53 protein-coding genes and 1 pseudogene (2 of these 54 running past the window's edge) are annotated in these 55796 nt (G+C 71.8%); 25 read left to right on the plus strand and 29 right to left on the minus strand.

All coding sequences use genetic code 11. The features are described 5' to 3' along the window. On the minus strand, window positions 1-1206 hold the beginning of the coding sequence (locus tag ACIG87_RS14820; RefSeq protein WP_396851038.1) for an immune inhibitor A domain-containing protein. It extends 1590 nt beyond the left edge of the window; 1206 of the gene's 2796 nt are visible here — the first part of the coding sequence; its start codon is at window positions 1204-1206; its stop codon lies off the left edge, out of view. Between the two features lie 229 nt (window positions 1207-1435). After that, window positions 1436-3400 carry an acetate--CoA ligase gene (acs, locus tag ACIG87_RS14825; RefSeq protein ID WP_396851039.1) on the minus strand — a complete coding sequence of 655 codons (1965 nt, stop codon included), beginning with the start codon at window positions 3398-3400 and terminating at the stop codon, window positions 1436-1438. A 227-nt stretch (window positions 3401-3627) separates the two neighbouring features. On the opposite strand from acs, the gene ACIG87_RS14830 reads away from it, so the two are divergent. Beyond that, window positions 3628-4374, plus strand: coding sequence for an oxidoreductase (locus ACIG87_RS14830; protein ID WP_396851040.1), 747 nt, complete (start codon window positions 3628-3630; stop codon window positions 4372-4374). Window positions 4375-4486: 112 nt separating this feature from the next. Here ACIG87_RS14830 and ACIG87_RS14835 read toward each other — a convergent pair whose 3' ends face one another. From ACIG87_RS14835 to ACIG87_RS14915, 17 genes and pseudogenes are all read right to left on the minus strand, one after another. Next, window positions 4487-5119: a TetR/AcrR family transcriptional regulator gene (locus tag ACIG87_RS14835; protein WP_396851041.1), complete on the minus strand. Its 633-nt coding sequence runs from the start codon at window positions 5117-5119 to the stop codon at window positions 4487-4489. Beyond that, window positions 5014-6378 (minus strand): methyltransferase, encoded by a 1365-nt coding sequence (locus tag ACIG87_RS14840; protein WP_396851042.1) that lies wholly within the window; start codon window positions 6376-6378, stop codon window positions 5014-5016. The genes ACIG87_RS14835 and ACIG87_RS14840 overlap by 106 nt, the downstream gene beginning before the upstream one ends. Continuing rightward, window positions 6375-7268, minus strand: a complete 894-nt coding sequence (locus ACIG87_RS14845; RefSeq protein WP_396851043.1) for a hypothetical protein — start codon at window positions 7266-7268, stop codon at window positions 6375-6377. Before ACIG87_RS14845 ends, ACIG87_RS14840 begins: the two co-directional genes overlap by 4 nt. 230 nt (window positions 7269-7498) lie before the next feature. Continuing rightward, window positions 7499-8311: an HAD family hydrolase gene (locus tag ACIG87_RS14850; RefSeq protein ID WP_396851044.1), complete on the minus strand. Its 813-nt coding sequence runs from the start codon at window positions 8309-8311 to the stop codon at window positions 7499-7501. Window positions 8312-8657: 346 nt separating this feature from the next. After that, complete coding sequence (locus ACIG87_RS14855; protein WP_396851045.1) at window positions 8658-9932, minus strand: tyrosine-type recombinase/integrase; 1275 nt, start codon at window positions 9930-9932, stop codon at window positions 8658-8660. After that, window positions 9932-10207, minus strand: a complete 276-nt coding sequence (locus ACIG87_RS14860) for a helix-turn-helix domain-containing protein (protein ID WP_396851046.1) — start codon at window positions 10205-10207, stop codon at window positions 9932-9934. The genes ACIG87_RS14855 and ACIG87_RS14860 overlap by 1 nt, the downstream gene beginning before the upstream one ends. Beyond that, window positions 10204-12028 (minus strand): annotated as a pseudogene (locus ACIG87_RS14865) (replication initiator). The gene ACIG87_RS14860 and the pseudogene ACIG87_RS14865 overlap by 4 nt, the downstream one beginning before the upstream one ends. After that, on the minus strand, window positions 12028-12297 hold the full coding sequence (locus ACIG87_RS14870) for a hypothetical protein (protein WP_396851047.1): 270 nt from the start codon (window positions 12295-12297) through the stop codon (window positions 12028-12030). The pseudogene ACIG87_RS14865 and the gene ACIG87_RS14870 overlap by 1 nt, the downstream one beginning before the upstream one ends. Beyond that, window positions 12294-13043, minus strand: coding sequence for a hypothetical protein (locus tag ACIG87_RS14875; RefSeq protein ID WP_396851048.1), 750 nt, complete (start codon window positions 13041-13043; stop codon window positions 12294-12296). Before ACIG87_RS14875 ends, ACIG87_RS14870 begins: the two co-directional genes overlap by 4 nt. A 70-nt stretch (window positions 13044-13113) precedes the next feature. Continuing rightward, entirely contained in the window at window positions 13114-13419 is a 306-nt protein-coding gene (locus tag ACIG87_RS14880) for an RRQRL motif-containing zinc-binding protein (protein WP_396851104.1), read from the minus strand. A gap of 35 nt (window positions 13420-13454) precedes the next feature. Next, window positions 13455-13754 (minus strand): hypothetical protein, encoded by a 300-nt coding sequence (locus ACIG87_RS14885; protein ID WP_396851049.1) that lies wholly within the window; start codon window positions 13752-13754, stop codon window positions 13455-13457. Beyond that, window positions 13751-14191: a DUF6197 family protein gene (locus tag ACIG87_RS14890; protein WP_396851050.1), complete on the minus strand. Its 441-nt coding sequence runs from the start codon at window positions 14189-14191 to the stop codon at window positions 13751-13753. Before ACIG87_RS14890 ends, ACIG87_RS14885 begins: the two co-directional genes overlap by 4 nt. An 86-nt stretch (window positions 14192-14277) precedes the next feature. Next, on the minus strand, window positions 14278-14487 hold the full coding sequence (locus tag ACIG87_RS14895; RefSeq protein WP_396851051.1) for a hypothetical protein: 210 nt from the start codon (window positions 14485-14487) through the stop codon (window positions 14278-14280). Beyond that, window positions 14484-15350 carry an FtsK/SpoIIIE domain-containing protein gene (locus ACIG87_RS14900; protein ID WP_396851052.1) on the minus strand — a complete coding sequence of 289 codons (867 nt, stop codon included), beginning with the start codon at window positions 15348-15350 and terminating at the stop codon, window positions 14484-14486. Before ACIG87_RS14900 ends, ACIG87_RS14895 begins: the two co-directional genes overlap by 4 nt. Before the next feature lie 88 nt (window positions 15351-15438). After that, on the minus strand, window positions 15439-16368 hold the full coding sequence (locus ACIG87_RS14905; protein ID WP_396851105.1) for a hypothetical protein: 930 nt from the start codon (window positions 16366-16368) through the stop codon (window positions 15439-15441). 118 nt (window positions 16369-16486) lie between these two features. Continuing rightward, window positions 16487-16915: a DUF3307 domain-containing protein gene (locus ACIG87_RS14910; RefSeq protein WP_396851053.1), complete on the minus strand. Its 429-nt coding sequence runs from the start codon at window positions 16913-16915 to the stop codon at window positions 16487-16489. Window positions 16916-17149: 234 nt separating this feature from the next. Then, window positions 17150-17470, minus strand: coding sequence for a hypothetical protein (locus tag ACIG87_RS14915; RefSeq protein WP_088643449.1), 321 nt, complete (start codon window positions 17468-17470; stop codon window positions 17150-17152). A gap of 179 nt (window positions 17471-17649) precedes the next feature. On the opposite strand from ACIG87_RS14915, the gene ACIG87_RS14920 reads away from it, so the two are divergent. Continuing rightward, the gene (locus ACIG87_RS14920; protein ID WP_396851054.1) at window positions 17650-18408 is read left to right on the plus strand and encodes an XRE family transcriptional regulator; all 759 of its coding nucleotides are present in this window, start codon (window positions 17650-17652) and stop codon (window positions 18406-18408) included. Window positions 18409-18412: 4 nt separating this feature from the next. Next, entirely contained in the window at window positions 18413-18883 is a 471-nt protein-coding gene (locus ACIG87_RS14925; protein ID WP_396851055.1) for an NUDIX domain-containing protein, read from the plus strand. Here ACIG87_RS14925 and ACIG87_RS14930 read toward each other — a convergent pair. Continuing rightward, window positions 18871-19437, minus strand: a complete 567-nt coding sequence (locus tag ACIG87_RS14930; RefSeq protein ID WP_396851056.1) for an HD domain-containing protein — start codon at window positions 19435-19437, stop codon at window positions 18871-18873. The two genes, ACIG87_RS14925 and ACIG87_RS14930, sit on opposite strands and share 13 nt — an antisense overlap. 745 nt (window positions 19438-20182) lie before the next feature. Between ACIG87_RS14930 and ACIG87_RS14935 the strand changes: the two genes are divergently transcribed. Beyond that, entirely contained in the window at window positions 20183-21544 is a 1362-nt protein-coding gene (locus ACIG87_RS14935) for a DNA sulfur modification protein DndB (RefSeq protein ID WP_396851106.1), read from the plus strand. A gap of 835 nt (window positions 21545-22379) precedes the next feature. On the opposite strand, the gene ACIG87_RS14940 is transcribed toward ACIG87_RS14935, so the two are convergent. Both ACIG87_RS14940 and ACIG87_RS14945 read right to left on the minus strand, forming a co-directional pair. Continuing rightward, the gene (locus ACIG87_RS14940; protein WP_396851057.1) at window positions 22380-23207 is read right to left on the minus strand and encodes a M55 family metallopeptidase; all 828 of its coding nucleotides are present in this window, start codon (window positions 23205-23207) and stop codon (window positions 22380-22382) included. A gap of 63 nt (window positions 23208-23270) precedes the next feature. Further along, window positions 23271-24134 (minus strand): hypothetical protein, encoded by an 864-nt coding sequence (locus ACIG87_RS14945; RefSeq protein ID WP_396851058.1) that lies wholly within the window; start codon window positions 24132-24134, stop codon window positions 23271-23273. 432 nt (window positions 24135-24566) lie between these two features. On the opposite strand from ACIG87_RS14945, the gene ssd reads away from it, so the two are divergent. The 7 genes from ssd to ACIG87_RS14980 are packed head-to-tail and all read left to right on the plus strand — an operon-like array spanning window position 24567 to window position 29572. Next, window positions 24567-25670 carry a septum site-determining protein Ssd gene (ssd, locus tag ACIG87_RS14950; RefSeq protein ID WP_396851059.1) on the plus strand — a complete coding sequence of 368 codons (1104 nt, stop codon included), beginning with the start codon at window positions 24567-24569 and terminating at the stop codon, window positions 25668-25670. Further along, window positions 25667-26872: a TadA family conjugal transfer-associated ATPase gene (locus ACIG87_RS14955; protein ID WP_396851060.1), complete on the plus strand. Its 1206-nt coding sequence runs from the start codon at window positions 25667-25669 to the stop codon at window positions 26870-26872. Before ssd ends, ACIG87_RS14955 begins: the two co-directional genes overlap by 4 nt. Beyond that, window positions 26869-27900, plus strand: a complete 1032-nt coding sequence (locus ACIG87_RS14960) for a hypothetical protein (protein WP_396851061.1) — start codon at window positions 26869-26871, stop codon at window positions 27898-27900. Before ACIG87_RS14955 ends, ACIG87_RS14960 begins: the two co-directional genes overlap by 4 nt. Then, a complete protein-coding gene (locus ACIG87_RS14965) occupies window positions 27900-28625 on the plus strand; it encodes a type II secretion system F family protein (protein WP_396851062.1) in 726 nt (241 codons plus the stop codon). The genes ACIG87_RS14960 and ACIG87_RS14965 overlap by 1 nt, the downstream gene beginning before the upstream one ends. Window positions 28626-28650: 25 nt before the next feature. After that, window positions 28651-28818 (plus strand): DUF4244 domain-containing protein, encoded by a 168-nt coding sequence (locus tag ACIG87_RS14970; protein WP_013283643.1) that lies wholly within the window; start codon window positions 28651-28653, stop codon window positions 28816-28818. After that, window positions 28815-29183: a TadE family type IV pilus minor pilin gene (locus tag ACIG87_RS14975; protein WP_396851063.1), complete on the plus strand. Its 369-nt coding sequence runs from the start codon at window positions 28815-28817 to the stop codon at window positions 29181-29183. Before ACIG87_RS14970 ends, ACIG87_RS14975 begins: the two co-directional genes overlap by 4 nt. Further along, complete coding sequence (locus tag ACIG87_RS14980) at window positions 29180-29572, plus strand: Rv3654c family TadE-like protein (protein ID WP_396851064.1); 393 nt, start codon at window positions 29180-29182, stop codon at window positions 29570-29572. Before ACIG87_RS14975 ends, ACIG87_RS14980 begins: the two co-directional genes overlap by 4 nt. Before the next feature lie 206 nt (window positions 29573-29778). On the opposite strand, the gene ACIG87_RS14985 is transcribed toward ACIG87_RS14980, so the two are convergent. The 4 genes from ACIG87_RS14985 to ACIG87_RS15000 all read right to left on the minus strand — a co-directional run bounded on the left by ACIG87_RS14985 (window position 29779) and on the right by ACIG87_RS15000 (window position 34270). After that, on the minus strand, window positions 29779-30357 hold the full coding sequence (locus ACIG87_RS14985) for a hypothetical protein (RefSeq protein ID WP_396851065.1): 579 nt from the start codon (window positions 30355-30357) through the stop codon (window positions 29779-29781). A gap of 46 nt (window positions 30358-30403) precedes the next feature. After that, window positions 30404-30610: a hypothetical protein gene (locus ACIG87_RS14990; RefSeq protein ID WP_396851066.1), complete on the minus strand. Its 207-nt coding sequence runs from the start codon at window positions 30608-30610 to the stop codon at window positions 30404-30406. A gap of 180 nt (window positions 30611-30790) precedes the next feature. Then, complete coding sequence (locus ACIG87_RS14995) at window positions 30791-31621, minus strand: NPP1 family protein (RefSeq protein ID WP_396851067.1); 831 nt, start codon at window positions 31619-31621, stop codon at window positions 30791-30793. Between the two features lie 162 nt (window positions 31622-31783). Further along, window positions 31784-34270, minus strand: coding sequence for a DEAD/DEAH box helicase (locus ACIG87_RS15000; RefSeq protein ID WP_396851068.1), 2487 nt, complete (start codon window positions 34268-34270; stop codon window positions 31784-31786). Between the two features lie 132 nt (window positions 34271-34402). On the opposite strand from ACIG87_RS15000, the gene ACIG87_RS15005 reads away from it, so the two are divergent. The 12 genes from ACIG87_RS15005 (at window position 34403) to ACIG87_RS15060 (ending at window position 49741) form a co-directional block, all read left to right on the plus strand. After that, the gene (locus tag ACIG87_RS15005) at window positions 34403-34759 is read left to right on the plus strand and encodes an STAS domain-containing protein (RefSeq protein WP_067300370.1); all 357 of its coding nucleotides are present in this window, start codon (window positions 34403-34405) and stop codon (window positions 34757-34759) included. Then, window positions 34759-35193: an ATP-binding protein gene (locus ACIG87_RS15010; RefSeq protein ID WP_396851107.1), complete on the plus strand. Its 435-nt coding sequence runs from the start codon at window positions 34759-34761 to the stop codon at window positions 35191-35193. The genes ACIG87_RS15005 and ACIG87_RS15010 overlap by 1 nt, the downstream gene beginning before the upstream one ends. Before the next feature lie 316 nt (window positions 35194-35509). Then, window positions 35510-37870, plus strand: coding sequence for a sodium-translocating pyrophosphatase (locus tag ACIG87_RS15015; protein ID WP_396851069.1), 2361 nt, complete (start codon window positions 35510-35512; stop codon window positions 37868-37870). A gap of 109 nt (window positions 37871-37979) precedes the next feature. After that, window positions 37980-38522, plus strand: a complete 543-nt coding sequence (locus ACIG87_RS15020; protein ID WP_396851070.1) for a hypothetical protein — start codon at window positions 37980-37982, stop codon at window positions 38520-38522. Then, a complete protein-coding gene (locus ACIG87_RS15025; protein WP_396851071.1) occupies window positions 38513-39310 on the plus strand; it encodes a hypothetical protein in 798 nt (265 codons plus the stop codon). The genes ACIG87_RS15020 and ACIG87_RS15025 overlap by 10 nt, the downstream gene beginning before the upstream one ends. 508 nt (window positions 39311-39818) lie before the next feature. After that, entirely contained in the window at window positions 39819-42650 is a 2832-nt protein-coding gene (gene topA, locus ACIG87_RS15030; protein ID WP_396851072.1) for a type I DNA topoisomerase, read from the plus strand. Window positions 42651-42701: 51 nt separating this feature from the next. Continuing rightward, on the plus strand, window positions 42702-43991 hold the full coding sequence (locus tag ACIG87_RS15035) for a CapA family protein (RefSeq protein WP_396851073.1): 1290 nt from the start codon (window positions 42702-42704) through the stop codon (window positions 43989-43991). A 139-nt stretch (window positions 43992-44130) separates the two neighbouring features. Continuing rightward, window positions 44131-46386 carry a cache domain-containing protein gene (locus tag ACIG87_RS15040; protein WP_396851074.1) on the plus strand — a complete coding sequence of 752 codons (2256 nt, stop codon included), beginning with the start codon at window positions 44131-44133 and terminating at the stop codon, window positions 46384-46386. A gap of 1 nt (window position 46387) precedes the next feature. Continuing rightward, window positions 46388-46999 (plus strand): hypothetical protein, encoded by a 612-nt coding sequence (locus tag ACIG87_RS15045; RefSeq protein WP_396851075.1) that lies wholly within the window; start codon window positions 46388-46390, stop codon window positions 46997-46999. Further along, a complete protein-coding gene (locus ACIG87_RS15050) occupies window positions 46996-48186 on the plus strand; it encodes a hypothetical protein (RefSeq protein ID WP_396851076.1) in 1191 nt (396 codons plus the stop codon). The genes ACIG87_RS15045 and ACIG87_RS15050 overlap by 4 nt, the downstream gene beginning before the upstream one ends. Next, on the plus strand, window positions 48183-48665 hold the full coding sequence (locus tag ACIG87_RS15055) for a poly-gamma-glutamate biosynthesis protein PgsC/CapC (protein WP_396851077.1): 483 nt from the start codon (window positions 48183-48185) through the stop codon (window positions 48663-48665). The genes ACIG87_RS15050 and ACIG87_RS15055 overlap by 4 nt, the downstream gene beginning before the upstream one ends. A gap of 50 nt (window positions 48666-48715) precedes the next feature. Beyond that, window positions 48716-49741, plus strand: a complete 1026-nt coding sequence (locus ACIG87_RS15060) for an NlpC/P60 family protein (RefSeq protein ID WP_396851078.1) — start codon at window positions 48716-48718, stop codon at window positions 49739-49741. A 69-nt stretch (window positions 49742-49810) separates the two neighbouring features. Here the strand turns inward: ACIG87_RS15060 and ACIG87_RS15065 are convergent, their stop codons facing one another. Both ACIG87_RS15065 and ACIG87_RS15070 read right to left on the minus strand, forming a co-directional pair. After that, entirely contained in the window at window positions 49811-50734 is a 924-nt protein-coding gene (locus ACIG87_RS15065; RefSeq protein WP_396851079.1) for a hypothetical protein, read from the minus strand. Between the two features lie 47 nt (window positions 50735-50781). Beyond that, on the minus strand, window positions 50782-52089 hold the full coding sequence (locus tag ACIG87_RS15070; protein WP_396851080.1) for a D-arabinono-1,4-lactone oxidase: 1308 nt from the start codon (window positions 52087-52089) through the stop codon (window positions 50782-50784). 225 nt (window positions 52090-52314) lie between these two features. On the opposite strand from ACIG87_RS15070, the gene ACIG87_RS15075 reads away from it, so the two are divergent. After that, window positions 52315-52890: a TetR family transcriptional regulator gene (locus tag ACIG87_RS15075; RefSeq protein WP_396851108.1), complete on the plus strand. Its 576-nt coding sequence runs from the start codon at window positions 52315-52317 to the stop codon at window positions 52888-52890. Window positions 52891-52985: 95 nt separating this feature from the next. Here the strand turns inward: ACIG87_RS15075 and ACIG87_RS15080 are convergent, their stop codons facing one another. Continuing rightward, window positions 52986-54194: an alanine racemase gene (locus ACIG87_RS15080; protein ID WP_396851081.1), complete on the minus strand. Its 1209-nt coding sequence runs from the start codon at window positions 54192-54194 to the stop codon at window positions 52986-52988. A gap of 289 nt (window positions 54195-54483) precedes the next feature. On the opposite strand from ACIG87_RS15080, the gene tmk reads away from it, so the two are divergent. Continuing rightward, window positions 54484-55796: the 5' portion of a dTMP kinase gene (gene tmk / locus ACIG87_RS15085; RefSeq protein WP_396851082.1), read on the plus strand. The gene runs 784 nt beyond the window's last position; the window shows 1313 of its 2097 coding nt (coding positions 1-1313); the start codon lies at window positions 54484-54486; the stop codon falls past the right edge of the window.

Here is a 55796-nt window from a genome sequence, read left to right on the forward strand (position 1 = left end):
GTGACCGAACTCGTGGGCGAAGACGCCGACCCCGGCGTCCTCCGGCTGGACGATGTAGTTGGACACCTTCAGGTTGGTGCCAGGGACGGTGTAGCCGCCGGTGACCGTGGACGAGTGCGCCCAGACGGCGTACACCCCCTGGTCGCCGCCGCCCCGGGACTTGCCCTGCCCGGCGTGCACCAGCACCAGGTGGTCGATCACCCCGTCCGGCTCGTTGACGTTGCCGTCACCGTCCCGGTCGCCCTGGTCCTCGATGTCGTAGTCGGCCCACGGGAAGTTCGGGTCGGCCGCGGCCAGCGCGTCGATCGCGTCGGTGGCGAGCCGCCCCGCGCCCTGCGGGTTGTCCGGGTGGCCGTTCATCGCCTGCTCCCGGCCGGCGACCCAGGCGCCCGTCTCGTCCTGGAAGCAGCGCGAGGCCGCGTACCAGCCCTCCGAGTGCGGCACGGTGATCCACGGGCTGGCCTGCCCGTCCACCGTGTACGCGCCCTTGGACATCTCCAGGTACATGTTGTGCATGGTGCGGCCGGACAGGTCGATGCCCTTCTTGCCGTCCGGCCCCTTGAGGTCCTTGCGGACCCGTTCGGTGATGCCCTTCTTGGTGTAGAGCATCTTGTCGAAGTGGGCGGGCGAGAAGTCCGGCACCCACATCGAGTTGTTGTCCTGGTGCGGCAGGGTCGCCGGGTTCGGGATGTTGTTGTGCTTCGGTCCGTTCTGGACGGTGCCGGGGACGCAGCTGCGGTCCTCGAAGACCGTGTTCGGGACCATCACGTCGGTGAAGTCGTCGTTGGCCTTGTCGTTGAACTCCACCAGCAGGGTCAGCAGCTTGGCGGTCTGCGTGCTCTTGGCCTTCTTGAACCTGCGCGGGCTCTGCCCGGTCCGGATCGCGCGGGCCTCGTTGCGGGCCAGCTCCCGAGCGGCCAGCGGGTTGCCGCCGGCATACTTGCGGTCGTACGCGCGGGCCTCGTCCGCGGCCGAGGTGAGGATCCCGTCGGCTCCCCTGACCTCCTTGCCGGCGGTGTCCGGCTGCACCTCCGGCTCGGCGTAGTTGATGTAGAACTCGTCGGAACCGATCCGGGCCGGTGTCGCCGGCCCGCCGGGCTGGGCCGCCGCGCTGCCGGTCACGGTCAGCGACGTGGCGACGAGGGCGAGGGTGGGTAGCGCGACCAGTAGGCGTCGGCGTGACCCGCTGGGCGGGAAGATGTTCATGCCACTCCGTTTCTCGGGCATGGGAGAGGGATCGCCGGTGTGACATACGTCGAACCCAGTCGATATCGCTGAACCTAGATGACAACGGTTCGCGACCGGAAGGGGTCACGAACGCCTCTACCCGTTCAGCCCGACCCGGCTCCGCCTACCGACCGATTCGTACCCCTGAAAAAGACCGGTGGGTGCCGGTCCGCGTGGACCGGCACCCACCGACGGGGTACGTCTGTCGTCAGTCCTCGTCGGACTTCCCGCCGCTGAGTCCGGAGGAGATCATCTCCATCACCGAGGAGTCCTGGAGCGTGGTCACGTCGCCGAGCGACCGGTTCTCCGCCACGTCCCGCAGCAACCGGCGCATGATCTTGCCGGACCGGGTCTTCGGCAGCTCCGGCACCAGCATGATCTGCCGGGGCTTGGCGATCGGGCCCAGCGTCTTCGCCACGTGGTTGCGCAGCTCGGTGATGAGCCGCTCGCCCGCCTCGCCCGAGGTGTCGGCGGTGCCGCGCGGGATGGCGAACGCGACGATCGCCTGCCCGGTGGTCGGGTCGGTCGCGCCGACCACCGCCGCCTCGGCGACCGCCGGGTGCGACACCAGCGCCGACTCGACCTCGGTGGTCGAGATGTTGTGCCCGGACACCAGCATCACGTCGTCGACCCGGCCGAGCAGCCAGATGTGCCCGTCGTCGTCCTTCTTGGCTCCGTCACCGGCGAAGTACATCCCCTCGAACCGGGACCAGTACGTCTCGATGAACCGGTTGTCGTCACCCCAGATGGTGCGCAGCATCGACGGCCACGGCTCGCGCAGCACCAGGTAGCCACCGCCACCGTTCGGCACCGACTGGCCCTGGTCGTCCACCACGTCGGCGACCACGCCGGGCAGCGGGGTCATCGCCGAGCCCGGCTTGGTCGCGGTGACCCCGGGCAGCGGGGAGATCATGATCGCGCCGGTCTCGGTCTGCCACCAGGTGTCCACGATCGGCAGCTCACCCCGGCCGACGTGCTGGCGGTACCACATCCACGCCTCGGGGTTGATCGGCTCGCCGACGCTGCCGAGCAGGCGCAGCGACGACAGGTCGAAGCCCGCCGGGATGTCCTCGCCCCACTTCATCATGGTGCGGATCAGCGTCGGCGCGGTGTAGAGGATGCTCACCTTGTACCGGTCGACGATCTCCCAGAACCGACCCTTGTGCGGGGTGTCCGGGGTGCCCTCGTACATCACCTGGGTCGCGCCGTTGGCGAGCGGGCCGTACACGATGTACGAGTGCCCGGTGACCCAGCCGATGTCGGCGGTGCACCAGTAGACGTCGGTCTCCGGCTTGAGGTCGAACACCGCGTGCGCGGTCCACGCCGCCTGGGTCAGGTAGCCGCCGGTGGTGTGCAGGATGCCCTTCGGCCGGGCGGTGGTGCCGCTGGTGTAGAGGATGAACAGCGGGTGCTCGGCGTCGAACGGCTGCGCGGCGTGCTCCGCCGACGCCGTCTCCACCGTCTCGTGCCACCAGTGGTCCTTCGCCGACCAGGCGACCTCCTCGCCGGTGCGCCGGACCACCAGCACGTGCTCGATCGACGGGCAGCTCGCCACCGCCTCGTCGACGGTGGGCTTCAACGCCGACGGCTTGCCCCGGCGGTAGCCGCCGTCGGCGGTGATCACCACCTTGGCGCTGGCATCCTGGATCCGGTTGCTCAGCGCGTCGGCGGAGAAGCCGCCGAAGACCACGCTGTGGGTGGCGCCGATCCGGGCGCAGGCCAGCATCGCCACCGCCGCTTCGGGGATCATCGGCAGGTAGATCGCCACCCGGTCACCGGCGACCACCCCCAGGTCGGTCAGCGCGTTCGCCGCCTGGCAGGTCAGCCGGTGCAGGTCGGCGTAGGTGAGGGTGCGGGTGTCGCCCGGCTCGCCCTCCCAGTGGATCGCCACCTTGTCGCCGAGGCCGGCCTCCACGTGCCGGTCCAGGCAGTTGTACGCCACGTTGAGCTGGCCGCCGACGAACCACTTCGCGAACGGCGGGTTCGACCAGTCGAGCACCTCGTCCCACGGCTTGGCCCAGGCCAGCCGGCCGGCCTGCCGCTCCCAGAAGGCGAGCCGGTCCGCGGCGGCCTCGTCGTACGCGTCGGCGGTGACGTTGGCCTCCGCGGCGAGTGCGGCCGGCGGCGGGAACTGGCGCGTCTCGTTCAGCAGGTTGGCCAAGGCCTCGCTCATGCGGTGACTCCTTCGTCGGGGTGACCTGCGTCTCCTACCCGGCCGAGGTTAGTCCGGGCAGTTGGGGACCGCGACACCCCGGGTGTCGGCCGACGCGCTCAGCGGCCGTCCCGGAGCGCTCGACGGCCCGTCCGCCCGACGTGCCCGAGGTTGCCAAGCCGACCTGATCAGGATCGGACTCGACGGCCCGGGACGCGCCGTCGTACCCGGGTCGCTAGCGTGGCGAGGTGACCACCGACCCGCTCGCCCCGCTGCTCGCGCTCGCCGACATCACCCCCGCCGTCGAGCGGGCCCGCGAGCGGGTCGACCAGGCGATGCGGCACCGCGCCCTGCGCCGCCACGGTGGCCAGGTCGCGGCCGAGGTCGGCCTCCGCTGCGCGGTGGCCAGCGCCGCCCTGGAGGGGTACGACCACGAGCGCGAGGCGGTCCGCGCCGGCACCGTCACCGAACCGGTGCTCCAGGGCGCGCTGCGGGTGGCCGGGGCGTTGCCCGGGTTGACCGAGCTGTGGCCGAAGGCCCCCCGGCAGGCGCTGGCCCGGCTGCACGTGCTCGCCGCCCGGGACGCGGTGCCCGAGGCCGAGCTGGGGCGTCCGGTCGCCGACCCGGTGGTGGCCGCCCGGCTCGACGGGCTGGCCGGCCTGGTCGCCGGCGGTACGAAGGTCTCGCCGCTGATCCTCGCCGCCGTGGTGCACGGCGAACTGCTCAACCTGCGGCCCTTCGCCGGCCCGTCCGGGGTGGTCGCCCGCGCCGCCGCCCGGCTCGTGCTGATGTCCCGGGGGTTCGACCCGCGTGGCCTGGTCGCGGTCGACGTCGGCCACCGGGAGCGGGAGCCGGAGTACGTCGGCGCGGCCGGGGCCTTCGCCACCGGCACCCCGGACGGCCTGCGCTCCTGGCTGCGGCACTACCTGAGCGCCGTCGAGGTCGGCGCGGACCAGCTCACCGTCGTCGGCGACGAGATCCTCGCCACCGCCTGACCGGCCCGCCCCGGCCCGGCACCGCCGACCTGCGTCCCGCCACGTCCGGCGGCCTGTCGCGTCCGGCGGCCTGGGCCCGCCGCGTCCGGTGGCGGGCTGGCCGAATACGCGATCAGTCCCGGCGGGTGGCCCGGTTCACCCGGGACCGCAGCGCCCGGCGGGCGATCGGTCCGAGGTCGTCGACGATCTCGATGAGCACGGCGAGCTGGTCGAGCGCCGACATCGCCTGCTGCGCGGCCGACCGGTCCACCCCGTCATAGAGTTCCAACCCGACGAACGCGGCGCAGACGGCTCGGGCCAGGCCGGGCACGTCCGCGATCTCGGCGAACGGTGAACCGGCGAGCAGCCGGCGCAGGACCGACTCGATCTCGTCCACCCAGAGCTGGAGCGCGGCGGCGGTGGGCGCGGCGAGCCGCTCGTCGGTCTGCGCCCCGGCCAGCAGCTGGGCCAGGAAGGAGACGTTGCCCAGCTTGCGTTCCTGCTCGTGCAGCTCCTGCCCGACGACGAGCAGTTCCCGCAGTGAGCCGACCTCGGCCAGCCGGGTCGACCAGTGCCCGAGCCGGTCGGCCGTGCTGGCCCGGCAGGCCGCGGTGAGCAGGTCGTCGACCGTGCCGAAGTGATAGAAGACCAGCGCCTGGTTCACCCCGGCGGCGGCGGCGATGGTGCGGGCGGACACGCCGGCGATGCCGTGCGTACGGATGGCGGTGATGGCACCGTCCAGGAGGCGTTGCTTGGTGCCGGACATCGTCCTCCTCGTGGGCCTGCCGGGTGCGGCGGTGTGATCATCGCATCGGTCACCAGCTGCGCCAGCCAGGTGACCCCGGGCAGCCGCAGGGTCCAGCCGACCACGGCCCAGCCGAGATGAAGGTGCACGAGTGCGCGGGCGACGGCGGCCACCCCCCGTTCCGATCGACCGTCGCCGTCCACGTACTCCGCCCGCCACAGCACCTCTGCGGCTGCGGTGGCGGGACGTATCCGCAGGCCCACCGGGCGGCGGCGGGCAAGGAAGCGCCAGGTCGCGGCGCACGGACCGCAGGCGTCGTCGAGCAACAGGACCGCCGCCGGCCCCGCGTGGTACGGCCGCCGACGCGGCCACCAGTCCCGCACCTGCCGTCGGTACGCGCGCCAGGCATCCCCGTACCTGCCGGCCAGGTCGTGCTCCTCGTGCGGTCGGGCCACCGCCACGCTGAAGGCGACCGCCACCACCGCGGCCAGCAGCAACGCGGAACTTCGGGTGAGCCCGGCGGTGAGCAGCACCAGGGCCACGGCGCCGGCCTGCATCGGGTTGGCCAGATAGGCGTACGGCCCGGTGGTGACCAGCCGCACGGGCGGATCCCACGGGTACGGCGTGCCGCCACCGTGGGTGACGAACTCGCGGACCGCGGCGAGTGCCGGGGCGGCCACCACCAGCGCCACCTGGGCGAGGAGCAGCAGGACGGCCCGGGGCAGCCCGGTGGCCGCCGTCCACGAACCGTCGCCGACCTCGAAGGCCAGGCTGGGGACGAGCCACAGCAGCAGTGCGGTGAAGACCCCGGTCTGGAGCAGCGTGCGCGCCGCCAGGTGCCGCCGGTCGGCACACCAACGACCGAGCAGTTGCGCCGGCAGGGCCACCACGAGCAGCCCGACCAGTTCCCCGACCAGCCAGTTCGGGCCGAGCCTGACCAGCGGGTGCAGCACGGGCATGGCCACCGCGTCGACCCAGAGCAGCAGGCCCAGCGTCACCGGCAGCGGCAGTGTCCGGCGCAGCAGCACCGGCAGCGGACCCCAGAGCGCGGCCCAGCCGATCCAGAGGTCGACCGGCATGCACCGGTAGCTTCCCCGCACCGGGGCGAACGTGTACCAACCGGTGTGCCGGGCCACCTCGTCGAGGGCGGCGATGCCGATGGCGGTGGCGAGGAAGGCCAGCAGCGCCGCCGCCCGACCGGCGCGGCTCCGGTCGATCCGGCCGGCGGCGAGCACGGCCAGCAACGGCACCGCCAGGCTGAGGTAACGGGCGGCGATCATCGCAGCGTCATCATGTCCAGCAGGTGCCCCACCCCCGCACCGAGCAGGACCTGCTGCAGCGGCCCGAAGTACCAGGAGGGGTCGAGCCCTCTGGTGTAGTCCACCCGGATGCGCACCTCGGTGTGCCGCTCGTCGACGGCCCGCCAGCTCAGCTCGGCGTGCCGCCACCGGAACCAGCGCCCGGTGATCGAGCTGTCCTCGACGAACCGGAACCCCACCCGCTGCGCGGCCACCGTCTCCACCTCGGCGAGCAGGTGACCGCCGGGGCCGTGCGCGCTGCCGTGGTAGCCGAACATCCACCGGTCACCCGGGTCGAGCCCGTCCCCACTCACCTGGCCGGGCGTGGGCACCCCGAGCAGCCGCAGCGGCACCGAGCGGACCGGCACGGGGCGGGGACCGGCGGCGAGCCGGGCGGCCACCTGGTCGGCCGGGAGGGCCACCACCCGTACCACCTCGACGGACTGGTCAGGCGCCAGCCGTGGGGCCAGTCCGCTGCCCTCCAGCCCCGGCAGGAGCAGCAGCGGCACCGCGAGGACGGCGTACGAGCGGGAGGCGTCGCGCAGTGCGCGGATCAGGGCGGTGGTCCCGTGGGACACCGCGTAGACCAGGGGGGCTGCGAGGATGACGCAGATCGCCCCCTCGTGCAGCGCGACCGCCGCCAGCAGCAGGGCGACCGTGGTGGTCACGAAGACCCGGCCGTGCGCGGTGCGGCCGGGCAGCAGGGCGAGAGCGGCGGCGAGGGTCGTCGGGAGCGCCACGAAGAGCAGGGCGCTGTCGGCTCGTCCACCGCGCACGGTGGCGACGAAGACCACCAGTCCGAAGGCCGATATCAGGCCGGCGAGCACCCAGTTCGCGGCGGTCCGTCGGGGCGGTCGATCCTGCTCGGTCATCCGTGCCTCCTGATTTGAGCGGGTGCTCAAAACCGAGCATAGGTGCATTTGAGCGACCGCTCAAATGCGGGTTCCGTGGGGGCCGTGACCTGGTTCGTGAGGTCGTCCGACCGGGTGCGGCTGTCGCCCCTGCGTCATCCGGCAGGGGTGGTGCAGGTCAAGGGCGGCGGGGGTCGTTCAGGCGGCCTGGCCGGCAGGGGCTGGTCGGGCGGCCTGGCCGGCGGGGTCGGTCAGGCGACCTGGACGGCGCGGGTGCGGCGGTGCCGGCCGTACCAGGCGATGCCGATCGCCACCCCGACGCCGACACCCAGGGCGGCAGCGGCCACCGGGACCGCCGGGCGCTCCCGCAGCCGCCGGCCCAGCGGGATCGGGTGCCGGAACTCCAGCACCGGCCAGGCGTTCTCCACCGCGAGCCGGCGCAGCGCCCGGTCCGGGTTGACCACGCTCGGGTGGCCGACGCACTCCAACAACGGCCGATCACTGTACGAGTCGGAGTAGGCGTACGAGTCGGCCAGGTCGTACCCCCGGGCGGCGGCCAGCTCGTTGACCGCCTCGACCTTGCTCGGGCCGGCCGCGTAGAACTCCACCTCGCCGCTGTAGCGGCCGTCCTGCACGCTCATCCGGGTGGCGATCACGTCGGTCACCCCGAGCAGCGCGCCGATCGGGCGGACCATCTCCTCACCGGAGGCGGAGACCAGCACGACGTCCCGGCCGGCCGCCTGGTGCTCGCCGATCAGCACGGCGGCTTCGGCGTACACGTAGGGGTTGATCAGCTCGTGGAGCGTCTCCGCGACGATCTGGCGGACCTGTTCCACCCGCCAGCCCTTGCAGAGCGCGGCGAGATAGTCCCTGGTCCTGGCCATGGTCTGCTCGTCGGTGCCGCCCAGCCGGAACATCAGCTGCGCGTACGCCGACTTCACGACATCCCGTCGGGTGATCAGCCCGTCCCGGTAGAACGGCCGACCGAATGCCAAGGCGCTCGACTTGGCGATGACGGTCTTGTCCAGATCGAAGAAAGCGGCACTTCGGCCCACGGCGCGCAAGTCTAGTCCGATGGTCTAGGGTCGGCGGGTGCCACGGGGCCAAACCCCACCCGACCTGCGGGAGCACTTCCACCACGAATGCTCAACGTGATCGCGGTCACACGCTGCGGTCATAATTTCGCAGGGAGTGGGGTCAACACCACTCGACGTGAACAGTCCGCTCGGGCAGACTTGTCCGCACGACGACAGCTACGTCCCGGAAAGCTCACAGACCCTCGGCGGTCGCACCCCCCGTGACCGCCGGGTCGGTTCGGCTCAACCCCCCCCCCGGAGCCGAACCTCCCGACGACCCCCGTCTCCCCCCGACGGGGGTCGTCCCTTTCCCGGGGGTAGGCGCGACCGCAGGTCACAGGTCGTCTTCCTCCCCGTCGAGAGGGTCCGGAGACGCCGTTTCCCCGGCCGGAGGCAGCAGGAAGGCAGCAGAGCCGTCGAACGACTCCAGGACGCGCGCCGCGTAGTCGTCCGGGGTGTGGGTGTAGCGGTTGAGCGTCGTCGACGCCTGCTCATGGCCCATGACCCGCTGCACCAGGTTGATCGGGACACCGTCGGTCACCAGCCACGTTGCGTAGGCGTGCCGCAGGTCGTGGAAGCGCATCCCGCCGGCGGACCTGGCCGCCACACAGGCGACGGCTTCCCGCTCGGTGGTGAACTCGGCTGACCACTCGACGCCTTCCTGATCGGTCCAGACCGCGCGGTACCGGTGCGGGCCGGTGGCGACGACCTGGCCGAGCAGGCCGGCGCGGACCAGTGACGGCAGCCAGACCCGACGCCGGAAGTTCGACCGTCGCAGCGGGCGGCCCACCCGGTCGCGGAAGACCAGGGTGCGCGGGTCCGGGTCGTCGTCGGCGGCGGCGCGCAGGTCACGGAGCGCGGCGAGCAGGAAGCCCGGTAGCGGCACGGTCCGGACCCCGGCGCGACTCTTCGGGTACGGACGCAGCACGATCCCGCCGTGGGTCTCCTCGGCCACCTGGACCACGCGCAGCGATGCCCGGTCGAGGTCGACCGATGACCACGTCAGCCCGGCGCACTCCCCCCAGCGCAGCCCGGTCCCGGCGGCGGTGGAGACGATCGCCCGGTGGCGGGGTGGCACGGCGGGCAGCAGCCGCCCGAGGAAGTCTTCCCGGCTGATCGTGACCGGCTTGACGTCGCGGGACCGGTCGCGTGGCAGCTTCACGCCCTCGGCCGGGTTGGTGGCGATCAGCCGAGCCTGAACGGCGGTCCGGAGGATCATCGAGAGGAGCTGATAGCACTTGGCCACTGTGGAAGGTGCGAGGACCCGACCGAGGCCCGTCACCCACTCCTGCACCGACATGAAGTCGACCTTCCCGAGCGGCCAGTCACCCCACTTCGGCAGGAGGTGCGTGCGGAGCATGGAGACGGTCCGCTCGGTGGTGCGCGCCTCGACGGTCCGGGTGGCGAGCCACTGCTGAGCGAAGTCGCCGAAGCGGGTACGGCCGGCATGCGGGTTGACGTAGATGCCCCGGTTGAGGCTCCCTTCGACCTCGGTGAGGTAGACGCTGGCCTCTCGCTTGGTGCGGAAGCTCTTGGACTTCTGCCCGCCGGCAGGATCACGCCAGCAGGCGCGGTAGGTGCCGGCCGGAGTCTTGCGGACGAAGCCCATCAGCGCCTCCGCCCGTGCTCGGTGCCGGTGGCGGCAGTCGGTTCCTCGGTGACGCCGTCGAGCCAGGCGTGGAACCGGGTGCGGGGAATCAGCCAGCGGCCACCCAGGCGGGTCGCCGGGATCGTGCCGTCCCGAACGAGGGCGTACGTACTGCCCAGCGAGATGCCCAGCAGCTTGGCGACTTCCCGGACGGTGTAGGTGACCGGCCCCACGATGGTCGCCCCGGTACGCGGGACGAGCCGGACGACGGGACTCGGACGGGCGGTGGTGCTCATGACGGATGACCTCCCCAGGTCTGTCGGGATCGGGCAGCAGCCGGCGCGATGCCGGCCGGGGTGGTGCCGAGTTCGTGGGCGAGTTCTTCGCGGCCGGCGGCTTGTCGCTCCCGGGCCATGGCGGCGGCAGTGTTGGCGAGGAGGGCGTCTCCGGTGGTGTGCCAGCCGACGCCGGCGAAGGTGAGGATGCCGACGATCAGGGTGGTGTCGTGCTCGTCGACGAGCTGGCCGCCGGCGGCTGGATGCGCGTGGTCCTGGTCCTCACGCTGCCGGTGGTGGCGGCGGGTGTCGCGCAGGAGTTGGAAGGTGACGGAGTACCGCCGGGCTTTGGTGAGGAAGTGGCCGCCGAAGCCGAGCATGTGCGCCCAGCGGCGCAGGCGGGCGTACGGGTTGGGGTTGGCCGGTCGCGTCGATTCGGTGTCAAGGCTGGCTTGACGGTGGGCGACGCAGGCGGGGCAGGCCGGGTATCGGGTGTGGGTGCCGCAGTCGGGGCATTCCCAGCGGTCGACGAAGCCGGGCCGGGGTCGGTGGTCGCGGGGCCGTTGCGAGAGGGGGACCGGGGTGCTGGTGGGTCGGCCGATGCGCCAGCAGGCGTCGATGAGGCGGGCGGTGTGGTCGCCGTCGGGGTCGGCGTGGTCGCCGATGGTGTCGGCGGTGAGCCTGACGGAGCGGTGCCCGGTTACCTCGGTGCTCTTGGTGGCGTACTTGGCAAGGTAGCCGGCGACCATGCTGTCGGTGACCTCACCGTGGCCGTTCAGCGTGATGGGTCGGATGTCGAGCTGGTCGCCCCAGGTGATCGGCCAGCCGTCGGGTCGGTCGGGGTGGGCGGGGGTGGCGAACGCGACCTGCGCGGCGGCGTGCCGGAGCGCGTCGACGAGGTCGGCGGTGGTGAAGGCGGCCGGTGGTGGGACGACGGCGGCGGGGTCGGTGGGGTCGACGCCGTCGAGGCGCACCAGGGCGTGGAAGTGGACCGCGCCGCGTGCCTGGAACTCGGCGGCCTTGCCGTGGGACAGCCGCACGGGTGGGACGGTGCGGGTGTTGCCGGAGGCGGTGACGACCCGGACGCGGGGGATGCCGCGGCGGCGGGCGAGTTTGGCGAGGTGCCGTTCCGCGGCTTGCTTGGTGCGGTGCCACAACTCGCCGGAGAACAGGTTCCAGACGGCCTGGTGGTCGTGGTCGTAGCAGTCCAGGCACAGCGGCTGACCGAGCGCGGCGTCACCGGGTTCGTGCCTGGCCCAGCATGCGGTGGGGCGGCCGTGGGGGCAGCGGCTGGCGGTGGGGTCGGTGGCGCGTCGGGCGTGGCAGGGGTCGGGTCGGCAGTCGCAGCGTTTGCGGTTCCGGCAGGTGTGTTTGCGGACCGCCCGGACGTGGACCGGTCCGAAGGACGGGGCGGTGAAGGTGGGGAACACGGCCGGGTGTTGGGCGACGGTGTCGGGTACGCCTTTGCCGCCGATGAGGCCGGCGCGGAGGACCTGAAAGGCGTCGCGTTGGTAGGTGTGGGCGCAGGAGGGGCAGACGGTGGAGCGTCGGTTGCCGCAGGCGGTGTAGATGACCGAGTCGGGCATGGCGTCGGTGTGCCGCTGGTCGACGACCCGGCCGGTCGAGGCGTCGACGGTGAGGAGTTGGCCGGCGAGGCGGATGGGTCGGGTGCAGCCGGCGGCGGCGCGGACGTGGTCGATCCAGCCGAAGTAGTCGGGTCGGGTGGCGCGTTCGAAGGCGGAGCCGGCGGCGGTGTAGCCGTAGACGGGTGGGATGGTGTCGGCGTTCGAGCCCACCCCCCGGGCCGAAGCGCGGGGGGGTGAGGTCCAGCGTCGAGGCCATCAAGCCGCAGTCCCGTCGTTGGGGGTGCGGGTGGTGATGGTGCGTTCGGTGACGATGACCCGGCAGGCGCCGCATTGACGCTTGGTCGGTTCGTGCCGGTGGCAGGGGATGAGCGCGGTCTGTTCGCCGCAGCGGACGGTGACCGGTGCCCGGCAGGGACCGCCGGGGATGACGTCGACGACGGTGCGTCGGATGTCGTAGGGGTGCCCGTCGGGGTTGGCGGGACAGGTGTGGGTGACGTGTTCGATGTCGACGATGACGATGGTCATCGGGCACCACCGGCCAGGGTGGTGAGGAGCTGCCCGGCGACGGCCGGGGTGACGTCGAGCCGATCGGCCAGTTCGCCCGGGGTGATGGGTGCTCCGGTGTTCTGCTCGTGCTGGACGGCGGCGAAGCGGGCCATGGGCAGCAGGTGGGTAGGGACGTCGACCGGCTCCGGTGCCGGCGTGGTGGCGGGTTGTGGCGCGACAGCCGCAACGGTGACGGGCTCCGGCGCGGTCGCCGGGAGGGGTTCCGGGTCGGTGGTGATGGCGGCCGGCGGTGCCGGCTCGGTGGTGACCTGCTCGGCCACCTGGACGTGGATGGGTTCGGCAGGCTTGGCGGCCGGCGGGGTGGGGTTGTCGCCCTTAACGGGGGCGAGGACGAGTTTCACCAGGGCCATGAAGGCCAGGGCGGGTACGGCGGACAGGAGCCATCCGGACAGGCCGGGTTTGGCGACGGCGAGTTGCGCGGCGAGGGAGAGGCCGGCGGCGGCGATGAGGAGGAACAGCGGGTAGCCGATGGAAGCGCCGATTCGGCGGCGGCGTCGGATGGTGAGCAGGCAGGCGATGGGGACGAGTTCGGAGATGACGGCGTTGGCCCAGCCGAACCATTGCCCGGTGCCGGTGGGGGAGTTGGCGAGGGTCCAGTCTTTGACGTGGGTGAACGAGGCGGCTCCGGCGAAGCCGGCGACGGCGATGAGGATGAGGACCAGGACGACGCCCTCGATGCGGGTACCGGTGGGTTGACGGTTCATCGCACACCGCCCATGTAGGCCATGGCGATGCCGATGAGCAGGATGACGGCGAAGGTGATCAGGACGCCCATCAGTGGCCTCCGTGGCAGTCGAGGCAGCAGCCGTAGCGGCGGGGGATGTAGTAGGGCTGGATCAGGCCGCAGACGGTGCAGGTGCGGCGGGCGCGGAGCGCTTTGGTGATGGCCTCCCGCTGGGCGGGGGTGGCGGTCCGCTTCGGCTTGGCGAGGTCGAGGCGGTAGAGGTAGGCGACGCGCTTACCGCGACGCCAGAGGATCTGGGAGACGGGTTCCTGCCCGCCGGGTCGGAGGCCGGCGGCGCGCAGTTGCCGTCGGGTGGCAAGGCCGTCGGGGGCCATCCGGTACGGGTAGGTGGGCATGCCGTAGCGGCTGCCGGTCGGGTCGTAGTAGGCGGTCACGGCCGGTCTCCCCAGCGCTGCTGGGCGGCTTGGCGGGAGATGCCGAGCCGGGCGCCGATCTCGGCCCAGGAGTAGCCGAAGGCCCGCAGGCCGACGACGGCGTCAACGATGGCCCGGTCGAGGTCGGCGGAGAGGGCGACGAGGTCGCGGAGTGCTTCGACATCGCCGGTGGCGACGCGGCGGCCGTGGGCGCGAATGATGCGCCGGGTGAAGGCGGCGAACTGGTCGTTCTCGACGACCTCCCGACGCTTCTGAGCCGGGACGGATGGCGTCAAGGACTTCTTGACGGTGCTCACCGGTTCTCACCCCCGGCGGTGTGGAGGCGGTCCCACTCGGTGGCGGCGGCCTCAAGGGCGGTGATGACCTGCTCGGCGGTGCGGGTCGGGTCGTCGTTCCAGGAGTAGGGGGAGGTGTGTTCGTCGAGGAGGTAGCCGTCCTCGTCGATGAAGAACACGGGCGCGGTGGCGTCGAGGTAGACGGTCAGGATTCCGACGGTCTGGCGGAAGGTGACCTGGGTATCGGGGTCGAGGCCGTAGAAGTGCTCGACCCGGTGGCCGGCGCAGGCCATGCCGATAGCCCCGACAGCGCAGGCCGGCGGGGTCAGGGTGCCGGGGTCGGTGCTGTAGTAGGTGCCCTGGTGCCAGCCGTGCCGGCGCAGGTAGAGGGCAGCCATCCGGAGCAGGTCAGCAGGAGTGACCATTCCGGTGGTGGGTGGAGTTTGGGTAGCCTTCACGGCAGCCACGTCCTTTCAGAAGGGCTTGGTGGGAGGTCGGCGGAACCGGTCTGCTTTCCAGGGCTTGAGCCGGTTCCGTCGGCCGTTCAGTTGGTGCGTAGCCGCAGGTGGCGGCGGAATCGGGTGGGGTCGTCGGGCAGCGGTACGGGCGCGGAGGCGAAGACGAGAAGCCCGCGATCGGTGGCCAGCTCCAGGAGCGTGGCGAGTTCGGCGGGTGTGCCGACGACGAAGCGGTTGACGTAGCGGGTGGTCGGTCGCGGGATCCGACGTGCGTGGATGCGCTGTAGCAGGCTCATGCGGCGGTCCCCCAGTCGAGTCGGGTTCCGGTGGGTGCGGATAAGCGGGTGGGGCGACGGGTCCAGGCGGCGTAGTCGGCGATGCCGGCGATCTGGGCGTCATCGAGGTAGGCCACCTTGATCCGGCGGGGCGTGCCGCCCTCGGCGATGAGGTACGCCGCGCCCTGGTTGGTGGGGGCGATGTCGGTGGCGGTGTAGCCCTGCTCGGCCCAGCCGTGACCGAGGACGATGTTCGAGCTGTTGGGGGTGGTGCAGCGAAACGCGGCGCGGTAGCCGAACAGGTCCCGCAGGCTGGTGGGGATGATGTCGAACGACGGCCGCTGAGTCGCGGCGATGACGGGGATGCCGGCGGCACGTCCCCGGGCGACCAGGTCGCGGAGCAGGGCGACGAACTCTTCCTGCTCCTGCTTGCTGCCGATGGTGGCGGAGTAGAAGGCGATCTCGTCAACGAGGACGGTGATGACGGAGAGCCCGTCCAGGGCGGTGACCTTGCGACGCCCGTGGGCGCGGAGCCAGGCGTAGCGGTTGTTCATCACCGTTTGCAGGCGTCGCAGGACGTCGAGGGCGGTGGTGATGTCGGGGCCGATGAACGCGTCGGCGCAGTCCTCCCACTGCCCCAGCTCGACGAGCTTGCCGTCCAGCAGCACAAGGCGGGAGTCGACGGAGAGCGCGGCGTGAGCGGCGATGGTGTTGAGGAGGCCGGACTTGCCTCCGCCGGGTTCGCCTCCGGCGAGAAGGTTGCGGTAGGCAAGGGTGATGTAGACGTGTTGGCCGAACTCGTCGATGCCGATGAAGATCGGGTCGAACATCGACAGGCCAGGCCCCACCGGAATGCCGGCGGTCGGGGCGGATGCCGTAGCCATGGGTGCCCTCCTTGGGCGTTGGTGGGCGCGGGAAGCCACACGAAGGAGCCCGTAGGGCTCCCCGCGTCCGGGTTGGGAAGGGGTGGGATCAGAGCCAGTCGGAGAGGTCGTCGGGGTCCGACGACGGCGCGGGGGCCGGCTTGCTGCCGTTGGCCGACGTGGCGGCCTGCTTCTTGGGCTGGACGGGCAGGGTGATGGTGGGGGCCTGGACGTCGGGCAGGTCCAGGGCGGTGGGGATGACCGGCGTCGGCCGGTCGCTGGCCGGGGCGGCGGGGTCGATGACGTCGGCCAGCGGGGACGTGACGGTTGCGGTGAGCACCTCGCGGCGCTTGATGTCGAACCGCAGGTACGCGGCGTTGCTGTCGGCGGCCCGTTCGACCAGGACGGATGAGGCGTGGCAGGTCACGGCGATCTTGTCGAGGCGGCCTTCCAGGTCCGCCAGGGACAGACCGGGCCGCAGGTAGACCCAGACCCGTTCGCCGACCGGGGTCGGCGTGGCCCACAGGATCAGCGGGAGGGAGCCCGACTGGTTGGCGATGATGAACTGCGCGAAGCACACCCGCAGCCGGTGGCGCACGATCAGGCACCACACCCAGGCGACAACCAGACGCCGGAGGACAGGAACAGCGGCCGGAACGCCGAGAACGACGGCGACGACAGCCAGAGTGACCAGGGTCGGAGTGTGCGTAGCGAGCTGCACCCAGCCCGTGAGCAGCAGCACCGCCAGGACGATTTCCGGGGTCCACCACCACAGCAGCCGCAGGACCGGCCAGATGCGGACCAGCAGCCAGGACAGCGCGCCACACGGGACGCTGACGGCCGCGCCTATGAACAGCGCGATGATCGGGTGTACGTAGGCAGCGGCCACCACGGCAGCGAGTACGCCGATGATGACCGCAGTGAGGATGAACGCCATGCGGGCGTTCCGGGCTGACGACCGGTGAACCTTGGCCTCGATGACCGTCACGGTTCCGGTTGACTTCCGCCCGAACGAGCGGCGAGGGCTAGACTTGGACATAACACGTCCTCCCAAGCGATTGGGCTGGATGGGTTGGAGAGCACGGGGTCGGCAGGTGTAGGAGCCAGTACCGGCCCCGCGCTCGAAATCACTCAGGCCGCCGCAACAGCCGATGGGCTCAGATGCAGGCGATGAGCAGTGCGGACACCCACAGGCAAGCCGCGTGCAGGGACTGATCCGCCAGGTACATGCCGCAGATCGGGGATTGACGGTCGGCGAAGTCCGCGCTTCCGGTGTGAATGAGCAGCCACCGCACCGGCCAACGCCGGTCGAGGATGGCGTGCGAGACGGCAGAGAAGCCGACACCGGCAGCGAGCCCGACAACCGTGACGGGCAGGTCGAGCGCGACGATGGCGGTGGTCAACATGACCACCACCACGAGGTGATAGGCCACGATGTGGCCCAGCAGATGACGCCAGCCGTCCCAGCCGGGAGCGGCCTTGTGGGCGGCCTGCTTGTCGGACTGACCGAAGACGTGGTCGGCCACCTGGTGGCCGGCGTAGAAGGTCGCCGCGACAACGGCGAACACGATGGCGGAAACGAGCATGACAACCACTCCCAACGACAATGGGCAGACGGGTTGGATGGCAGGCGGGGCCGGCAGGTGTAGGAGCCAGTACCGACCCCGCGCCATATCGAGAGGGCAACCGCAGGTTGCCGAGGGCCGGGAGAGTAGGAGCCAGAAACGCTCCCGGAACCTTGGGCGGATCAGATCAGCGGACCGTCAGGCCGCTTCGTGCGAAGACACCAGAGGCTCACACAGCACGGTGAGCGAAGAACCTCACTTGGCCGCCGAGGCACCAGCCTTCGGCTTCAGCGAGATGGCACGGAACGCGACGCCGTTACGCCCGTTGGTCGCCCACGGAATGGCCTCCAACTGCTCGACAGCGACGAGCTGTCCCACCGTCACGCCCGGCTTCTCTCCCGCCGTGGTGATGGTGATGATCTCGCCACCGGTCTCGTCGAGCACGAAGACCTGGGTGGACCACATGAGCCGGCCAGTGTTCTTCTCCGACCGCTGGTTGCCGTTCTGGTCGTTCTTCGGCTCCGGGTCCCTCGTCACCTGAACCTGCTTGCTCTGGGTGTCCACGTACAGCTTCACAACAAACCTCCTGTGTCTCGGGCCAGGTAGTGAGCTTGTCCCCGGTGGACTTTCTGCTCTTGGCCTCTGCGGTAAAGACTCCCGGAAAGCGGGGGACACCCCATCCGATGGGCTGGACGACTATGGGACGTCTCGGCTACCTTGTAGTCGTCCTAAAGTCGTCCCTTGAGGAGTGTCCGATGCCGAACGACCGGCTACGCGATGCCATCCTGCGCAACGGCCTGACGCCCGTCGCCGTGGCGGAGCGGATCGGGGTCGACGCGAAGACCGTGGAACGCTGGATCACCCAGAATCGGACGCCGTACCCGCGTCATCGGCACGCCATCGCGGCGATGGTGCGGGAAGACGTCCCGTATCTCTGGCCGGAGGCAGTGACCCCGGAAAGGGCATCGAAGATCGGGCAGAGCGAAATGGTCCAGCTCTACTCGCGGCGATCCTCGGTGCCGAACGACCTGTGGCGACGACTGATCGAACGGGCCGAGCAGCGCATCGACGTACTGGCCTATGCCGGCCTGTTCCTCGTGGAGCAGGACCCGATGCTTGTCGACGTCCTGCGTCAAAAGGGCCTTGACGGCGTAACGGTGAACATTCTGCTCGGTGATCCGACCAGCGCCGCGATCGAGCGAAGGAGCGTCGAGGAGGGTACCCCCGGCGTGATGGCCGCAAAGATCCGCCAGGTTCAGGGGTACTACAAGCGGCTTGAGGATGCGCCCGGGGTGAACGTGCTCTACCACGACACGACCCTCTATAACTCGATCTACCGCTTCGATGACGAAATGCTGGTCAACATGCACGTTCTCGGTTTCCCGGCACCACACGCGCCCGTCATGCACCTACGCAAGCTCAATGGCGGTGACCTGTTCCGCACCTACTCCGACAGCTTCGATCGAGTCGTGTTGGCCTCGAAGCGCCGGCCCGGCGACGAGGTGGCAGCCTAGAGACATGGCGAGAACCGAGCACTACCACGACCCGAACGCGCCGAAGGCCAACAGCATCGTCGTCGCCGTTTCCGTCTTCGTCCGAGACGAGCAGGCCCGGGTGCTGCTCATCCGGCGCACCGACAACGGCCTGTGGTCCCTGCCCGGCGGTGGTCAGGAGATCGGCGAATCGGTCGCCGAGACGGCAGTCCGGGAAACCCGCGAGGAGACCGGCATCAGCGTCGAGGTGGTCGGCATGGTCGGCGTCTACTCCGACCCCGGTCATGTCATCGAGTACTCAGACGGCGAGGTACGGCAGCAGTTCTCGCTCTGCTTCCGCGCCGTGCCGGTCAGCGGCACCCCGACCCCGAGCGACGAGTCACACGAAGTCCGGTGGGTTGCCCGCGACGAGCTGGCCGCGCTCGACATCCACCCGTCGACCCTGCTCCGCATCACCCACGGCTACGAGGAACGCCCCGAGCCCTACATCGGCTGACGGACACCGCCGGCAAGCCGCTCCTGAGTCCGCCGTACAGCGGCCACCATCTCCGGTTCCGCCCGACCGATGAACCGGGCCACCAGGTGGTCCGGCCCGTACCGTGACCGGATCTCCGCGAGCCGTTCCAACACCTCGAAGTCCTGGCCGTCCGGCCCGGTCGTCATGTCCGAGAAGCAGAGCCCATCGGTCACCGCGGTTTCCTCCCGAGGGAACTCGGCGGCCAAGACGTCACCGAGCCCACGTTCCTCCGCTTCCAGCCATGCGCAGGAGTGATGAGCCACCAAGGCGGCAATGCGCTCGTTGAACCGCTCACGGCGCAACCAGCGGCCACCGTCGAGGGAGTGAAAGCCGGTGTCGACCAGGTCAGGGCTGTAGCCCACATCATGCAGCCACGCCGACGCTACGAGCACCGCACGATCTTCGACCGGGACCGCCGCGCTGATCCGGTCCGCCTTAGCGGCCACCGCCTGGACGTGACTCCACCGACGAGGCAACGGCGTCTCCAACAGGTGTCGCGCAACTTCCCGAGCGGTATCGACGAGGTCGGCCATCCCGCCAGGGTACGGAGCGACCCGGTCCCCGCACCATCCCGTGTCCACTCACCGGCGGCCGGGGCGGCCGGCTGCCGGCAATGTGGTTCAAACTTTCTGTACGTCTTCAAGGCGGCCCTTGACGGGCCGCACGCGCCGCCGCCTGGGCGCGCGTCCGTCGCTCCGCTGGCGCTCCGACTCCGGCCACGCAACACGCCCGGCGGGCTGGCGCGGAGGGCGGGTAGCCCGGTGGGCCGCCGGATGACGACAGGCCGTTTCCTGGCGGGGTGGTGGGGCCGGCAGCCGGCCGGGCCGCGCGGCGAGCACCGCGCGGCGTAGGACAGCGCACGCGGGGTCGGTCGGCGGCTGCCGGGTGGGTGTCGGGGTTGCGGTTACTGCGCCTCCGGCGGGGGCGCTCCGGCTCCAGGATGGCCGGGGGTCCGTCGGCGGCTTGCGGTCCGTGGGTGGTTGCGGTGGGAGCCATCCCGCCTGCCGTCGACCCGGGCGAGCCGAGCAGACCACCGCCCGACCCGCCAGCGTCCGAACCTGTGTCAAGGTCCGCTTGACGTGGCGGGCCGGGCGGAGGCCCGCTCCACAGTAGTGCGGGTCGACGGCAGACGGGATGGCCGAGGGCTTCCGCGTCGGGAAAGCTATGGGCGCCGCTCTCTCTTACGTGGACTTGTGCGCGTAATACGTGGTGTGGCAGCATGTCTGTCCTAAGGCGCCAGTCGTTGGAATAGAATCCAAGGAGCGTGATCAAGTGACCATGGCGAGCGATACCGAAAGCCAGACCGCTACCAGGGACCAGCCGGCGTACGAGTCGTTTACCTACAGTCCGATCGAGCACCCAGACCTGCCTACCGCCCGTGGGGCGGCCCGCGATGAGGCTGACAGCTCATTCGGGCAGGTGTTTCCCGTGATCGTGTTCAAGCAGGGTCGCCGTACGATGCTCTCGACGAGCTTCCCGATGCGGCTGCTGGCGCGCTACATCACCCTCGATCCGGCCGTGAAGGGCGAGAGCCCGCGCGAGAAGTACAACCGGCCGCTGATGAGCGATCACGCCCGCTCGATCCGGGATTACCTGGTCGAGAACCCGGAGGACTATCTGCTGCCGTCGGTGACCCTCAACGTCACCAGCCGTCCGTCCCTGCACGTGCAGGCCGGCGGCGACGGTATTGCCCGGCTCGGCTACCTGGTCGTCACCGAGGCAACCGAGTTCCACGTGACCGATGGGCAGCACAGGATCGCCGGGTTGATTGGCTACGCTACCGGCCGCGCCAACGGCAGGGCGGCGGGCGCCTTGGACGAGGTCGATTCCCTGCGTGCCGACGCCATCAGCGTGCTCATCGTGCTCGAGCCCGATCGCTCCCGGACTCAGCAAGACTTTGCCGATGCCGCTCAGACCAAGCAGATCCCGGCCAGTCTCTTGGCGGTCTACAACACCCGCGAGCCGATCAACCAGGTGCTCGCCCGCATCACTGAGGGGAGTGACCTGCTGCGGGGCCGCATCGACGAGATGAGCAAGACGCTGCCCAAGATGAGCCAGCACATCTTCCTGCTCAACCAGGTGCGTGGCATGGTCAAGGGTCTCCTCGTCGGCGACTATGCGATGAGCGAGGACTCGCTGAGCCGTAACGCGGCCACCCGCCTAGGAAATCGTCAGCAGCGGGAGGTGTTCGTGGAGGAGACCCTGACGCTACTCAACGTCCTCACCGCGAATATGGAGCCTTGGACCGCAGTCGCGAAGATGCCCAAGAGCGGGGGGCAGAACGGCGACATCCCCCGGTTGCGCAACGAGTGGATCAACATGACCGCCACCGGTCTCAACGTCATCGGACACGTGACGTTCCAGATCAACAAGATCCCGGATCTCGCGGCCCGCATCGCACTGTACAAGCGCCTGGCAACCGACATCCCCTGGCGTCGGTCGGACGATTTCTGGACCGGCAACATCATCACCCGAGACCAAAGCCGAGGCGGTGACAGCGTTGACAAGATCAACACCACTCGGGGTCCCGTGAACCTTGCTGTTAACAAGATCTTGGTGGTGCTTGGCCTGAGGGAGCCAGAGAAGGATGTGAACGGCCAGCGCTCTGTGGCGGACGCGGGCGAGGGCATGATTGCCTAGGTCGCTCTATAGGGCGACGCCGCAGCCGACGCACCTACGTGGCTGACAGATGCCTGACGCCAGTGGCCCCGTCCGTCCGGACGGGGCCACCGCTCGTCGGGGACAAACTATTGCCCCCGGAGGCCGGACATGCCAGCAACGGACGGCGGGGTCAAGGCCACGCATGAGACGAATGCAGACGGACAGCCTGCACAGAGCTTGTAGGCGAGGCGTCCGGCAGCGGCGAGGCAGCAAGAAGGCAGCGCGAGCGTTGACGAGGGGCGGCCTCGAACGTGAACGGATGACGTCCGGTACCTGCTCATCGACGTTGGCCGCCAACAGTTGGCAGCGGCCGACAGGGCGAGACCGCATCCCCCCGACGGGGGTCGTCCCTTTCCCTGCCTACACCGCTGGCGGCTCGACCTGGACCGGCGCTGCGTCGGCCGCCAAGGGCTGGCCCGGGGCGGGGCGTAGGCACGAATGGTGCCGTTGTGCCGCGCAACTCTTCCGTCAGCGGTGAGGGCTACGAGGCGTTTGCAGACGGGGCACCGGCCCCGCTGGTGCTGCGAGCCCTGAGTCACCTTGCCTCCTCGGGTAGGTCGTTGCACGTCTTCAGTTCCACCCGCCGAGCCGCGAGGTGCCGACCGACTGCAGACCCGAGCGCAGCACTGTGGGGTTGACCCGGTTTGACGGTGGAGGCACGCCTCGGTGCGGGATCCACCTGGCGGACCGTACCGGAATCTGGAGTCGGTGTTGTCGGGACCTGTACCCGGTCGGCGCGGCGGGACGTGACGCTGCGCCAGGTCAGCCGACGTTGCGCGGGATCATTTCCTGATACCCGTTCCCGAAGGCGCTGTCAGCCGGGTTTGATGCTGGCGAGTTGGGCGAGCAGTTGCACCAGTCGGTAGACCTCGGCGAAGTCGGCGGCGTGGAAGGCGACCGTTCGGCCACCGCCGACGCGGGTCACGCCCGGCACCAGAACCGCGAGGTCGACCATGTAGGGGCCGTACAGGTCGACCTCGACGTCCAGCGGCCCGGCGATCTTCGACGGGGGAATCGACTCGCGCCGGGCGATCGCCTCGGTGGCGGCGCGGCGCAGCCGCTCCCGTGCCTCCTGCGGGTGGAGGGCCACCGCGGCGGCCTGCCCCAACGCCTGCTTGATGGCGACGGTGACCGCCGAGGGCATCAGCTCGCTGAACTCCGCACAGGCGGTGTCGTCCCCGCTGAGCAGCACGACCGGCGTGTCCAGGTGTCCCGCCATGGCGGCGTTGAGGCCGATCTCGCCGAGCGACCGCCCGGCCACCCGTACGTCGAGGATGTCGCCACTCATCGTGTGCGCCAGCACGGCGGGCCCGGCACCGGCCCGAGCGTGGTAGCCGACGAACATGACGGCATCCGTGTGCTCGTCCAGCCCCGCGAGCATGCCCAGTGGGCAGGGCTCGCCCCGTACGAGGTGAGCCCGTCGGTCGAGATCCTCCGGTAGGAGGTTCCGAAACGGTCCGTGTGCGTCAGCGACCCACACCACGGCATCGGGTTCGGCGTCGAACACACCAGCGATCACGGCGTTGACCTCGGCGGTCATCAGGGCCCGGCCGCGCTCGTAGTCGTACCGTTCGGGATTCGTCTCGGTGGGATGCACGATCCCCGAGATACCTTCCATGTCCACAGAGATCAGTACGTTCATGGGTCTGGGACGACCCTCCGCGCTCCGGCCACGATGGCCGATCGCGCGCAACGAGGGCCTGGGCTACCGCACCACCGCCCTCTTCGTACGGGATGCGGGCAGGAAACAGACCAGCGCCCGGCCCCGCTCGTCGGTGACCACCCACGGGTGTCCCACGTACGTCTGCTGCCGGTAGGACCGGTGGGCGTCGAGGACCTTGTACTGCCGCCGCTGGCCGTTGTGGTCGAGCCAGTGGACGACCACCCGTGAACTGCGGTTGTTGACGAATTCGATGTACGTCGAGGACCCGTTCGACGTGGACCGCAGCGACCGCTCCTGCGACGCCGGCAGCGGGGTCAGCTCGTCCTGTCCGGACTGGTTCGTCGGCGGCTTCGGCGAGTGTCTCGGTGGGGTGGTGGAGGGTGCGGGCCGGGGCGGGGTGGTGGTCCGGGTGGGGCGGGGTGTCGTACCGGCGTTGGGGTGGCTCGGCTGCCGGGTGGGTGCCGTGACCTGCGGTGGTTGCGCGACCGGAGCGGGCGACGCGGCGCGGGTGGAGAGCGAGACCGGTGCCGGCGAGTAGTCGTCGACCGGCGTGGGGCTCTCCAGGCCGGCGAGGTCCGGGCCGCCCACGACTCCCGAGGGGGTCACCGGGAGCGCGGTGCCGTTGCGCTTCGGCCCCGACCACAACGGCGACAGCGCGAGGGCGAGGGTGGCGACCATCCCGACCGCCACCGCGGCCAGCACCAGGGTCCGCCCGATGCCGCCGGGCTCGACGGCGTGGACGGGGGACGGCAGCGGGTCGCCCGGTGACCCGGGCGGGGAGACGTCGATCAGGTGCCGGCCGGCCGGGGGGACGAGGTACGGCGGGAGCGCCTGGTGGTGTTGGGGCTCGGGCAACCAGCCACCGATGCGCAGGGTGGGGGGTGTTTCGTCGGATGAGTCGGCCATGGCCCCGTTTCCGAGAGCGGCGGTGCCACCTTCGCGATGGCGTGCGGTGACGATTATCGACGTACGACGCGGTACGTCGTCAATCACTCGGCCGGTGTGAACAGGACATTTTTTCGCTTTCCCCGCCGCGACGTCGCCCGGGTGCCGACGGCGATCGGCCGGTTCCGCACTCCAGGCGGCAGGTCGAGAGTGGCCCCGGCGCTGGTCACCGCCCGCCGACCGGCTCCGGCGGTGGCGGAACGGGTCGACGGGAACGCCCCGACGGCCAGCGTGATCCGCAGCCTACCGCCCGCTTGCCATAGCAGATCAGGGGCGGCCGTGGGGGTTGTCCACAGGCAGCTCCGTTGTCCACAGGTCGGACGCTGCGGTCGGCGCGAACCGGGTCACCCGGCGCAGGGTCTGTCCCAGCACCCCCGACCGCTGGAGGCCGTGATGCCACCCCGTACCTCCCTTCCGCCGTACCGACGACTGCCGTTGTTGGTCACCTCTGACGGTGACCTCCTCGACGAGCTGCTGCGGCTCGCCGCAGCGGGTGGCACCGAGGTGGAGGTGGCCGCCGACCCGGCTGCCGCCCGGTCCCGCTGGCTCCCCGCGCCCCTCGTGCTGGTCGGCAACGACCAGGCGCAGGCGTGCCTGCGGGCCCGGCTGCCCCGACGACCCCGGATGGTGCTCGTCGGGCGGTCAGGTGAACTCGACCCGGGCTGGGAGATCGCCGAACTGATCGGCGCCGAGCACGTCGCCACCCTGCCCGCCGCCGAGCCGTGGCTGGTCGACCGGTTCACCGAGTGCGCGCCGGGCGGCGACCCGGCCGGTCCGGCCCGCACGGTCGCGGTGCTCGGCGGCCGGGGTGGCGCCGGGGCGAGCGTCCTCGCCGGTGGCCTGGCCGTCACCGCCGCCCGTGCCCACCTGCGGACCCTGCTGGTCGACGCGGATCCGCTCGGCGGCGGGCTCGACCTGGTGCTCGGCTGGGAGGATCTGGACGGGCTGCGTTGGCCGTCGCTCACCGACGCCGACGGCCGGGTCGACGCGCCCACCCTGGTCCGCGCCCTGCCGCACCGGGGCGACCTGGTCGTCCTCTCCTGGGACCGGGGCGAGCCGCTGGCCCTGCCCGCGCCGGCGATGGCCGCCACCGTGGACGCCGCCCGGCGGGGCCGGGACTTCGTGGTGGTCGACCTGCCGCGCCAGCTCGACGACGCCGCCGTGATCGCGTTGCAGGCCGCCGACCAGGCGTACGTGGTGGTGCCGGCCGAGCTGCGGGCCACCGCGGCGGCGGCCCGGGTGGTCGCCGCGGCGACCCCGCACTGCGCCGCCCTGGGGGTGATCGTCCGGGGGCCCGCCCCGGGCCGGTTGAAGGCGACCGAAGTGGCTCGGGCACTCGGGCTCCCGCTCGCCGGGACGCTGCGTCCCGAACCGGCGCTGTGCCGGGGGCTGGAACGCGGCGAGGCCCCGGCCGCCGCCGGCCGTGGCCCGCTTGCCGCGCTCTGCCGTCGGCTCGTCACCGAGCTGACCGGGCTGCCCGTGCCAGGTGCGGCATGACCGAGCGGCCCGACGGGTTCGCCGCCCGGGTCCGGCAGCGGATGGCCGACTCGGCGACCCCGGTCACCCCGGCGGCGATCGTCTCCGCCGTACGTGCCGAACCGTCCGCCGCGGTCCTCGGCGACACCGCCGTACTGCGGATCGCCGACCGGGTCCACGACGATCTGGTGGGCGCCGGGCCGCTCGCCCCGCTGCTGGACGATCCAGAGGTCACCGACGTACTGGTCAACGGTGTCCGGGTCTGGGTCGACCGGGGTGCCGGGCTGCACCAGGTGGCGGTGCCGCTCGGCTCGGTCGACGACGTACGCCGACTCGCCCAACGGCTCACCGCCGCCGCTGGTCGTCGGCTCGACGACGGCACCCCGTACGCGGACGCGCGGCTGCCCGACGGCACCCGGCTGCACGCCGTACTGCCTCCGGTGGCGACCGACGGGCCGTACCTGTCCCTGCGTACCTTCCGGCACCGCCCGTTCACCCTCGACGAGTTGGTCCAGCAGGGCACCGTGCCGCATTCGGTGGCACCGGTGCTCGCCGCGTTGGTCGCCGCCCGGCTGGCCTACCTGGTCACCGGCGGCACCGGCTCGGGCAAGACGACCCTGCTCAACACGATGCTGGGCCTGGTGCCGGTGACCGAACGCATCGTGCTGGTCGAGGACGCCGCCGAGCTGCACCCGGTGCACCCGCACGTGGTCGGTCTGCAGGCCAGGACGGCGAACGTGGAAGGGGCGGGCGTGGTCGGGCTGAGCGAACTGGTCCGGCAGGCGTTGCGGATGCGCCCCGACCGGCTGGTCGTCGGCGAGTGCCGGGGCGCGGAGGTGGTCGACCTGTTGGCCGCGCTCAACACCGGCCACGACGGTGGTGCGGGCACCCTGCACGCCAACACCCCGGCCGACGTACCGGCCCGGTTGGAGGCGCTCGGGTTGCTCGGCGGCCTACCCCGGGCGGCGCTGCACGCCCAGGTCACCGCCGCGCTCCAGGTGCTCGTCCAGGTCCGTCGAGGCCCGCACGGCCGGCTGCTGGAATCGATCTGCCTGCTGCTGGCGGAGGGGCCCGACCGGCTGGTCACCGTGGTTCCCGCCTGGGTGCGGGGGCAGGGGGTCGGGCCGGCCGGGCACACGCTGGCCACCCTGCTGCGGGATCGGGAAGTGTCGGTGCCGCCCCTGCTCCACGAACCCTGGCCCGGCGCGGCAGGGCCGGCATGACACCCGTGTCGTGGCTGGTCACGGCCCTCCTGGCCGGCGCAGCCGTGGTGGTCGCCTGGCCGGTACGCAGCAGCCGTCGACGTCGTCGCAGCGTGCTTGGCGCACCGCCGGGCTCCACCGGATCGCCGGGCCCCAGCGGGCCGCCGGACGCCACCGGCTCGATGGGCGTCACCGGCTCGAATGGCGTCACCGCGTCGATGGGCGTCACCGGATCGAACGGCTTCACCGGATCGAACGGCCTCAGCGGGTCGACGGAGACCGGGCGGCCTGCCGGTGCGGCCGGCGACGGCACGGACCGGCAGGCCCCGGCCGAGAGCGGCCGGCCGGCAACCGGCGGGCGAGCGCTCCGGTGGATGGTGTCCGGTCCACCGCGCCGGATTCTGCTGCTGGTCGGGCTCGCGGGAGCCGGTGCGGGCGGCCTCGCCGCCGGGCCGGTCGCCGCCGTACTCCTGGCCGGCTACGGAATGCTCGGGGCGCGCACCGTGCACCGACGGCGGGCGGCAGGGCAGGTCGGCCGGGAGCGCCGCCGCCAGTTGGACCGGCTCGGCGCGCTCGCCGCCGACCTGCGCGCCGGCCTGCCCGTCCCGACGCTCGGCCCCACCGACGCGACATCGGACGCCGACCGCCGCGTCGCCGCGAGCCCGGCTCACGGCACCGGTGACCCCGTCGACGACCGGGCCGGGGAGGACCGGCTCGAACGACTGGCCCGGTCGGCGGTCCGGCTCGCGGACCGGACCGGTGCGCCCCTGGCCGAACTCCTCGAACGGGTCGAGGCCGACGCTCGGGCATTCGACCGGGGACTGGCCGGTGCCGCCGCCCAGGCGGCGGGTGCCAACGCCACCGCGCTGCTGCTGGCCGCGCTTCCGCTCGGCGGCATCGCCCTCGGCTACGGCATCGGTGTCGATCCGCTGGCGGTGCTGCTGCACACCCCGGTAGGTGCGGGGTGTGCCCTCGCCGCGATGGGTCTCCAGACCGGCGGACTGCTCTGGGCCGAGCGGCTCGGCAGCACATCCGGCGGGGGCGGCTGATGTCCCCGGCGGTGTTGTCGGCCGGCTGCCTGGTCGTGGCCGCGTTGCTGGTGGCCGTACCCGGCAGCCGGGCCGGTCGGCGGTGGCACGTCCTCACCGGCCGACGTGCCGGCCGACGCCGGCCGGACTGGTGGCCGGACCGGGTACGACTCGGCGCTGCGCTGGCCGGTCTGGCGGTCCTGGTGCTGGTCGGCGGTTGGCCCGGTGTTCTGGGCGGAGCACTGACCGCGCCGGTGGCGGACCGGTTGCTCCGCCGGATCGAACCGCCCGCCGCCCGACAGAGCCGGTTGCGGGAGGCCGCCGACCTGCCACTCGCCGCCGACCTCCTGGCAGCGGCCATGCGAGCGGGTGCACCGGTCGACCGGTCGGTGCTCGCGGTGGCCGACGCGTTGGACGGTCCGCTGGCGGTCCGGCTCGGCCGGATCGGGCGGACGCTGCTGCTCGGTGGTGAGCCGCAGGAGGCGTGGGCGCACCTCGTTCCGGTGCCCGGGGCGGACCGGGTGGTCGGTGCCGCGCTGCGTTCCTCCCGCAGCGGTGCGGCGCTCTCCGGGGCCCTCACCCGGGTCGCCGACGACCTGCGCGCCGACCGGTCCACGGCGGCGGAGGCGTCCGCCCGACGGGCCGGTGTGCTGATCGTGCTGCCGCTGGGCCTGTGCTTCCTGCCGGCCTTCATTCTCGCCGGCCTGGTGCCGGTGATCGTCGCCGTCCTCGGCGACGTGCTGTGACCCATCATCGAGAAAGGGACAACAGATGCGCAAACTCCTCACCCGGCTGCGCGGGGACGCAGGGATGAACACCGCCGAGTACGCCGTGGGCACCCTCGCCGCCGTCGCCTTCGCCGGCATCCTGCTCAAGGTGCTCACCTCGGGGAACGTGCAGTCGGCGTTGACTGCCGTCATCGATCGGGCGTTGAAGTGAGACCGCGCCGGCCGGCCGGCCGGGACCGGGGTTCGTTCACCGCCGAACTGGCGGCCGGCCTGCCGGCGCTGCTCCTGCTCCTGCTCGCCGGCCTCACCGCAGTCGACGCGGTCACCACGAGGGCGGCCTGCCTGGACGCGGCCCGGGAGGCGGCGCTCACCGCCTCCCGGGGCGGGGACGGCACCAGCGCGGGCACCCGGATCGCGCCGGATGCGGCGGTCGTCTCGATCTCGGTGAGCGAGGGCCGGGTCACCGCCACGGTCCGTGCCCCCGTCCGGGCGCTCGGGGCCCGGCTGCCCCGGCTCACCGTCGAGGCCAGCACGGTCGCCGCCGCCGAACCCGGCTCACCGGAGCCCGCACCATGACCCCGGCCGGGAGCCGCACCGGGGGTCCGACCGAGGGCGGTACTGCGGCGGACCGGGGTGGGGCTACCGTTCTACTGCTCGCCGTCGGCATGGTCTTCGTGCTGGTCGGCGGGTTCGGGGCGGCGATCGGCGCGGCCCGGCTGGCACGGCACCAGGCCCGGGTCGGTGCCGACTTCGGCGCCCTGGCCGGGGCCGGCCAGGTGTGGCAGGGTGCCGAGCCGGCCTGCGCGACCGCCGACGAGTTCGCCCGCGCCAACGCCGCCCGGCTGACCGCCTGCCGGGTGGACGGGCTCGACCTGGTGGTGACGGTCGAGGTGGCGGTCACCCCGCTGCCGGGACTCCGGCGGTTCGCCACCGCCACCGCCCGAGCCGGACCGGTCCGCGGTTGAGCGCGGGACGGGACCGGCCCAAAGGCGGGGAACGAGCCTAAGGCGGGGAACGAGCGCCGGGGTGACGGATGCGGGACCGGCCCGGGGCGGGGAACGGCGATGCCGGGGTGGTGGGCGCGGAACGAGCGCCGGGGTGGCGGGCGTGGAAACGACTGCCGTCCCGGGGCGCACGGCGAGGGGCCGTGTGCCTCGGGACGGTCGGTGGCTCAGCGGCCCTGGAGCGCGTCCAGGCCGATCGCCATGGCGATCACCAGCCGCCGGTCGATCTGCGGGTGCTGCACCTCGACGACGTAGCGGTCCCGCAGCCCCCACTTCTTGATCACGGAGAAGACCGGCTGGCCGCCGGCGGTGAAGTCGAAGTGGTACGGCAGCCACGACAACGAGTCGACGAACCGGCGCAGCAGCGCCACCGGCATGCTGCGCTCCTGGCCGGTGATCTGCGGCAGGCCGGCCTGCTCGACGTGCCAGGTCGAGCGGAGCAGCGACTGGGCGAAGTCCTTGCGGAACAGCCCGATCGGCGTACCGGCGTGGTCTGTCACGTCGTACGTGGCCCCGAGGTCGAGCCGCTGACGGGCCTTGAACCCGAGCAGTGGGTGCTGCTTGGAGTCGTCGGTGTAGATGGTGACCTGCTCCTTGAAGGCGAGCCGCTTCTGCTGCGCGAACGCCAACAGTTCGCCCTCGGTGCCGTCCGCCGCCACGGCCCGGACCTCGTACTGGTTGACCATCATCCGAATCCGCTGCCGAACGTGGAACTGGTGCTGCGTCTGCAAACTGTCGAGCTGCATGAGAACTCCTCCGAAGGGTGCGCCGGAGTCTCGCACAACCCGACGGTCACCGCCCGCCTTCGACGGCTGCCTTGAGCGCCCAGGCGTTGAGCACCTGGTGGATACCGCGCAGCCGTTCGTTGATCTGGTCCAGGCGTTCCGCCTGAGCCAGGCTCGCCAGCGCGGCACCCAGCGCGATCAGCTGGTCGGGGGTGAGGTTGTCCTGGTCGATGGTGTAGAGCAGGTCGACGGTCTCGGCGATGGTGTCGGCCACGGCTTCTCCTCCGGGGTCGGGAAGAACGGCAGGGTCGGCGGGGAGGCAGCACTTCCCATTATCGATGGAAGCGCTCCCATGCATCAATGCCCAGATGTCACCCGGCTCATGCGTGGATCGCGGAATCGAGCACACCTGGCCCGTCCGGCAGGCCGACCGGCCCGCCGGACGGGGCGGCGGTCAGCCCCAGGGGTCCAGCGGGACGCTGGACGGTTTGGCCTTGGCGAGTTCGTTCTCGAAGGTGCCGTCCTTGATGCCGAAGGTGGCGCTGCCGAAGTTGTGGCCCACCAGCCGGTCCCGGAAGCCTGGCGGGTAGTTGTCCCACCCGATCAGCGGCGGGTACTGCCACGCGCCCTTGTGGTTCTCCGGCAGCTCGCCGAAGCCCGCGTGGCGGAACGCGTGCGTGCTGCCGCCGTCCTTGTGGTACACGACCTTCGGGTGCTTGCCGGTGTCGTCCCACGGCACGTCGTTGCGGTGCTTGATCTGGTACTTGCCGTGCGCGGAGGTGGCGACCCACATGCCCCACTCGCCCTGCACCCACACCACCACGTGCTCCCAGTCGTGCCGGTGGCCGGCGCTGCCCGGCCCCAGGGACGCCTGGTCCTTCTCGAAGTAGAGGGTGTACATGTAGGCGCACCAGCCGTTGTTGCACTTGACCCGCGAGTAGGCGTTGGTGTTGTCGAGGTCCCACGAGTCGCGGCAGTGGCCGTTCTCGGCGCCCCCGAGGGCCAGGCCCGGGGCGATCGTGCCGTCGCTCCCGATGGCGGGGGTCGGGTAACAGCCGTCCCCATCGTAGTCGAAGGCCGGCTCGTACGTGCGGTCCGACCACGGCGCGTTCCAGTCGAGGGCCGGGGGAGGGTCCGCGAAGGCGACGCCCGGCACGCTGAGGAGCAACGCGAGGGTCGCCACCGATGCGCTCACCGCGTAGGACAGCCGGCCGAACCGGCGACGGCTCCGGCGGACATCCGACGGCGCGTCGTCGGATGTCGCTCCGGGGGGTGTCTCTCGCATCGGCGCTCTCCCTGTGGATGTCGACGGATCGGTGGGACGCTACCCCGACAGCATCGACCATTGACGATCAGTTCGCATCAGTTGACGCGCACGGAGCTACCCGCTCGGCCGAGCCTGGCGGGCGCGGGCCGGACCCACCGCCAGCCGGGCGGCGACGCGGGTCTACCGGTCGGCCGGGCCCGGCTGGGTGGGTGCGCAAGCGCCTGCGGGGAGATTGGCCAGGACCACGTCGAGGACCCGGACCGCGTCCGGCTTGGACAGCGGGTTGTTGCCGTTGCCGCACTTGGGGGACTGGACGCAGGACGGGCAGCCCGACTCGCAGCCGCACTCGACGACGGCGTCCCGGGTGGCGCCCAGCCAGGCCGCCGCCGTCCGGTAGGCCCGCTCGGCGAAGCCGGCCCCGCCGGGGTGGCCGTCGTAGACGAACACGGTGGGCACCTCGGTGTCCGGGTGCAGGGCGGTGGACAGGCCGCCGATGTCCCACCGGTCGCAGGTCGCCATCAGCGGCAGCAGCCCGATCGCGGCGTGCTCGGCCGCGTGCAGGGCCCCCGGCACGTCCGCCGCCTCGACGCCGGCCGCCGCCAGGGACTGCGGGGAGAGGGTGAACCAGACCGCGACGGTCCGCAGCTCCCGGGCCGGCAGGTCCAGCGGCCGGGTGTCGATCACCTCGCCGGAGGCGATCCGGCGGCGCTGGTACGAGACCACCTGACTGGTCACGTCCACCTCGCCGAGGAAGAGCCCGACCGGCCCGGCGTCCAGGTAGGAGCGGACCGACACCACGGACAGCGAGGTGACGTCGCGGGCGTGGGTGGACCAGTCCGGTTCCTCGACGTGCACCAGCGCGCAGCCGTCGTCGAGGTCCAGCGCGTCGACCACGTACGAGACGCCCTGGTGCAGGTAGACCGCCCCGGGGTGGACGAGGAAGTGCGCCGAGCCGCCGTCGACGGTGCCGAGCAGCCGCCCGGTGGACGCCTCCACCACGCAGATCGGCGTCCCGCCCTCGCCGCGCAGGTCGACCTCGGGTCGCTCCCGGTGCCGCCAGTACCAGCCGCTGGGCCGCTGCCGCAGGTCACCGGCCCGGACCAGGTGGTCGACCGCCTCCTTCGCCCCGTCGCCGAAGAGATCCAGATCGGCCGGGGTGAGCGGGGACTCGGCGGCGGCGCAGGCGAGTTGCGGGGCGAGCACGTACGGGTTGGCCGGGTCGAGCACCGTTGCCTCGACCGGCCGGCCGAACAGCGCCTCCGGGTGGTGCACCAGGTAGGTGTCGAGCGGGTCGTCCCGGGCCACCAGCACCGCGAGCGCCTCGCCGCCGGAGCGCCCGGCCCGTCCGGCCTGCTGCCACAGCGACGCCCGGGTGCCCGGCCAGCCGCAGATCAGCACCGCGTCCAGCCCGACCAGGTCGACGCCGAGTTCCAGCGCGTTGGTGGAGGCCAGCCCGAGCAGGTCACCGTGGAGCAGGGCCCGTTCCAGCGCCCGGCGTTCCTCGCGCAGGTAGCCGGCCCGGTAGGCGGCCACCCGCTCGCCGAGGCCGGGCACCGCCTCGTCCAGCGCCCGTCGGGCGTTCGCGGCGACCACCTCCGCGCCGCGTCGGGAGCGGACGAAGGCGAGGGTGCGTACCCCCTCGGCGACGCTGTCGGCGAGCAGGTCGGCGGTCTCCCGCAGCGCCGACCGGCGGACCTGGGTCAGGTCGTCGGCGACGGCGACGGCGTCTGCCGGGGGTGGCAGCAGCGGCGGTTCCCAGAGCGCGAAGGTGACCCCGCCGCGCGGCGAGGTGTCCTCGGTGACGGCGGTGACGGGCAGGCCGGTGAGCCGCCCGGCGGTCACCGCCGGGTCGCCCGACGTCGCCGAGGCGAGCAGGAAGACCGGCCCACCCCGCGCGCCCCCGACCGCCGGACCGGTGCTGCCCCGGTCGCCGACCGCCGGGCCGGCGGTGCCGCGCCGGCCGATCGGTGGCTGGCTCGGGAGCCGCCCGAACTGGGCGCACCGCCGCCGTAGCCGACGCAGCACGTGCGCCACGTGGGAGCCGAAGACGCCCCGGTAGGTGTGGCACTCGTCGACGATCACGTACGTCAGCCGGCGCAGGAACCCCGACCACTGCGCGTGCCCGGGGAGGATGCCGTGGTGCAGCATGTCCGGGTTGGTGAGCACGAACCGGGAGTGCCTGCGGATCCACTCCCGTTCGGTGCGCGGGGTGTCCCCGTCGTAGCAGGCCGGGCGTACCCCGTCGAGTTCCAGGCCGGCGACGGCGCGGAGCTGGTCGGCGGCCAGCGCCTTGGTGGGGGCCAGGTAGAGCACCGTGGCCCGGGGGTCGGCGAGCAGGGTGGCCAGCGCCGGGAGTTGGTACGCCAGGGACTTGCCGGACGCGGTGCCGGTGGCCACCACGACGTGCTGCCCGGCGTACGCCAGCTCGGCCGCCTCGGCCTGGTGCCGCCACGGGGCGGTCACGCCGTGGCGGGCGAACGCCGCACGCAGCTCCTCGGGGGCCCACTGCGGCCAGGGCGCCTGCTCCCCGGCGCGGGCCGGAACCCGCTCGACGTGGGTGACCGGATCGGTCGGGTGCCGGGTACGCAACCTGCGCAGCAACTCGGCCGGCGGTCGCCCGGTGCCGGGGCCTGCGGATACGGTGGCTGCGGGGTTCACGTCCTGCACTCTCGCACTGGTGTTCGGTGCTGAACAACCGGGCCGGTGGGTATGGAGGAGCCTCCGCCGGTGACCTCGCCGGGGCCTCCGGCGGGGATGGTTAGATGCCCAGGAGAGTTTACGGCTCTCGGAGGAGGACTGATGGAGCTGTCGCTGGCGACCCGCACGGTGGGGGAGCACACGGTGCTCGAGGTCGGCGGTGAGGTGGACGTCTACACCGCGCCCCGACTGCGCGAACGGCTCCTGGAGTTGATCGACGGTGGTGCCCGACGGGTGGTCGTCGACCTGGGCCGGGTGGACTTCCTGGACTCCACGGGCCTGGGCGTGCTGGTCGGGGCCCTGAAACGGCTGCGTTCGGCCGGGGGTTCCTTCGCCCTGGTCTGCGGCAAGGAGCCGCTGCTGAAGATCTTCCGGATCACCGCCCTGGACCAGGTCTTCCCCCTGCACCCGACGGTGGACGCGGCGGTCGCCGCCGACCCCGCCGGCTCCGGCGCGTGATGGCGACGGTCCGGCTCTCCTTCTCGCCGGCACCGGTGCACGTGCGCACCGCCCGCCTGGTCGGTGTCGCCGTGGCCCGCCGGGCCGGGGTCCGGGAGGATCTGCTCGACGAGGTGCGGTTGGCCATCGGCGAGGCGTGCACCCGGGCGGTCGCCCTGCACCACCAGTACGGCCTGGCCGAGCCGGTGCTGGTGGAGATGTCCGACTCCGGAGCGTACGCGGTGCGGGTGGTGGACCGGGCGCCGATCGAGGCGGGTCTGGGCCTGGCCGCGTTGAACGCCGACGAACTGGCCAACGAGGCGCTGACCGACGAGGCGCTGACCACCGGCGTGGGCTTCGCGCTGCTCGCCGGTTTCGTGGAGGATCTCCAGGTTCGCCCGGTGGCCGAGGGCGTCGGGACCGAGGTCCGGATGGTGTGGCCGATCGGCCGCTGATCGTCACTCTCCGCATAAGAGGCCGTGACCCCTGGTGGGTCGCGGCCTCGTGGTGTCGATGGCCTCCTATATCAGATTTTTCCTCATAACACAGTTACAGAGATCATCCGGACACGGCGTCCCCCACGTGTGACCTCCAACACTGGCCAGGGCTACAGTCTGTGGGTTGTCAGCACGTGATCCTTCCCGCAGCCAGCGAATATGGATGTTGATCATCTTCTCGTCGGGGTGGGCCGGAGCACGTGCGCCACCGCATCCAGGCGTCGGTCATACGTCCACTGGCCGGCGCGACAGTGTTCGGTACAGGAGGACATAGATGTCCGGGACCTTGGCCGCAGAGGGCGGCGCGCTGTCCCTCACCGGAGAGAACCTGACGTACGTCGTCATCGCCGCGGTCATCGCGCTGGTGGCACTCGTCTTCGCCGCCGCCTTGACCAAGGCCGTGCTGGCAGCCGGTAAGGGCACCACCAACATGCAGGAGATCTCCGGCGCGGTGCAGGAGGGCGCCTCCGCCTATCTGCTCCGGCAGTTCAGGACGTTGGCGATCTTCGTGGTCGTCGCCGTCGTACTGCTCTTCCTGCTGCCGGTGCACGACACCGACGGCAGCGAACTGGCGGTGAAGATCGGCCGATCGGCGTTCTTCGTGGTCGGTGCCCTGTTCAGCGCGTTCATCGGCGGTGCCGGCATGTGGCTGGCCACCCGCGCCAACCTGCGGGTCGCCGCCGCGGCCCGGGAGGCGGCCGGCGGCCGGGAAGCCGCCATGAAGATCGCCTTCCGGACCGGTGGCGTGGTCGGCTTCCTCACCGTCGGGCTCGGCCTGTTCGGCGCGGCGATGGTGGTCGTCCTGTTCAAGGGCGACGCACCGACCGTGCTGGAGGGCTTCGGCTTCGGCGCCGCCCTGCTCGCCATGTTCATGCGGGTCGGCGGCGGCATCTTCACCAAGGCCGCCGACGTGGGTGCCGACCTGGTCGGCAAGGTCGAGCAGGGCATCCCCGAGGACGACCCGCGCAACGCCGCCACCATCGCCGACAACGTGGGTGACAACGTCGGCGACTGCGCCGGCATGGCCGCCGACCTCTTCGAGTCCTACGCGGTCACGCTGGTCGCCGCGCTGATCCTCGGCCGCGCCGCGTTCGGTGAGGACGGCCTGGTCTTCCCGCTGATCATCTCCACCATCGGGGTGCTCATCGCCATCGTCGGGGTCTTCATCACCCGGCTGCGCACCTCCGACCGCAACGGGCTGACCGCCATCAACCGGGCCTTCTACCTCTCCGCGGTGCTCTCCGCGGTGCTGGTCGCGATCGCCGCCTACCTCTACCTCCCGGCCACCTTCGGCGAGTTCGAGGGCGGCCTCACCGACGTCGACCAGAACCCCCGGGTGGTGGCCATCGGCGCGGTCGTCATCGGCATCGTGCTGGCCGCCGCCATCCAGGCGCTGACCGGCTACTTCACCGAGACCAACCGCCGTCCGGTGCAGGACATCGGCAAGAGCTCGCAGACCGGCGCGGCCACCGTCATCCTCGCCGGCATCAGCGTCGGCCTGGAGTCGGCGGTCTACTCGGCGCTGCTGATCGGCGCCGGGGTCTTCGGCGCGTTCCTGCTCGGCGGCAGCTCCATCACCCTGTCGCTGTTCGCCGTGGCGCTGGCCGGCACCGGCCTGCTCACCACCGTCGGCGTGATCGTCGCGATGGACACCTTCGGCCCGATCTCCGACAACGCGCAGGGCGTGGCCGAGATGTCCGGTGACATCGACGCCGACGGCGCGCGGATCCTCACCGAGCTGGACGCGGTCGGCAACACCACCAAGGCGATCACCAAGGGCATCGCGATCGCCACCGCCGTGCTCGCGGCGACCGCGCTGTTCGGCTCGTACACCGACACGCTGCGCACCGCGTACGGCGACGCGGGCGTGGGTGACGTCGGCACCGAGATCCTCAACGCGCTCAACGTCGCCAACCCGCGCAACCTGGTCGGTCTGATCATCGGTGCGGCGGTGGTCTTCCTCTTCTCCGGGCTGGCCATCAACGCGGTGTCCCGCTCGGCCGGCGCGGTGGTGATGGAGGTCCGCCGGCAGTTCCGTGAGCTGCCCGGGATCATGGACGGCACCCAGCGCCCCGAGTACGGCAAGGTCGTCGACATCTGCACCCGGGACGCGCAGCGCGAGCTGATGACCCCCGGCCTGCTGGCCATCCTCGCCCCGATCGCGGTCGGCTTCGGCCTCGGGCCGGGCGCGCTGGCCTCGTACCTGGCCGGGGCGATCGGGGCGGGCACCCTGATGGCGGTCTTCCTGTCCAACTCCGGTGGCGCCTGGGACAACGCCAAGAAGCTGGTCGAGGACGGCGCGTACGGCGGCAAGGGCTCCGAGTCGCACGCGGCCACCGTCATCGGCGACACCGTCGGTGACCCGTTCAAGGACACCGCCGGCCCGGCGATCAACCCGCTGATCAAGGTGATGAACCTGGTCTCGCTGCTGATCGCGCCGGCCGTGGTGGCCTGGAGCGTGGGCGACGACCGGAACACCCCGCTGCGCCTGACGATCGCGGTGGTCGCCACCCTGATCGTGGTCGCGGCGGTGGTCTTCAGCAAGCGCAAGGGTGTCGCGATGGACTCCACTCCGGACGGTGGCGGCACCGGTGCGGGCAACGACCCGCAACGGGTCGAACCGGTCAACGCCTGAGTGCCGACGCAGCGGGCCCCCGGCCGCCCCGGGGGCCCGCTGCAACCGGGGTCACCAGCGCGAAACCTGACCGCTGGCGCAATCACCCGGAGGCCGTACGCTGCATCGCATGCGTACGTGTCGGGCGAGTGCCGCCGGAAAGCTCACGGTGGTCCTCGCCACGTTCGTACTCGTCGTCGCCGGCTGCGGTGGAGGGCCCAGCCCTCGGGCCTGGGCGGCCTCGGTGTGTGAGGCGCTCACCCCGTGGCGGGCCGAGATCAGCAAGCTCACCAGCAGCACCCACCAGCAGATGACCGCGCAGACCACCCCGGCGCAGGCGAAGGAGAACCTGGTGCGGCTCTTCGCCGGTGCCGAGGAGGCGAGCGAGACCGCCCGCCGCCGGATCGCCGACGCGGGCATCCCGGAGACCGACCACGGCGACGAGGTGTCGAGCGGGTTCCGGGCCTCCCTGGAGAAGATCAGGGACGCCTACGGCCGGGCCGGGGACACCATCGACGCCCTGGACACCGGGCAGGTCACCGCCTTCTACGACGGCGTCCAGGCCGCGGTGGACAAGCTCAACCAGGAGTACGACGCGAGCGCGCTGGACACCGGGCGGCTCAACTCGGAAGAACTCAAACAGGCCTTCGACGAGGTCCCGGAGTGTCGCTGAGTCGTACCGACCCGCCCGGGGAACCGGTGCGTCAACTGTCGCTGTTCGGCACCGAGGCGGCCGATCCGTCCGTCGCCGACCTGGCCGGCCTGCTCGCCGGCCCGGGGGAGGTGCACCGGATGGGACGTACCGCCCGGCTGTCCGTCGTGGTCGACGCGGCCTGGCGGGTGCACGTGCTCGTCGCCGAGCTGGCCCGGCGAGGGCTCGCCGCGAGCTGGGAGTCGACCGGGGCGTCGGTGCCGACCGGAGCATCGGATGCGACCGAAGCATCGCATTCGACCCGGGCGTCGGATGCGACCGGGGCGTCGGAAACGACCGGGGAGGCGGTGGCGACCGGGGAGGCGGTGGCGACCGGGGAGGCGGTGGCGACCGGCGCGGCGGGGTCGACCGGGAAGGCGGCGGTGGAGGGCCGCGCGGCCGTCACCGTTCAGCGCTACGTCGTGCGTACCTCGTACCTGACCACCCTGGCCCCGCTGGCGACGGCCTGGCTGGCCGGCGGGATCAAGCGCCCACCGACCCATTTCCATCTCAACGGCCGGCGGCTGCGCCTGTGGTTGGCCGCCGCCGGGGCGGCCGACGACGCTGGCCTGCTGTTACGCCTGGACCCGCGCGACGAGCCGTGGTGGCCGGTGGTACGGGCGGCGCTCGCCGTGGTGGGCCTACCGGCGGCCCTGCTGGAGGCGGAGGCGGGCGGGCCGGCGTACCGGATCGGCGGCCGGCGGCTGGCCCGGCTGGCCGAGCTGGTCGGCGACCGCCCGCCGGCCGCCCCCGCCGACCTCTGGCCGTGACTGCCCCGCCGGGCTCCGACGTGCCGTGACCGCTCCGACGGCCGTGACTGCTCCGACGGGCTCGGACCGCCCGGCCGCCACTGGCCCGGCCGGCCGTGACCGGGCTCGGGAGGTCATGATCGACTTGACGGGGGCGATATCGCGGTGTCGGCATGATCCCGATACCGCGATGTCGGCCCACGGGAGTCGATCACCGGGGGCCGCCGGGGTGTCCGATCGCGTACAGTAGGCCGATCGTATCGCTGTGTGAACAGTCGGGTGGGTCCAGGTCGGGAGGCCGTCATCGTCACCGTGGCCCACTTCGGGGCCTACCCACGGTGTACGGTGTCGCCGTCCGGCCGGTGAGGCCCGCGCGGCGTCGGTGGTGCCGCCGCGCGGACGCTGTTTGCCGCCCCCAGGACCCGAAACCTGGGCGGCGCGTTACGTTGGACATCCGGACCGACGGCGGTCCGGCGGGCGCAACGCGGCCCGAATCGGGCCTGGAGCTGGAGTGAGGTCGGGGAGAGACGTGCCGAGCAAAGCTGGAACCACCCGTCTGGTCATCGTCGAGTCACCGGCGAAGGCCAAGACGATCTCGGGCTACCTCGGCCCGGGGTACGTCGTGGAGGCCAGCTTCGGCCACGTCCGGGACCTCCCCCGCAACGCCGCCGACGTGCCGGCCAAGTACAAGGGTGAGTCGTGGGCCCGGCTCGGGGTGGACGTCGACAACGGCTTCCACGCCCTCTACGTGGTCTCCGCCGACCGCAGGCAGCAGATCAACAAGCTGGTGAAGCTGGCCAAGGAGGTCGACGAGATCTTCCTGGCCACGGACGAGGACCGCGAGGGCGAGGCGATCGCCTGGCACCTGGTGGAGACCCTCAAGCCCAAGGTGCCGGTCAAGCGGATGGTCTTCCACGAGATCACCAAGCCGGCCATCCAGGCCGCGGTGGCCAACCCCCGGGAGATCGACCGGAATCTGGTCGACGCCCAGGAGGCCCGCCGCATCCTCGACCGGCTCTACGGGTACGAGGTCTCCCCGGTGCTGTGGAAGAAGGTCATGCCGAGGCTCTCGGCGGGCCGGGTGCAGTCCGTGGCGACCCGGATCGTGGTCGAGCGGGAGCGCCAGCGGATGGCCTTCCGGACCGCCGAGTACTGGGACATCCTCGCCACCCTCGCGGTGGCGAAGCCGGGCGAGGGGCCGCGCACGTTCAACGCCACCCTGGTCGCCCTGAACGGTGACCGGATCGCCACCGGCAAGGACTTCGAGCCGACCACCGGCCGGGTGCGGCCCGGCGCCGGCGTGGTGCACCTCGACGAGAGCGGGGCACGTGGCCTGGCGGCCCGCCTGGACGGGCGGCCGTTCACCGTCACCCGGGTCGAGGAGAAGCCCTACCGTCGTCGCCCGTACGCGCCGTTCATCACCTCCACCCTCCAGCAGGAGGCGGCCCGCAAGATGCGGTTCTCGTCCCAGCAGACGATGCGCACCGCGCAGCGGCTCTACGAGAACGGCTACATCACCTACATGCGTACCGACTCGGTGAACCTGTCGGAGACCGCCATCGCGGCGGCCCGCCGGCAGATCGTCGAGCTGTACGGCGAGCGCAGCGTGCCGCCGGAGCCGCGCCGCTACACCGGCAAGGTGAAGAACGCCCAGGAGGCGCACGAGGCGATCCGCCCGGCGGGGGACAACTTCCGTACCCCGGGCGACGTGGCCAAGGAGCTTTCCGGCGAGGAGTTCAAGCTCTACGAGCTGATCTGGCGGCGCACCATCGCCTCGCAGATGACCGACGCGGTCGGCTCCAGCGTCTCGGTGCGCATCCGGGCGGTCTCCGCCGCTCAGGAGGAGGCCGACTTCGGCGCCACCGGCAAGACCATCACCGACCCGGGCTTCCTGCGCGCGTACGTCGAGTCCAGCGACGACGAGAACGCCGAGGCGGAGGACGCCGAGCGTCGGCTGCCCACCCTGGTCAAGGACCAGCCGCTGACCGCCGACGAGTTGGCCGCGCAGGGCCACCACACCCAGCCGCCGTCCCGGTACACCGAGGCGTCGCTGGTCAAGGCGCTGGAGGAACTGGGCATCGGCCGACCGTCGACGTACGCGTCGATCATGCAGACCATCCAGGACCGTGGCTACGTGACCAAGCGGGGCCAGGCGATGATCCCGACGTTCCTGGCGTTCGCGGTGATCGGGCTGCTGGAACGGCACTACCCGCGCCTGATCGACTACGACTTCACCGCCACCATGGAGAACGAGCTGGACGAGATCGCCGGTGGCGACCACGCCGCCGTCGACTTCCTCACCGCGTTCTACTTCGGCAGCAGCAACGGCACCGGTGACCAGGCGATCGCCCACGCGGGCGGGCTGAAGAAGCTGGTCACCGAGAACCTCAGCGAGATCGACGCGCGCAGCGTCAACTCGATCCCGCTCTTCACCGACGACGAAGGCCGCGAGGTCGTCGTCCGGGTCGGTCGCTACGGGCCGTACCTGCAACGGGAGCTGCCCGGCGAGCAGCCGACGCCGAAGGTCGACGGCGAGGAGGGCGGCCCTCAGGGCGACCGGGCGCCAATCCCGGAAGGGCTGGCCCCCGACGAGCTGACCCCGGAGAAGGTGCACGAGCTGTTCCTCGGCGGTGGCGGTGAGCGCAAGCTCGGCGACGACCCGGCCACCGGGGAGCCGATCGTGCTCAAGTCCGGCCGGTTCGGCCCGTACGTGTCCAGCGGCGAGCGGAAGTCGTCGCTGCTGCGTACGCAGACGCCGGACTCGCTCACCCTCGACGAGGCGTTGAAGCTGCTCAGCCTGCCCCGGGTGATCGGTGTCGCCCCGGACGGTGGCGAGGTCGTGGCCAACAACGGCCGTTACGGCCCGTACGTCAAGCGCGGTGACGAGTTCCGCTCGCTGGACTCGGAAGACAAGATGTTCACCGTCACCCTCGACGAGGCGCTGGCCCTGCTGGCCGCGCCGAAGACCCGCCAGCGTCGGGCCGCCGCGCCGCCGCTGCGGGAGATGGGCATCGACCCGCTGACCGAGAAGCCACTGGTGATCAAGGACGGCCGGTTCGGGCCGTACGTCACCGACGGGGAGTTCAACGCGTCGCTGCGACGCGGGCAGACCCCGGAGGAGCTGACCATCGAGCAGGCGTCCGAGATGCTGGCCGAGAAGCGGGCGAAGGGTCCGGCACCGAAGAAGGCGGCGGCGAAGAAGGCCCCGGCGAAGAAGGCCCCGGCCAAGAAGGCGACGGCGGCCAAGGCGACGGCGGCGAAGAAGACCACGGCGGCGAAGAAGACGGCCGCCACGGCGAAGAAGACGCCGGCCCGCAAGGCGGCCCCGAGGAAGGCCACGGCGGCGGCCGACGGAGAGTGAGCCCGCGCAGCGGGCCCCCACGTGCGGCAGGGCATGACCTAGTCTGTCGCGGTGTCCAAAGTGGAGGGTGCGGGCGGCAGGCCGGTGAAGGTGGCGGGCATCGTCGCTCTCGTCGTGGCCGTGCTCGCCGGAGCGGGGTTGGTCGTCTGGCGTGCCGGCTGGATGCGGGACGACTCGGGCGGTGACGTGCCGGGTGTCGGGGCGGGCGTGCCGGTCGTCGGTGCCGGCCCGGTGGCGACCCCCGCCGACCCGACGGTGCGGCGGGACTCCGCCGGCCGTCGGCTGTTCACCATCCTGGGCGCCGGTGACGTGTTGGTGCACCCGGAGCTGACCAGCCAGGCCCGTCGGGACGCCGCTCGCTCCGGGCACCCCGGCTCGCTCGACTTCAACCCGCTGTTCCGGCAGGCACGCCCTGCGATCTCCGACGCCGATCTGGCGATCTGCCACCTGGAGACGCCGTTGGCCACGCCGGCCGGGCCGTTCGTCGGCTTCCCGAAGTTCAGCGTCCCTCCACAGGTGGTGGACGCGATCCGGGGCGCCGGCTTCGATGCCTGCTCGACCGCCTCCAACCACACCATCGACCAGGGTGAGGCGGGGGTGAACCGCACCCTGGCCGCGCTGGACGCCGCGAAGATCGGGCACACCGGCAGCGCGCGTACCAAGAAGGAGGCGCTCACCCCGCGCATCTACACCAAGAACGGGGTACGGGTCGGGCACCTGTCGTACGCCCTGCACTTCAACGGCCTCCAGCGGTCGGCGGGCAAGGACTGGATCGCCAACCTGATCGAGCCGACGAAGATCGTCGCCGCGGCACGGAAGGTACGGGCCGCCGGCGCGGAGATCGTGGTGCTGAGCCTGCACTGGGGCACCGAGTACGAGCACCTGCCGGACGCCAAGCAGGAGCAGTGGTCGAAGGTGCTGATGGCGTCCCCGGACATCGACCTGATCCTGGGCCACCACGCGCACGTGGTGCAGCCGATCGAGAAGATCGGTCAGAAGTGGGTCGCCTACGGGATGGGTAACCAGGTCGCCCGGCACCTCGAACCGATCTTCGCCAACCGGGAGGGGGCGATGAGCCGGTTCACCTTCACCGAGGCGGCCAAGGGAAAGTGGCGGGTCACCTTGGCCGAGGCCATCCCGACCTGGATGGACCTCAACCCGGACATCCGGCTCGTGGATCTGCCGGCCGCGCTGGCGGACCCGACGACCCCGGCGAACCGCCGGGCGGTCTACCAGGCTGCCCAGGACCGCGTCCGGGGCCACCTGCTGGCGCGGGGTGGAGCAGCGGATGGTCTGAAGATTCTCGGCCCGGTCACCGAGGCGGCCACGCCGAACGGGTGAAACACCGGCCCGAACCTCCAATTCGTCCGGTAGCTGATCACTCCGTCCAGCCCGCGAGGGGTGCGCCTTGCTAGCCTCGCACGCTGGGTAAGGGGAGGAACGGGGATATGGGTAGTTACTGTCCGATGTGGATAGACGGATGACCCGCACGCCACAGGGGGATCGGCCGGACGCCCGCCGGTCGGGTGGCGAGCAGGCGGAACTCGCCCGCTGGCGTCTGATCAGCCTGGAGAAGCAGCTTCCGCAACCGCGCCTGCTGACCGGAGTGGGAACCCCGGCGCTGGTGGCCGCGCTGCTGCTTACCCTGCTCGCCATCTTCGCCTTCGCCTACCTGAGCCGGACCAGCCCGGCCGGCGTGCCACGGGCCGTGGCCGAGTCGCAGCGGCAGTTCGTCAACGAGATCTCCCGTGGCCTCAACAACTCGGTCGATCGCAGCCGGGAGGAGTTCGCGCGTACCGCGACTGCCTACAACGAGCGGCCGGACCGGGCCGCCGCGCAGCTCGCCGCGCTGACCAAGGACCAGCCGAAGTGGCGGGGCGTCGGCGTCTTCGACGCCGGCGGAAAGTCCAGTGTGGCCACGGTCGGCCAGCCGGTCACCCTGCCGGCCGGCGTCGCCGCCGGACGGGTCGCGGTGCCGGTGGTCGAGGGCAACGACCCCCGGCTGCTCCTGGTCGAGCCGCTGTCCGACGGCCGGCTGCTCGTCGCCGAGCTGGACCTGCACATCCGTACCCTCCGGCTGGACCCGAAGGCGAAGCAGGCCGTCCTGATCGCCATGCCCGGCGGCGGGCGGTCCCTGGTGCAGGGTGCGCCGATCCAGGCCGATCCCGCGCTGGACGAGCTGATCGCCGGGGCGGTCGGCGCGACCTCCGGCGAGCCCACCGCCACCCGTACCGGCGCGCCGGCCGCGTCCGTCGCCGACAAGGGCCCGGCCACGCCGGTGGCCCCGCTGGTCACCGCGGACGCCGTCGGCAAGCTCGGCGTCGTCGTCGTCTCCCTGGTGTACTCCCCGATCACCGACTCCGCGGTCACCCGGGAACCGCTGGTTGCGGCGCTCGCCCTGCTGGTGGCCGCCGGCGTCGTGCTGCTGATCCTCCAGCTCGGCCTGGTCCGGCCGGTACGGCTGCTGCTCGCCTACGCCAAGGCGGTGGCCTCCGGAAACTCCACCGATGGACCGCCACGGACCGTGAACGCCCAGGTCAACCGGATCGCCTCGGCGCTGACCGGGCTCGCCGCCCAGCAGGGCGGCGCGGCGGCGCGGCGAGACTCCGGCACCGGTGGTGTCCCTGCGGGTGTGGCGGTCGTCGCGGCGGTCGTCGCCGTGCTGTCGGCCGCTGGCGGGATCATGGCCACCCTCGCGCCCAACGAACAGGACCTTCCGGGCCAGGTGGTCCGGGACTCGGAGAACCAGGTCGGGTCCGTGGCCGCAGCGATCGGCGACACCCTGGACAACGGGTACACCAAAGTCGTCCTGCTCGCTTCGGACAACCGTAAGGCAAGCACCAAGCAGATGCGCCGGGTGCTGGGCCGCCTGCTCGACGAGAACAACCGGTTCCGCAGCGGCTACCTCGTGTCGGTGGACGGCAGCGTGGTCACCAGCGTGGGGCGGGCCCCACTGCGGCCTGCCGGCCCGGTGCCGGGCGAGGGCGGTGTGGTGCTGCACGACGTGCAGGGCCGGCTGCCGATCGTCTACGCGTACACGCTGCTGGCGGACGGGCGGTCGCTGGTCGCCGAGTTCGACGTGCGCTACCTGACCCGGCTCCTGGAGCGGGTGGACGGGCGGCTGCGGGTGCTCGACGTGGACCAGCGGGACATCCTGGACTCGGACGGCTATCTCGCCTTCGAGCAGATCTCCGTCCCGCAGGTGCGCAGCGCGGCGGCCGAGGCGCTCACCGGCACGTCGTACGCCCAGGTGACCGAGGTCGACGGCGACCGCAAGCTGTTGATCGCCGCGCCGGTGGCGCTGGAGGGTTCGGCGGCGCAACTGGAGTGGACGGTGGTGGCCGAGCGTCCGGTCACCGACTACGCGCTGCCCGGCAACGAACTGCGCCAGGGTGCGCTGCTCGTGGTGGTCATCGCGGTGGGCATCGGCCTGTTGCTGTTCAGTTGGTACTACTTCTTCCAGCTCCGGCCGCTGCGCAACCTGTCCCGGGAGGCGGCTGCCCTGGCCGGCGGGAACACCACCCGGGTGATCTCGCCGCGCTGGCACGACGACATCGGCGCGGTGGCGGTCTGCCTGGAGGTGTGCCGCCAGGCGGCGGTCCACGGCGAGCAGCGGCTGGGTGGCGCGGCGCGACTGCGGGGGACCGAGGGCATGCCCACCGCGATCATGACGAAGGTCCCCGAGCGGCGAAAGGCGGGCAGCCGCGGCGGCCGGTCGTCCCGAGTGGGGGACTGAGGTGCTCTTCCTCTACCTGGTGTTCCTTCTTGCCTGCCTGGGATTGCTGCTGGGCGGCATCATCGAACAGCGCAACCACCACCGCAGCCTGCACAGCATCCCGCACCGGGTGCTGGTCAACGGCATCCGCGGTAAGAGTTCGATCACCCGGCTCACGGCCGGCGCGCTGCGCGGCGGCAGGCTCGTCGTGGTGGCCAAGACGACCGGCACGGCGGCCCGGTTCATCTTCCCGGACGCCAGCGAGGAGCCGGTCTACCGGAAGTTCGGCATCGCGAACGTGGTCGAGCAGATCGGCATCGTCCGTCGGGCCGCCGCCTACTACCCGGACGTACTGGTGATCGAGTGCATGGCGGTCATGCCGCCGCTGCAGGAGCTGAACCAGACCAAGCTGATCCAGTCCACCATCGGCATCCTCTGCAACGTCCGGGAGGACCATCTCGCCGAGATGGGGCCGACGCTGGACGACGTGGCCCGCTCGCTGAGCCGGTCCATGCCGGTGGACGGCGTCTGCGTCACCGCCGAGTCCGACCGCACATCCTTCAGGAGGAAGCCGACAAGCGGTCCTGCAAACTCATCTCGGTCGACCCCGAGTCGGTCACCGACGAGGAGATGAAGGGCTTCACCTGGACCACGTTCAAGGAGAACGTGGCCATCGCCCTCAAGGTGGCCGAGCTGCTCGGGGTGCCCCGGAAGGCGGCGCTGACCGGCATGTGGACCGCCCCGCCCGACCCGGGGGTGCTCAGCGTCGAGGAGTACCGCAGGGGCGAGAAGTCACTGCGCTTCGCGAACATCTTCGCCGCCAACGACCCCGAGTCGACCTTCATGAACATCCAGCAACTGGAGGAGCAGGGGTCCATCCCGCGTCCGTTGCACGTACTGATCAACTGCCGGCCGGACCGGGTCGAACGGAACGGCCAGATGGGTTCGCTGATCTCCCGGATCGACCCGGACAAGATCATCCTGATCGGCGAGCCGACGCGGAGTGCCCGCGTCAAGATCGACGACGGGTGGCAGGACCGGGTGGTCGACCTGGGCGGCAGGATCGGCGCCCAGGAACTGCTCGACGGCGTGCTCGCCAGCATCGACGGCTTCGCCTCGGTGTTGGCGATCGGCAACATCCACGGCCAGGGGGAGATCCTGCTCGCCCAGCTCGGCGGCCTGGACCGGCCCGTCGCCCAGGACCGGCCCGCGACGCCCGTTCTCCAGGACCGGCGGCCCGCGATGCCCGCCGTCCAGGACCGGCCTGCGACGCCCGCCCGGCCCGCTGCCCAGGACCGGCCCGCGATGCCCGCCCGGCACGCGTCGCCGGAGCCGGTACGCGCCGGCCAACCCGTCGGGCCGCCTCCCGTCGGGCCGTACGGCGACCCGGCGACCCGGCCGTACGACGTGTCGGACCGGTACAGCGCGCTCTCCCCTGAGCAGCTGGACCGGGACAGCGCCGGTTCTGCGGGGCTGCAGGACCTGTACGACGCGGTGGACCCGCACGGCACCCCCGGCCGGCCTGTCGAGTACCCCGGTCCCGCGCCGCGCCGCCCGCAGCAGGCACCGCCGCCGGGGCCCGTGCCGCAGTCGGCTCGGCCGCCTCGGCAGGTCCCGCCGTCCTACGGTCCGCCGCCCGAGCAGATGCCGCCGCCCGGGTACGACCCCGACCGGACCCTGCCCGCCCAGGCGGTCGTCCGAGGGTGGGGGCCGACCCGGCCGCCCGTCCCCGGAGCCGAACGCCCCGATCCTGATGCTGATCCACCACCACCACCGTCACCGCCGCCGCAGCGGCCGTCCGTCTACCGGAGTGCCCCATGACCAACGGAGAGTTGACGCCCGAGTTGTCGACGCTCTGCCTGGGTGTCGGGCTGGTGCTCGCGCTGGCCTGCTACCTCACCACCAACCTCTCCCCGGGCGGCATGATCACGCCCGGCTGGCTGGCGCTGGCCCTGGTCGAGGAGTACTGGCAGGTGGTGGTGATCATCGCGATGACCGGGGTCACCTGGGGTCTCACCAAGGTCATGCAGCGAGTGGTCATCCTGTACGGCAAGCGGCTGTTCGCGGCGATCGTGCTGCTCAGCGTGCTGCTCCAGACCACTCTCTTTCTGATCATCCAGCAGGACTTCCCGCTCCTCTTCTCGCATCAGACCCTCGGATTCGTGGCGCCCGGCCTGATCGCCTACCAGTTGGTCCGCCAGCCGCCGGTGGCGACGATGCTGGCCACCGGCGCGGTCTCCGTGGGTTCGTACCTGATCATCGTCAGCGGCATCCTGGCCGGCCTGGTGCCGGTGAGCTGACGAGTCCGAGCCGACCGCGCCGACCGAGCCCACGGAAGCAGGCAACCACCGTGTCGCAGAGCAACAAGTGGATCTGGGCGACGCTGGCCGTCGTCCTGATCGCCGCCGGTGTGATCGTCGCTGTGGCGATCCGCCCCGACCAGTCCCCTTCGAGCGCCGCGCCGGCCGTGGAGACCGGCCCGGTGTCGGTCGACTCGGCCGAGCTGACCTTCACCCGGCTGACCAAACCGGCCCGTACCCAGGTCAAGGACGGTGCCGGCCGGGTGCTGGCGGTGTTCACCGACAAAGCCCGCACGGTACGGATCTCCGGCCCGGAGCGGACCTTCACCGAGCCCCGGTTCACCAAGTCGTCGGTGACCACGGACGCCTGGATCCGGCTCGCCCCGAACCCGTGGAAGGCCGGGGCGGAGACGGAGTCCTGGTTCCGGCCCTGGCTGAACAAGGCGGTGCAGGACGACAGCAAGGACGCCCTCGCCATCTCGATGGACTACCTGGACGGCGCGCCCGGTAGGAAGGACGCCAAGGGACGCCAGTACGCCGGGGACGCCTCGTTCGGCCCGCTGTCGGCCGCCGACCCGGACGGCCGGGCGGAGAACTCCGACTTCTACGACTACCTGGGCGTGGAGTGGGACTTCCCGGACGGCAAGCACGAGCGTCCGGCCAAGGACCACTTCCGCAGCCTGGACTGCTCGGGCTTCATCCGGATGGTCTACGGCTACCGGATGAAGTACCCGCTGCGCGGCACCAACACCAAGGGTGCCGGGCTGCCACGCCGGGCGTACGCGATCGCCGGGTTCGGGCCGGGCGCGCTGCTGATTCCGAACACCGGCCGCGCGGCCCGGGACTACGGCGTCCTCCAGGAGGGCGACCTGGTCTTCTTCAACCACGGGGCGAACGCCGGCCCGAGCATCGAGCACTCCGGCATCTACCTCGGCGTCGACGACACCGGCCACCACCGGTTCTTCTCCAGCCGGGTCAAGGCGGACGGCCCGACGTTCGGCGACTTCGGCGGCGAGTCGCTGCTGGACGGGCCGGGCTACTGGTCGGGCCGGTTCCTCTCCGCTCGCCGGATCTGACGCATACGGGGTCGGGTCGCCCCGGGCGGCCCGACCCCGATCGGCGCGGGAACGCGGGTGCGGCCGGCGTCAGGCGTGCGGGAGGTCGGCGGCGGCCAGCGCCTCCACCAGGGCAGCCCGGCGGTCCTCGTCGCGGCGTACCACCCAGGTGATCTCCAGGTGGAGGAAGACCGCGCCCTGTTTGCGGGCCGCCTCGGCCTGGGTGTTGGTGGTGCCCTCCAGCTCTCCGCACCTGGTGGACCAGGCGCGGCAGGTGACGAAACCGGCGCCGGCGAGCGCGTCGGCGGTCCGGCGCAGGGCCGGGTTCGACCGCTTCTGCCCGTTGGAGACCACCACCTCCTCGTCGGGGAGGCTCTGCTCGGCGAAGCCGTGTAGCTGGATCTGGTTGATCTTGTTGCGGGCGAACCGGTCGCTGACCAGGTGGAACAGGCCGTCGGGGTTGTGCGCGGCGTCGGCCTGCTGGTTGCCGGCCCGGCGGTGTGCCCCGGCGACCAGCATGATGCTGCCGGGCACCGCCCGGAACAGCCGCAGCCCGACGTCCTCCGTGTGGAGATCGGAGTTGGGATGGGGCACCTCGACGGCGAGCCGCACCGGCTGGGACAGATCCATCATGATCAGGCCCCAGGGGCGTTCCCCGCCGGCCCCGGTGACGAAGAGCGCGTAGTCACGTCCGGTCTGCAGGTCGTGGCCCCTGCTGGCGGTGAAGCCCAGTCCGGCCAGGATGCCGCTCGCCTCGTCCAGCCCGGCGCGGTCCTTGGCCAGCAGCAGCGTCATCGCCTTGCGCGCCGCCCGCCGCTCGTCCGCGTCCGGGTTCCGGTAGGGATCGGTGGGCTTCAGCCGGCCGACGAAGTCGGTCACCAGCACGCCCGGGTCGACCGCGGCGGGCGGCGTGCCGGTGGGTCTGCCCGGTGGCTCGCCGCACGCGGCGAGGCCCAGCGACAGGGTCACACAGAGCGCGAGGAGGCCGCTGCGGTTGGCGTGGGTTCGGGACATCGTCAGGCAGGCTACCCCGTCGGGCGGGGCCGTCGGCGACGCGCCGGTCACCCGCCGAGGATGTGGTCGAGGTGGGGGTTGGTGAGGACCCGGCCGGGGTCGAGGCGGGCGCGGAGGTCCTGGAAGTCGGCGAACCTCGGGTAGACGGTCGCCAGGGACGCCGCGTCGCGGTAGTGCATCTTGCCCCAGTGGGGTCGGCCGCCGAGTCCGCTGGCGACCTCCTCGAAGGCCCGGAAGTACGGCTCGTACGGCATCCCGACGTACTGGTGGACGGCGAGGTAGGCCGAGTCACGCCCGTAGCCGTGGGACAGCCAGATGTCGTCGGCGGCGGTGAACCGCACCTCGACGGGGAAGAGCACCTTGAACGGCAGCCGGTCGACGATGCGGCGCAGTTCCGCAAGCGCCTGCGGCAGGGCGGCGCGTGGGACGCCGTACTCCATCTCCATGAAGCGGACCCGGCGCGGGGTGCAGAACACGGTGTCGGAGCGGCCGGTGTAGGTGCGTTCGGTGAGCGCCCGAGCGGAGATCGCGCTGATGGTGGGGGCCAGCGCCGGTACGGTCCGGCCCAACCGGCAGGCCCCGGCGAAGACGGTGTTGGCGAGGAAGTCGTCGTCCAGCCAGCCCCGCCAGCGGGGCAGCGGCCGGTCGTCGGTGGGTACCCGGTCGTTGGTCTTGAGCTGCACCCGGTCGGTGTACGGAAACCAGTAGAACTCGACGTGATCGTGTCGGTCGACGAGCCCGGACAGGTCGCCCAGCACCTCGTCCAGCGGGGCGGGCCGTTCGTGCGCGCGGAGGGTGAAGGCGTCCACGCAGCGCAGGGTGACGTCCACGAGCACGCCGAGCGCCCCCAGTCCGACCCGGGCGGCGGCGAAGATCTCCGGGTGCTCCTCGGCCGAGCAGCGCAGCACCTCGCCGGTGCCGGTGACCATGGTGAGCGCCTCGACGAAGGTGGACAGGCAGCCGTACGCGGCACCGGTGCCGTGGGTGCCGGTGGAGATCGCCCCCGCGATGGTCTGCGCGTCGATGTCGCCCAGGTTGGGCATTGCCAGGCCGTGCCCGGCGAGCAGCGCGTTGAGCGCCCGCAGGGTGGTCCCGGCGGGGACGGTGACAAGTCGGGCGTCGCGGTCCACCCGGACACCGGTCCGCAGGCCGGACAGCTCCATCCGTCGCCCGTCGGACAGGGCGATGGCGGTGAACGAGTGGCCGCTGCCGACCACCCGGATCCGCTCCCCCGCGCCTGCCACGTCGAGGACCGCCTCGGCTATGTCCTCGACGGTGGTAGGGCGCAGGATGGCGGTGGCGACGCTGTGCTGGTTGCCGGCCCAGTTGGACCAAGCGGTGGCGGTACCGGCCATCGGCGCTCCTCGACATGAATGTGAACTGACTTCATATCAGGAACGTTGTGCCTGGTAAATACCGCAATCGGGGTCCGCTCGTTGTACCGGTAGTCACGGCCACGTGACATGTGGATATGTTCTTTCGTCGAAGGGGGGTGGCGTCGAGTGTCCACACCAGCCGCCACGACCGGGCCGCTGCGCCGCGTTCCGGTGCAGGGTCGAAGTGTCGCGCGCGTCCAACGGATGTTGGACGCCTGTGCCGAACTCGTCGACGAGGTGGGGTACGAGGGGTTGACCACCACGTTGCTCGCCGAGCGGGCCGAGGTGGCGATCGGGTCGGTCTACCAGTTCTTCCCGGACAAGCGGGCGATCGTGCAGGCGTTGACCCTGCGCACCATGGAGTCCTACCTCCAGCGGCTCGACGAGCGGTTCGCCTCGGACGACCTGACCCACTGGTGGGACGGCGTCGACGCGGGGATCGACGAGTACATCTCGATGCACCGCACCGTCCCGGGCTTCCGGACCCTGCACTTCGGCGACGTGGTCGACCTGCACCTGCTCGACGATCAGCGGGACAACAACGGCGTGATCGCCGACCAGTTGGCCCGGGTGCTCACCGAGCGGTTCGGCATGACCGACGAGCCGCGCCTGCGGTTCTGCCTGGAGGTCGCCGTCGAGGCCGCGGACGCCCTGATCAAGCTGGCGTTCCGGCGCAAGCAGGAGGGCGACGAGCGGGTCCTGGCCGAGGCCAAGGCGCTCATCCGCGAGTACCTGCACCGGCACGTCGAGGCCCCGAGCGAGCCCGCTCCACAGCCCTGACCGTCCCACAGCCCTGGTCGGACCGTCGGCGGGCACGCCGTACCACCGAGGTCGGGCCTGACCGGCGGCCGACTCCGGCCGCCGGTCGCGTCCAGCTAGAGGAAGGCGAGGCCCTCGCCCCGGTAGGTGGGCACGGTGGCGACGATCGCGTCGCCGTCGACCAGATGCAGTTCGTTGACCCGTTCGCAGAGTTCGCCCGCCTTGGCGTGGCGGAACCACACCCGGTCACCGATCCGCAGGTCGGCTGCGGCGGCGCCGGTCAGCGGGGTCTGCACCTCGCCCGCTCCCTCGCTGCCGACCAGTTCCAGCCCGGCCGGCAGCCACGGTCGGGGCAGCCGGCTCTTCGCCGCCGGTCCGGAGGCGATCCAGCCGCCGCCGAGCACGGTGGCGATCTCCGGTGTCGGCCGCCGGACCACCGCGCAGGCGAAGAACGCCGCCGGGGCGGGCCGCCAGGCCCGGTACGCGTCGAAGAGCGTCGGACCGTACAGCCCCGATCCGGCGGTGACCTCGGTGACCGCCGGATCGGCGCTGGTGGCGGCCACGCTGCCGGTGCCGCCTCCGTTGACGAACTCCAGGTCGGCGTGTTCGCGGACGGCGGCGACCGCCGCGCCCCGGCGGGCCAGCAGTTCCCGGTACGACCCGCGCTGGGCGATCCGGATCGCGGCGCTGAGCGCGGCCTGACCGGGCGGGGCGTCCCCGAGACCGGCGATCTGTGCCTCGTACGACATCAGGCCGACCAGTCGGAAGCCGGCCCGGCGGGCGACGGCGGCGGCCAGCGCGCCGGCGGCTCGGGCGCTGTGCACCGGCGAGCGGCGTACGCCGACGTGCACCCGCCCGCGCAGCGGTCGCCAGGAGGCGTCCAGGTCGAGGCAGACCCGCAGCTCGGGGCGGCGGCCCGGGGGGCACACCCCGTCGATCAGGTCCAGCTGTTCGGTGCTGTCGATCATGAGGGTGACCGCCGCTACGAGCTGCGGATCGGCGGCCAGTTCGGCGAGCGCCCCCCGGTCGGCGGTCGGGTACGCCACCAGCGCGTCCTCCGTCATGCCGGAGCGGACCAGCCAGTTCGCCTCCGGGAGGGTGAAGGCCATCACGCCGGACCAACCGGGCTGACCGAGCGCCCGGCCGAGCAGGTCGCGGGCCCGGACCGACTTGCTGGCGGCGCGGACCGGCTTACCGGCGCTGCGGGCAGCCAGCGCGGCGGCGTTGTCGTCGAAGGCGGTGAGGTCCACCACGGCGTAGGGCGGGTCGAGGTGGGCCGTCGCCTTGTCGAGGCGTTCGCGCAGGGTGTCGCTGTCGATGACCACGAATGCACGCTAACTGTCCGGGCGGCAATGCGAAAGCTCCTCACATCCTACCGGGCTGCGGCCGGTGGCATCCGCGGCCTAGGCTCGGCGAACAGGAGAATGTCGCCGGTGGGGAGGCCCCCACCGGGTCTAGAGTGTTCCACCGGGACTGCCCAGCGTTGGGCCGGCACGTGGAGGTACGGCCATCGAAAGCCAGCAGAACGGCGAGTCGTCCGGCGAGTCGTCCGGGACACCGCCCGGCGGCGCCACCGCCCAGACCGACCGGTCCGGAGCGGCGGCGATCCGGTCGGTGCTGCGCATCCGGCCGTTCCGCCGGCTCTGGATCGTGCTCGGCGCGGCCTCCTTCGGTGACTGGCTGGGCCTGCTCGCCACCTCGGTGTTCGCCGCCGCGCAGGTGTCCGGCAGCACCGCCCAGGGCGCCGCGTTCGGCGGGGTGATCGCGATCAGGCTGCTCCCGGCGCTGGTGCTGGGGCCGGTGGCCGGCGTGTTCGCCGACCGGTTCGACAGGCGCTGGACGATGGTCATCTGCGATCTGCTGCGGTTCCTGCTCTTCGCCTCGATCCCGCTGGTCGCGCTGCTCGGCGTCCGCGGCGGCGTGGTGGTCGGCTGGGCGGCGATCGCCACCTTCCTGATCGAGTCGATCACCCTGCTCTGGATTCCGGCCAAGGAGGCCGCAGTCCCCAACCTGATCCCGCGCGCCCGGCTGGAGACGGCCAACCAGCTCACCCTGATCACCACGTACGGCCTGACCCCGGTCGCCGCCGCGGTCGGCCTGGCGGTGCTGGACCGCACCGTGCGGGGGGTCACCGGCGGCGAGATGCCGACCTGGGCCGAGCCGGCCCAGCTCGCCCTCTGGTTCAACGCCTTCTCCCGGCTGGCCACCGCGCTGGTGGTGGCCTTCGGGATCAAGGAGATCAGCCAGGCCCAGGCCCGGGAGCGTGGTGAGCGCGCCGAGCAGGGCATGTTCAGCCAGTTCACCGAGGGCTGGAAGTTCATCGGCCAGACCCCGCTGGTCCGGGGCCTGGTGCTCGGCATCTTCGGCGCGTTCGCCGGTGGCGGCATCGTGATCGGCACGGCCAAGTTCTTCGCCGCCTCGCTCGGCGCCGGCGACGCCGCCTTCTACATGCTGTTCGGCGCGATCTTCATCGGCCTGGCGATCGGCATCGGGCTCGGCCCGATGATCGTCCGGGAGATGTCCCGCCGCCGCTGGTTCGGCATGAGCATCGTGCTGGCCAGCGCCTCCGTCCTGGTGCTGGCCTTCGCCATCCACCTGTCGATGGCGATCCTCGGCGCGATCCTGGTCGGCGCGGGCGCCGGGATGGCCTTCCTCGCCGGCACCACGCTGCTCGGCGGCGAGGTCGCCGACGAGGTACGCGGCCGGGTCTTCGCCGTGGTGCAGATCGGCACCCGGCTGGTGCTGATCCTGGCCATCGCGCTGAGCAGCCTGCTGGTCGGGGTCGGCGGCTCGCGCCAGTTGACCATCGCGGACCTCGGCATCTCCGTCTCCTCCACCCGGCTGCTGCTGCTCGCCGCCGGGGTGGCCGGCATCTTCGCCGGGATCAGCGCGTTCGGTCAGATGGACGACAAGAAGGGCGTGCCGGT

Origin of the sequence: Micromonospora sp. NPDC051925 (assembly GCF_044548625.1) — a bacterium.
Taxonomy (GTDB): Bacteria; Actinomycetota; Actinomycetes; order Mycobacteriales; family Micromonosporaceae; genus Micromonospora.

What these genes read in the sequence shown, in the direction of transcription:
- ACIG87_RS14855 (WP_396851045.1), bottom strand. Translation starts at nt 9,932, where the DNA reads ATGGGCTTCGTCCGCAAGACTCCGGCCGGCACCTACCGCGCCTGCTGG.
- ACIG87_RS15070 (WP_396851080.1), bottom strand. Translation starts at nt 52,089, where the DNA reads ATGGCCGGTACCGCCACCGCTTGGTCCAACTGGGCCGGCAACCAGCAC.
- ACIG87_RS14895 (WP_396851051.1), bottom strand. Translation starts at nt 14,487, where the DNA reads ATGAGCCTGCTACAGCGCATCCACGCACGTCGGATCCCGCGACCGACC.
- ACIG87_RS14870 (WP_396851047.1), bottom strand. Translation starts at nt 12,297, where the DNA reads ATGACCATCGTCATCGTCGACATCGAACACGTCACCCACACCTGTCCC.
- ACIG87_RS14935 (WP_396851106.1), top strand. Translation starts at nt 20,183, where the DNA reads ATGGCGAGCGATACCGAAAGCCAGACCGCTACCAGGGACCAGCCGGCG.
- ACIG87_RS15075 (WP_396851108.1), top strand. Translation starts at nt 52,315, where the DNA reads ATGTTGGACGCCTGTGCCGAACTCGTCGACGAGGTGGGGTACGAGGGG.
- ACIG87_RS14910 (WP_396851053.1), bottom strand. Translation starts at nt 16,915, where the DNA reads ATGCTCGTTTCCGCCATCGTGTTCGCCGTTGTCGCGGCGACCTTCTAC.
- ACIG87_RS14965 (WP_396851062.1), top strand. Translation starts at nt 27,900, where the DNA reads ATGTCCCCGGCGGTGTTGTCGGCCGGCTGCCTGGTCGTGGCCGCGTTG.
- ACIG87_RS14905 (WP_396851105.1), bottom strand. Translation starts at nt 16,368, where the DNA reads ATGTCCAAGTCTAGCCCTCGCCGCTCGTTCGGGCGGAAGTCAACCGGA.
- ACIG87_RS14835 (WP_396851041.1), bottom strand. Translation starts at nt 5,119, where the DNA reads ATGTCCGGCACCAAGCAACGCCTCCTGGACGGTGCCATCACCGCCATC.
- ACIG87_RS15015 (WP_396851069.1), top strand. Translation starts at nt 35,510, where the DNA reads ATGTCCGGGACCTTGGCCGCAGAGGGCGGCGCGCTGTCCCTCACCGGA.
- ACIG87_RS15040 (WP_396851074.1), top strand. Translation starts at nt 44,131, where the DNA reads ATGACCCGCACGCCACAGGGGGATCGGCCGGACGCCCGCCGGTCGGGT.
- ACIG87_RS14880 (WP_396851104.1), bottom strand. Translation starts at nt 13,419, where the DNA reads ATGCCCACCTACCCGTACCGGATGGCCCCCGACGGCCTTGCCACCCGA.
- ACIG87_RS14875 (WP_396851048.1), bottom strand. Translation starts at nt 13,043, where the DNA reads ATGAACCGTCAACCCACCGGTACCCGCATCGAGGGCGTCGTCCTGGTC.
- ACIG87_RS15050 (WP_396851076.1), top strand. Translation starts at nt 46,996, where the DNA reads ATGAAGGGCTTCACCTGGACCACGTTCAAGGAGAACGTGGCCATCGCC.
- ACIG87_RS14940 (WP_396851057.1), bottom strand. Translation starts at nt 23,207, where the DNA reads ATGAACGTACTGATCTCTGTGGACATGGAAGGTATCTCGGGGATCGTG.
- ssd (WP_396851059.1), top strand. Translation starts at nt 24,567, where the DNA reads ATGCCACCCCGTACCTCCCTTCCGCCGTACCGACGACTGCCGTTGTTG.
- acs (WP_396851039.1), bottom strand. Translation starts at nt 3,400, where the DNA reads ATGAGCGAGGCCTTGGCCAACCTGCTGAACGAGACGCGCCAGTTCCCG.
- ACIG87_RS14930 (WP_396851056.1), bottom strand. Translation starts at nt 19,437, where the DNA reads ATGGCCGACCTCGTCGATACCGCTCGGGAAGTTGCGCGACACCTGTTG.
- ACIG87_RS15005 (WP_067300370.1), top strand. Translation starts at nt 34,403, where the DNA reads ATGGAGCTGTCGCTGGCGACCCGCACGGTGGGGGAGCACACGGTGCTC.
- ACIG87_RS14925 (WP_396851055.1), top strand. Translation starts at nt 18,413, where the DNA reads ATGGCGAGAACCGAGCACTACCACGACCCGAACGCGCCGAAGGCCAAC.
- ACIG87_RS15010 (WP_396851107.1), top strand. Translation starts at nt 34,759, where the DNA reads ATGGCGACGGTCCGGCTCTCCTTCTCGCCGGCACCGGTGCACGTGCGC.
- ACIG87_RS14900 (WP_396851052.1), bottom strand. Translation starts at nt 15,350, where the DNA reads ATGGCTACGGCATCCGCCCCGACCGCCGGCATTCCGGTGGGGCCTGGC.
- ACIG87_RS14980 (WP_396851064.1), top strand. Translation starts at nt 29,180, where the DNA reads ATGACCCCGGCCGGGAGCCGCACCGGGGGTCCGACCGAGGGCGGTACT.
- ACIG87_RS15065 (WP_396851079.1), bottom strand. Translation starts at nt 50,734, where the DNA reads ATGTCCCGAACCCACGCCAACCGCAGCGGCCTCCTCGCGCTCTGTGTG.
- ACIG87_RS14995 (WP_396851067.1), bottom strand. Translation starts at nt 31,621, where the DNA reads ATGCGAGAGACACCCCCCGGAGCGACATCCGACGACGCGCCGTCGGAT.
- ACIG87_RS14920 (WP_396851054.1), top strand. Translation starts at nt 17,650, where the DNA reads ATGCCGAACGACCGGCTACGCGATGCCATCCTGCGCAACGGCCTGACG.
- ACIG87_RS15055 (WP_396851077.1), top strand. Translation starts at nt 48,183, where the DNA reads ATGACCAACGGAGAGTTGACGCCCGAGTTGTCGACGCTCTGCCTGGGT.
- ACIG87_RS14985 (WP_396851065.1), bottom strand. Translation starts at nt 30,357, where the DNA reads ATGCAGCTCGACAGTTTGCAGACGCAGCACCAGTTCCACGTTCGGCAG.
- ACIG87_RS14860 (WP_396851046.1), bottom strand. Translation starts at nt 10,207, where the DNA reads ATGAGCACCACCGCCCGTCCGAGTCCCGTCGTCCGGCTCGTCCCGCGT.
- ACIG87_RS14955 (WP_396851060.1), top strand. Translation starts at nt 25,667, where the DNA reads ATGACCGAGCGGCCCGACGGGTTCGCCGCCCGGGTCCGGCAGCGGATG.
- ACIG87_RS14970 (WP_013283643.1), top strand. Translation starts at nt 28,651, where the DNA reads ATGCGCAAACTCCTCACCCGGCTGCGCGGGGACGCAGGGATGAACACC.
- ACIG87_RS14960 (WP_396851061.1), top strand. Translation starts at nt 26,869, where the DNA reads ATGACACCCGTGTCGTGGCTGGTCACGGCCCTCCTGGCCGGCGCAGCC.
- ACIG87_RS14840 (WP_396851042.1), bottom strand. Translation starts at nt 6,378, where the DNA reads ATGATCGCCGCCCGTTACCTCAGCCTGGCGGTGCCGTTGCTGGCCGTG.
- ACIG87_RS14945 (WP_396851058.1), bottom strand. Translation starts at nt 24,134, where the DNA reads ATGGCCGACTCATCCGACGAAACACCCCCCACCCTGCGCATCGGTGGC.
- ACIG87_RS14845 (WP_396851043.1), bottom strand. Translation starts at nt 7,268, where the DNA reads ATGACCGAGCAGGATCGACCGCCCCGACGGACCGCCGCGAACTGGGTG.
- ACIG87_RS15020 (WP_396851070.1), top strand. Translation starts at nt 37,980, where the DNA reads ATGCGTACGTGTCGGGCGAGTGCCGCCGGAAAGCTCACGGTGGTCCTC.